51 protein-coding genes, 1 tRNA gene and 1 other RNA gene (2 of these 53 running past the window's edge) are annotated in these 57671 nt (G+C 62.7%); 30 read left to right on the forward strand and 23 right to left on the reverse strand.

Translation table 11 applies throughout. The features are described 5' to 3' along the window. Together AC1DD7_RS07455 and AC1DD7_RS07460 are read right to left on the reverse strand one after the other, a co-directional pair. Nucleotides 1-1181, reverse strand: the 5' portion of a protein-coding gene (locus tag AC1DD7_RS07455) for a serpin family protein (protein ID WP_477514444.1). The gene continues 121 nt to the left of window position 1, outside the view; 1181 of the gene's 1302 nt are visible here — the first part of the coding sequence; its start codon is at nt 1179-1181; its stop codon lies beyond the left edge, outside the window. A 143-nt stretch (nt 1182-1324) separates the two neighbouring features. Next, nucleotides 1325-2839 carry a helix-turn-helix domain-containing protein gene (locus tag AC1DD7_RS07460; RefSeq protein ID WP_477514445.1) on the reverse strand — a complete coding sequence of 505 codons (1515 nt, stop codon included), beginning with the start codon at nt 2837-2839 and terminating at the stop codon, nt 1325-1327. 154 nt (nt 2840-2993) lie between these two features. Between AC1DD7_RS07460 and aceA the strand changes: the two genes are divergently transcribed. Together aceA and aceB are read left to right on the forward strand one after the other, a co-directional pair. Continuing rightward, nucleotides 2994-4316, forward strand: coding sequence for an isocitrate lyase (gene aceA, locus AC1DD7_RS07465; RefSeq protein WP_224094253.1), 1323 nt, complete (start codon nt 2994-2996; stop codon nt 4314-4316). A gap of 239 nt (nt 4317-4555) precedes the next feature. After that, nucleotides 4556-6208, forward strand: coding sequence for a malate synthase A (aceB, locus tag AC1DD7_RS07470; RefSeq protein ID WP_477514446.1), 1653 nt, complete (start codon nt 4556-4558; stop codon nt 6206-6208). 667 nt (nt 6209-6875) lie between these two features. Here the strand turns inward: aceB and AC1DD7_RS07475 are convergent. Both AC1DD7_RS07475 and AC1DD7_RS07480 read right to left on the reverse strand, forming a co-directional pair. Next, entirely contained in the window at nt 6876-8069 is a 1194-nt protein-coding gene (locus tag AC1DD7_RS07475) for an MFS transporter (RefSeq protein WP_477514447.1), read from the reverse strand. 85 nt (nt 8070-8154) lie between these two features. Further along, nucleotides 8155-9375, reverse strand: coding sequence for an ROK family protein (locus tag AC1DD7_RS07480; protein ID WP_477514448.1), 1221 nt, complete (start codon nt 9373-9375; stop codon nt 8155-8157). A 183-nt stretch (nt 9376-9558) separates the two neighbouring features. Between AC1DD7_RS07480 and AC1DD7_RS07485 the strand changes: the two genes are divergently transcribed. The 13 genes from AC1DD7_RS07485 to AC1DD7_RS07545 all read left to right on the forward strand — a co-directional run bounded on the left by AC1DD7_RS07485 (nt 9559) and on the right by AC1DD7_RS07545 (nt 21583). Further along, nucleotides 9559-10299: a sugar phosphate isomerase/epimerase family protein gene (locus tag AC1DD7_RS07485; protein ID WP_477514449.1), complete on the forward strand. Its 741-nt coding sequence runs from the start codon at nt 9559-9561 to the stop codon at nt 10297-10299. Between the two features lie 32 nt (nt 10300-10331). Further along, the gene (locus AC1DD7_RS07490; protein WP_477514533.1) at nt 10332-11453 is read left to right on the forward strand and encodes a Gfo/Idh/MocA family protein; all 1122 of its coding nucleotides are present in this window, start codon (nt 10332-10334) and stop codon (nt 11451-11453) included. A 42-nt stretch (nt 11454-11495) separates the two neighbouring features. Next, nucleotides 11496-12824, forward strand: coding sequence for an ABC transporter substrate-binding protein (locus AC1DD7_RS07495; RefSeq protein ID WP_477514450.1), 1329 nt, complete (start codon nt 11496-11498; stop codon nt 12822-12824). Between the two features lie 63 nt (nt 12825-12887). Next, the gene (locus AC1DD7_RS07500) at nt 12888-13901 is read left to right on the forward strand and encodes a carbohydrate ABC transporter permease (RefSeq protein WP_477514451.1); all 1014 of its coding nucleotides are present in this window, start codon (nt 12888-12890) and stop codon (nt 13899-13901) included. After that, complete coding sequence (locus AC1DD7_RS07505) at nt 13894-14733, forward strand: carbohydrate ABC transporter permease (protein WP_477514452.1); 840 nt, start codon at nt 13894-13896, stop codon at nt 14731-14733. Before AC1DD7_RS07500 ends, AC1DD7_RS07505 begins: the two co-directional genes overlap by 8 nt. A gap of 74 nt (nt 14734-14807) precedes the next feature. Beyond that, on the forward strand, nt 14808-15584 hold the full coding sequence (locus AC1DD7_RS07510) for a sugar phosphate isomerase/epimerase family protein (RefSeq protein ID WP_477514453.1): 777 nt from the start codon (nt 14808-14810) through the stop codon (nt 15582-15584). Next, a complete protein-coding gene (locus AC1DD7_RS07515) occupies nt 15581-16720 on the forward strand; it encodes a Gfo/Idh/MocA family protein (protein WP_477514454.1) in 1140 nt (379 codons plus the stop codon). Before AC1DD7_RS07510 ends, AC1DD7_RS07515 begins: the two co-directional genes overlap by 4 nt. An 18-nt stretch (nt 16721-16738) precedes the next feature. Then, nucleotides 16739-17950 (forward strand): Gfo/Idh/MocA family protein, encoded by a 1212-nt coding sequence (locus tag AC1DD7_RS07520; protein WP_477514455.1) that lies wholly within the window; start codon nt 16739-16741, stop codon nt 17948-17950. A 1-nt stretch (nt 17951) separates the two neighbouring features. Further along, entirely contained in the window at nt 17952-18953 is a 1002-nt protein-coding gene (locus AC1DD7_RS07525; protein ID WP_477514456.1) for a sugar phosphate isomerase/epimerase family protein, read from the forward strand. 30 nt (nt 18954-18983) lie between these two features. After that, entirely contained in the window at nt 18984-19898 is a 915-nt protein-coding gene (locus AC1DD7_RS07530) for a TolB family protein (RefSeq protein ID WP_477514457.1), read from the forward strand. A 4-nt stretch (nt 19899-19902) separates the two neighbouring features. Continuing rightward, nucleotides 19903-20937 (forward strand): Gfo/Idh/MocA family protein, encoded by a 1035-nt coding sequence (locus tag AC1DD7_RS07535; protein ID WP_477514458.1) that lies wholly within the window; start codon nt 19903-19905, stop codon nt 20935-20937. Beyond that, nucleotides 20934-21410 carry a heme-degrading domain-containing protein gene (locus tag AC1DD7_RS07540; RefSeq protein ID WP_477514459.1) on the forward strand — a complete coding sequence of 159 codons (477 nt, stop codon included), beginning with the start codon at nt 20934-20936 and terminating at the stop codon, nt 21408-21410. The genes AC1DD7_RS07535 and AC1DD7_RS07540 overlap by 4 nt, the downstream gene beginning before the upstream one ends. Then, entirely contained in the window at nt 21410-21583 is a 174-nt protein-coding gene (locus AC1DD7_RS07545; RefSeq protein ID WP_442017436.1) for a hypothetical protein, read from the forward strand. Before AC1DD7_RS07540 ends, AC1DD7_RS07545 begins: the two co-directional genes overlap by 1 nt. An 85-nt stretch (nt 21584-21668) precedes the next feature. Here AC1DD7_RS07545 and AC1DD7_RS07550 read toward each other — a convergent pair whose 3' ends face one another. From AC1DD7_RS07550 to AC1DD7_RS07560, 3 genes are all read right to left on the reverse strand, one after another. Beyond that, the gene (locus AC1DD7_RS07550; RefSeq protein WP_442017449.1) at nt 21669-22094 is read right to left on the reverse strand and encodes a ChaB family protein; all 426 of its coding nucleotides are present in this window, start codon (nt 22092-22094) and stop codon (nt 21669-21671) included. Nucleotides 22095-22195: 101 nt separating this feature from the next. Beyond that, nucleotides 22196-22864 carry a response regulator gene (locus tag AC1DD7_RS07555; protein ID WP_442017437.1) on the reverse strand — a complete coding sequence of 223 codons (669 nt, stop codon included), beginning with the start codon at nt 22862-22864 and terminating at the stop codon, nt 22196-22198. 2 nt (nt 22865-22866) lie between these two features. Beyond that, nucleotides 22867-24438, reverse strand: coding sequence for a sensor histidine kinase (locus AC1DD7_RS07560; RefSeq protein WP_442017450.1), 1572 nt, complete (start codon nt 24436-24438; stop codon nt 22867-22869). Between the two features lie 286 nt (nt 24439-24724). Here AC1DD7_RS07560 and AC1DD7_RS07565 point away from each other — a divergent pair, with 286 nt between their 5' ends. The 5 genes from AC1DD7_RS07565 (at nt 24725) to AC1DD7_RS07585 (ending at nt 28853) form a co-directional block, all read left to right on the forward strand. Then, nucleotides 24725-25735: a Bug family tripartite tricarboxylate transporter substrate binding protein gene (locus AC1DD7_RS07565; RefSeq protein WP_477514460.1), complete on the forward strand. Its 1011-nt coding sequence runs from the start codon at nt 24725-24727 to the stop codon at nt 25733-25735. After that, a complete protein-coding gene (locus tag AC1DD7_RS07570; RefSeq protein WP_216921747.1) occupies nt 25732-26235 on the forward strand; it encodes a tripartite tricarboxylate transporter TctB family protein in 504 nt (167 codons plus the stop codon). Before AC1DD7_RS07565 ends, AC1DD7_RS07570 begins: the two co-directional genes overlap by 4 nt. Continuing rightward, nucleotides 26235-27845 (forward strand): tripartite tricarboxylate transporter permease, encoded by a 1611-nt coding sequence (locus tag AC1DD7_RS07575; protein WP_477514461.1) that lies wholly within the window; start codon nt 26235-26237, stop codon nt 27843-27845. Before AC1DD7_RS07570 ends, AC1DD7_RS07575 begins: the two co-directional genes overlap by 1 nt. Then, on the forward strand, nt 27842-28234 hold the full coding sequence (locus AC1DD7_RS07580) for a universal stress protein (RefSeq protein ID WP_442006904.1): 393 nt from the start codon (nt 27842-27844) through the stop codon (nt 28232-28234). The genes AC1DD7_RS07575 and AC1DD7_RS07580 overlap by 4 nt, the downstream gene beginning before the upstream one ends. An 88-nt stretch (nt 28235-28322) precedes the next feature. Beyond that, on the forward strand, nt 28323-28853 hold the full coding sequence (locus tag AC1DD7_RS07585; RefSeq protein WP_477514462.1) for an N-acetyltransferase family protein: 531 nt from the start codon (nt 28323-28325) through the stop codon (nt 28851-28853). A gap of 32 nt (nt 28854-28885) precedes the next feature. Here the strand turns inward: AC1DD7_RS07585 and AC1DD7_RS07590 are convergent, their stop codons facing one another. Beyond that, nucleotides 28886-31021, reverse strand: coding sequence for an amylo-alpha-1,6-glucosidase (locus AC1DD7_RS07590; RefSeq protein WP_477514463.1), 2136 nt, complete (start codon nt 31019-31021; stop codon nt 28886-28888). Nucleotides 31022-31061: 40 nt separating this feature from the next. After that, on the reverse strand, nt 31062-32144 hold the full coding sequence (locus tag AC1DD7_RS07595) for a glycosyltransferase family 4 protein (protein WP_477514464.1): 1083 nt from the start codon (nt 32142-32144) through the stop codon (nt 31062-31064). Between the two features lie 218 nt (nt 32145-32362). On the opposite strand from AC1DD7_RS07595, the gene AC1DD7_RS07600 reads away from it, so the two are divergent. Further along, complete coding sequence (locus AC1DD7_RS07600) at nt 32363-33064, forward strand: DsbA family oxidoreductase (protein WP_477514465.1); 702 nt, start codon at nt 32363-32365, stop codon at nt 33062-33064. A gap of 81 nt (nt 33065-33145) precedes the next feature. On the opposite strand, the gene arfA is transcribed toward AC1DD7_RS07600, so the two are convergent. The 5 genes from arfA to AC1DD7_RS07625 all read right to left on the reverse strand — a co-directional run bounded on the left by arfA (nt 33146) and on the right by AC1DD7_RS07625 (nt 39108). Then, nucleotides 33146-34684, reverse strand: a complete 1539-nt coding sequence (gene arfA / locus AC1DD7_RS07605; protein ID WP_477514466.1) for an arabinosylfuranosidase ArfA — start codon at nt 34682-34684, stop codon at nt 33146-33148. A 46-nt stretch (nt 34685-34730) separates the two neighbouring features. Then, nucleotides 34731-35633, reverse strand: a complete 903-nt coding sequence (locus AC1DD7_RS07610) for a carbohydrate ABC transporter permease (protein WP_477514467.1) — start codon at nt 35631-35633, stop codon at nt 34731-34733. Between the two features lie 2 nt (nt 35634-35635). After that, on the reverse strand, nt 35636-36556 hold the full coding sequence (locus tag AC1DD7_RS07615) for a carbohydrate ABC transporter permease (RefSeq protein WP_477514468.1): 921 nt from the start codon (nt 36554-36556) through the stop codon (nt 35636-35638). Between the two features lie 36 nt (nt 36557-36592). Further along, nucleotides 36593-37927, reverse strand: coding sequence for an extracellular solute-binding protein (locus AC1DD7_RS07620; RefSeq protein WP_477514469.1), 1335 nt, complete (start codon nt 37925-37927; stop codon nt 36593-36595). A 182-nt stretch (nt 37928-38109) separates the two neighbouring features. Beyond that, nucleotides 38110-39108, reverse strand: a complete 999-nt coding sequence (locus AC1DD7_RS07625; RefSeq protein ID WP_477514470.1) for a LacI family DNA-binding transcriptional regulator — start codon at nt 39106-39108, stop codon at nt 38110-38112. A gap of 160 nt (nt 39109-39268) precedes the next feature. On the opposite strand from AC1DD7_RS07625, the gene AC1DD7_RS07630 reads away from it, so the two are divergent. Beyond that, a complete protein-coding gene (locus tag AC1DD7_RS07630) occupies nt 39269-39955 on the forward strand; it encodes a TetR/AcrR family transcriptional regulator (protein WP_477514471.1) in 687 nt (228 codons plus the stop codon). 102 nt (nt 39956-40057) lie between these two features. Here AC1DD7_RS07630 and AC1DD7_RS07635 read toward each other — a convergent pair whose 3' ends face one another. Beyond that, the gene (locus tag AC1DD7_RS07635; protein WP_442018678.1) at nt 40058-40702 is read right to left on the reverse strand and encodes a LytR C-terminal domain-containing protein; all 645 of its coding nucleotides are present in this window, start codon (nt 40700-40702) and stop codon (nt 40058-40060) included. Nucleotides 40703-40724: 22 nt separating this feature from the next. Then, complete coding sequence (locus AC1DD7_RS07640; RefSeq protein WP_062069994.1) at nt 40725-41024, reverse strand: type II toxin-antitoxin system VapB family antitoxin; 300 nt, start codon at nt 41022-41024, stop codon at nt 40725-40727. 137 nt (nt 41025-41161) lie between these two features. Between AC1DD7_RS07640 and AC1DD7_RS07645 the strand changes: the two genes are divergently transcribed. Together AC1DD7_RS07645 and AC1DD7_RS07650 are read left to right on the forward strand one after the other, a co-directional pair. Beyond that, entirely contained in the window at nt 41162-42082 is a 921-nt protein-coding gene (locus AC1DD7_RS07645; RefSeq protein WP_477514472.1) for a Cof-type HAD-IIB family hydrolase, read from the forward strand. A gap of 47 nt (nt 42083-42129) precedes the next feature. Then, the gene (locus tag AC1DD7_RS07650) at nt 42130-43719 is read left to right on the forward strand and encodes a stealth family protein (RefSeq protein ID WP_477514534.1); all 1590 of its coding nucleotides are present in this window, start codon (nt 42130-42132) and stop codon (nt 43717-43719) included. On the opposite strand, the gene AC1DD7_RS07655 is transcribed toward AC1DD7_RS07650, so the two are convergent. The 4 genes from AC1DD7_RS07655 to AC1DD7_RS07670 form a co-directional block, all read right to left on the reverse strand. After that, the gene (locus AC1DD7_RS07655) at nt 43697-44680 is read right to left on the reverse strand and encodes a phosphodiesterase (protein ID WP_477514473.1); all 984 of its coding nucleotides are present in this window, start codon (nt 44678-44680) and stop codon (nt 43697-43699) included. The genes AC1DD7_RS07650 and AC1DD7_RS07655 overlap by 23 nt on opposite strands. A gap of 140 nt (nt 44681-44820) precedes the next feature. After that, nucleotides 44821-45303 (reverse strand): glutathione peroxidase, encoded by a 483-nt coding sequence (locus tag AC1DD7_RS07660; protein ID WP_442018676.1) that lies wholly within the window; start codon nt 45301-45303, stop codon nt 44821-44823. 99 nt (nt 45304-45402) lie between these two features. Then, on the reverse strand, nt 45403-46986 hold the full coding sequence (locus AC1DD7_RS07665; protein WP_477514474.1) for a M23 family metallopeptidase: 1584 nt from the start codon (nt 46984-46986) through the stop codon (nt 45403-45405). Nucleotides 46987-47183: 197 nt separating this feature from the next. Then, nucleotides 47184-47561 carry a MarR family transcriptional regulator gene (locus AC1DD7_RS07670; RefSeq protein ID WP_442004331.1) on the reverse strand — a complete coding sequence of 126 codons (378 nt, stop codon included), beginning with the start codon at nt 47559-47561 and terminating at the stop codon, nt 47184-47186. 96 nt (nt 47562-47657) lie between these two features. On the opposite strand from AC1DD7_RS07670, the gene AC1DD7_RS07675 reads away from it, so the two are divergent. Further along, nucleotides 47658-49097, forward strand: a complete 1440-nt coding sequence (locus tag AC1DD7_RS07675; protein ID WP_477514475.1) for an MFS transporter — start codon at nt 47658-47660, stop codon at nt 49095-49097. A 92-nt stretch (nt 49098-49189) separates the two neighbouring features. Continuing rightward, a complete protein-coding gene (locus AC1DD7_RS07680) occupies nt 49190-50113 on the forward strand; it encodes an oxygenase MpaB family protein (RefSeq protein WP_477514476.1) in 924 nt (307 codons plus the stop codon). A 186-nt stretch (nt 50114-50299) separates the two neighbouring features. Here the strand turns inward: AC1DD7_RS07680 and AC1DD7_RS07685 are convergent, their stop codons facing one another. After that, a complete protein-coding gene (locus tag AC1DD7_RS07685) occupies nt 50300-53761 on the reverse strand; it encodes a bifunctional proline dehydrogenase/L-glutamate gamma-semialdehyde dehydrogenase (protein WP_477514477.1) in 3462 nt (1153 codons plus the stop codon). A 123-nt stretch (nt 53762-53884) separates the two neighbouring features. Here AC1DD7_RS07685 and AC1DD7_RS07690 point away from each other — a divergent pair, with 123 nt between their 5' ends. Further along, nucleotides 53885-54820 (forward strand): LysR substrate-binding domain-containing protein, encoded by a 936-nt coding sequence (locus tag AC1DD7_RS07690; protein WP_477514478.1) that lies wholly within the window; start codon nt 53885-53887, stop codon nt 54818-54820. Nucleotides 54821-54993: 173 nt separating this feature from the next. On the opposite strand, the gene AC1DD7_RS07695 is transcribed toward AC1DD7_RS07690, so the two are convergent. Continuing rightward, a tRNA-Ser gene (locus AC1DD7_RS07695) sits at nt 54994-55078 on the reverse strand. A 303-nt stretch (nt 55079-55381) separates the two neighbouring features. Here AC1DD7_RS07695 and AC1DD7_RS07700 point away from each other — a divergent pair. Beyond that, nucleotides 55382-55705 (forward strand): hypothetical protein, encoded by a 324-nt coding sequence (locus AC1DD7_RS07700; protein WP_477514479.1) that lies wholly within the window; start codon nt 55382-55384, stop codon nt 55703-55705. A gap of 14 nt (nt 55706-55719) precedes the next feature. On the opposite strand, the gene AC1DD7_RS07705 is transcribed toward AC1DD7_RS07700, so the two are convergent. Next, the gene (locus tag AC1DD7_RS07705) at nt 55720-56208 is read right to left on the reverse strand and encodes a hypothetical protein (RefSeq protein ID WP_477514480.1); all 489 of its coding nucleotides are present in this window, start codon (nt 56206-56208) and stop codon (nt 55720-55722) included. 464 nt (nt 56209-56672) lie between these two features. Between AC1DD7_RS07705 and ffs the strand changes: the two genes are divergently transcribed. Together ffs and AC1DD7_RS07715 are read left to right on the forward strand one after the other, a co-directional pair. Further along, nucleotides 56673-56769, forward strand: an RNA gene (gene ffs / locus AC1DD7_RS07710) — signal recognition particle sRNA small type. A gap of 34 nt (nt 56770-56803) precedes the next feature. After that, on the forward strand, nt 56804-57671 hold the 5' portion of the coding sequence (locus tag AC1DD7_RS07715; RefSeq protein WP_477514481.1) for a DNA polymerase III subunit gamma and tau. The gene runs 2507 nt beyond the window's last position; 868 of the gene's 3375 nt are visible here — the first part of the coding sequence; its start codon is at nt 56804-56806; the stop codon falls past the right edge of the window.

The following is a 57671-nucleotide window of genomic DNA, read 5'->3' on the forward strand; positions in this document are numbered from 1 at the left end:
TCGGCATTGATCTGGGTCACCGCGGCAGCGATAGTGCCCTTCTCGGCAACCGTGATGTTGGCTGCCTGCGCGGCCTGGGTCAGGAACATCCCATGTTGAATCGAATCGAAGTCGGAGTCGGTGGCGAGCATCTCCTTCAAGCCCAACGACTCGAAGACCTTCCGAAGATCGAAGGCGGTCTTATGGTCCCACTTCGGCAGGGTTATCTGAACCATTTCATGGTCCCCACCGGTCAGCTGGAGGTCCGCCTGACTGAGCACCTCAGCCGGGACCGCCGCCGGAACCGCGGAACCCGACGGACCGCCGTCGGGCAGTACCAATCGCATCACGAAACCTTCGGCGTAGGGCAGGTCAACTGCCTTCCAGCCCGCCCCTTCGGCGTAGGCCATGCTGGTGGCAGCGTGCATGGTGGGCACGGAAATCTCTTCCCCGCCGGCTTTGGTGAAGGGCCGCTCGGTGGTGTCGTTGGCGTCGAAGGGTGTTTGCCAGGCTGCGGCAAAGTAAAGAGAGTTGAGCAGGCTCAGCGTGTTGTCGGGGTCATATTTTGCCGGCGCTTCCTTGATCCTGCCACCCGTGTTCTTGCTCACCCATTGATCGATGGCGGGTTTGGTCACGGCCTCGTCCTGGAAGGAGACCGGGTAGACGCCCGTGCCGTAGTGCTTGGCGAGGGTGGCCAGGAAATTCTCGCCGGTGGGCACGCCTTTGTCCACGAACATCCCGTTGGCTGAGTGCAATACGGGTTTGCGCGGCGGGTTCTCTTCGTCCACCGAGCCGGGATCGCCGTCGTACTTCTCCAGGGACGCGAGCAACGCGTTCATCGCTTCGTCGCGATCTGCGGTGGGCAGCCCAAGGACGTTGTCCATTTCCGCCGCTGTAGCCCCGGAAGCACCGGCCCGCAGCATGCCTAGCGCGATCAGCAGGCTGGCGGGCGAGGACACCACGTTGCCATCCGTGGCGTCACCACCATCGGCAAGTAGGGCGGCGCCGAGCTTTCGCGCGGACGCACGGAGCGCCTCAAGTTGGGCTGGATAGTCTGCCGTTTGGACAGTAACGCGAGTGACGCCGTCGGCCTTAAGAAGCCCGACGTCGGCAGGCTGTGGTGCGCAGGCCGTTACCGTTGCGGAGCCAATCGCCAGAGCAGCTGCCGCCACTACCGCTGCCGCTTTCCGGACTCGAATCATGTGCATCCCCTTTGCCCGCGAGTGTCGTACTCACATCGTGCTCCATTCGGCAGCAGAACTCACGGGAAGGGAGAGAAGGATTGCCGAATGTTGTCAGGAAGTGATAGAGCATCGGTGAAAAGCGGGCAGGACGTGAGAGAGCATCAGCGCTCGGAGTGGGCCGCCAGGAAGCTGTACACCTCGGTCTCGTCCACGCCGGGGAACGCGCCCGGAGGCATCGCTGCGAGCAGGTGCGAATGAGCCCGCGCCGACGGCCAGGCGTTGCCGGACCACTCCTTCGCGAGTGAGGCAGGTGGCCGCTTGCAGCAGTTCGGGTCAGGGCAGGTCGAAGTGGCACGGGCCGTCGTCTCGCGCCCACGGAACCATTTCACATGCTGGTACGGCACGCCAATACTCAAAGAGAATTCACCAGCAGCCGAGCGCTCGGTTCGGGCCGTGCACCAATAAGTACCGGAGGGCGTGTCCGTGTATTGGCTGTACGCGCTGAACTTGTCCGGCACGTCGAACACTGCCCGCGACGTCCAGGCCTTGCACGACGGCTGCCCCTCGATGGCGCCCGTGTGATCCTGCGGAAAGGTCACGCCGTCGTTCTCGTAGGCCTTGTAAATGATGCCGGACTGGTGCGTCTTCTGGAAGTGCGTGGTGATGCCCAGGTGTTTGGTGGCCAGGTTGGTGAAGCGGTGGGCGGCGGTCTCGTAGGACACAGCGAAAGCATCGCGGATGTCCTCCACAGCGATTTCCTTCGCTGCCTTGGCTTTTTGGAGGAATTCAACGGTGGCATGCTCGGGCAACAGCAGAGCCGCGGCGAAGTAGTTGGTGGCCACTCGCTGTGCCAGAAAATCGCCGTAGTTCCGCGGAGTTTCATGCCCCAGGACATAATGGCCAAGCGCCTGCAGCAGCACCGAACGCGGATCGTGATCCTGGCGCTGGTTCTGCGTTAGGTAAATTCTGCGGTTCTTCAAATCCGTCACGGACCGGGTGGAATGGGGCAAATCGCCCACGTGGTGCAACGAAAATCCGAGGTTCTCCGCGATGTCCGCAATGACATGCTGGCTGAGCGGCCCAGTGGTGTAGCCCACCCCTTTGAGGACCTTCTGTGCCTCGGCCTCATACTCCGGGAAATAGTTACCGCGCTCGCGCATCATGGCACGCAACTCGCCGTTCGCGCGGCGGGCTTCTTCCGGCGTCGCGACCTGCTCGTTAAGTTTGCGTTCGAGCTCCTGAAGCAGCCCCACTTGCGACTCCAGCACATCCAGCGGAAGCCGCGAGCTGATGCGGATTTTCGGCAGGTTCAGGGACTCGTACAGGGGTCCGCGTTGGTATCGTTCCAGCTCGATTTCCAGGGCCGCGCGGCGGCTGGGCGGCTCGGCCCCCAACAGCTGATCGATGCTCACGTTGAGGGCCGCGGCGAGCTGCTGAAGGAGCCCCAATTTGGGTTCGCGTTTACCGTTTTCGATCAGGCTCAACTGGCTTGGCGCGGTCCCGACGGCGGCACTCAAGTCGTCCAGCGTCAGGCCGGCTTGCTTGCGCAGATGGCGCACGCGGCGGCCGAGGCTAATGACGTCCAGTTCGGGGGACGTCGTGGACGACGACGGCGGCGCGACTTCGCGATTCCAGCTCACAGGGGACATTTCTTGAGAATACGCGAAGAAGTGCATTTCTTTCCATAGTTCTCCTCTAGAAAGCCTGTTGTAAGTGCAGAAAAGTAGGTCTTACGAAAAAGAAATACAGACCCCGGGTGAGCCGGCCGATGCAGCAAAGGCGCAGCGGAGGCCGGCCCGGGGAGCCCCGCTTGGATATTAGGAGAATGCAATGACCGCATCATTTGAACCAGCAGAATCGGCACAGACTGCAGAGCAGCAGGCAGCAGCGCTGGAACTTGAATGGTCCGCCAACCCGCGTTGGGAAGGCGTCACCCGTGATTACTCGGCCACCGACGTCGTCCGCCTCCGTGGTCGCGTCTCCGAAGAGCACACCCTGGCCCGTCGCGGTTCGGAAAAGCTCTGGAAGCAGCTCACCGAGGAAGCTCCCACGGGTGGCTACACCAACGCTTTGGGTGCCTTGACCGGCAACCAGGCCGTTCAGCAGGTCAAGGCCGGCCTCCGGGCTATCTACCTGTCGGGCTGGCAGGTCGCCGCTGATGCGAACCTTTCGGGCCAGACCTACCCGGACCAGTCCCTGTACCCGGCCAACTCGGTACCCCAGGTTGTCCGCCGCATCAACAACGCCCTGCTCCGCGCAGACCAGATCGAATACGCCGAGGGCGTCAAGACCGTTGAAGACTGGCTCGTCCCGATCGTCGCCGACGCCGAAGCCGGCTTCGGTGGCCCGCTCAACGCCTACGAACTCATGAAGTCCATGATCACCGCAGGCGCCTCGGGCGTTCACTGGGAAGACCAGCTGGCCTCGGAAAAGAAGTGCGGCCACCTTGGCGGCAAGGTCCTGATTCCCACCCAGCAGCACATCCGGACCCTCAACGCAGCCCGCCTCGCGGCCGACGTCGCCGGCACTCCGACCGTCGTCATCGCCCGAACCGACGCCGAAGCCGCCACGCTGATCACCTCCGACGTCGACGAGCGGGACCAGGAGTTCATCACTGGTGAACGTACGGCAGAGGGCTTCTACAAGGTCCGCAACGGCATCGAACCCTGCATCGCCCGCGCCAAGGCCTACGCGCCGTACTCCGACCTCATCTGGATGGAGACGGGCACCCCGGACCTGGAACTGGCACGCAAGTTCGCCGAATCGGTCAAGGCCGAGTTCCCGGACCAGATGCTCTCCTACAACTGCTCCCCGTCCTTCAACTGGCGCAAGCACCTGGACGACACCACCATCGCCAAGTTCCAGCGCGAACTCGGTGCCATGGGCTTCACGTTCCAGTTCATCACCCTGGCCGGCTTCCACGCCCTGAACTACTCGATGTTCGACCTCGCCCACGGCTACGCCCGTGAAGGCATGAGCGCCTACGTCGAACTCCAGGAAAAGGAATTCGCCTCCGAGTCCCGCGGCTACACCGCCACCAAGCACCAACGCGAAGTCGGCACCGGCTACTTCGACGACATCGCTACAGCGCTCAACCCGAACGCATCCACCCTCGCCCTCGTGGGATCCACCGAAGAGGGCCAGTTCCACTAACCAACACGCCCAGGTGAGCTGTTCGCTTCGCTCACCACAGGGCACGACGGCGGCACTCACCGCCATCGGCCGGGAAGGGGAATCCGGAAGCGTGCGTAAAAGGGGCCCTGTCCCGGACGTCGGCCGAGCCCCGCGAGGCCATGCGGCCGGGACGGGGAATAGCACGCGGAGGATTTCTCTTCCCGGCCCCACCAACCCAGGCAAGTGCCGCCGTCGAACCTTTTCTTAGGAGTTTTGAAATGAACAGCTTCACTGACAACTTCACTATTAATGGCATCACGATCACCGCTCAGCCCATTTGCCGGCAGAACGAGGTCCTCACGCCGGACGCCCTTGAGTTCATCGGCAAGTTGCACCGGGCTACGGCTGATCGTCGTCAGGAGCTGATGCAGGCACGGCACGCCCGCCGGAACCAGATTTCCAGCGGCCAGGATCCGCGGTTCTTGCCGCAGACCGAGGGCATCCGCAACGATCCTTCCTGGCGCGTTGCTCCGCCGGCTCCGGGTTTGGAGGACCGTCGCGTGGAAATCACGGGCCCCGTGGATAAGAAGATGACCATCAACGCCCTGAACTCTGGTGCGAAGGTCTGGCTGGCTGACATGGAGGATTCCTCGACGCCGACGTGGCGCAACGTCATCCAAGGCCAGCTCAACTTGACCGATGCTTTGGAACGTCGCATTGATTTCACGTCCCCGGAGGGCAAGGAGTACAAGCTCAAGGCTGCCGAGGACCTGCCCACCATCGTGGTCCGTCCGCGTGGCTGGCACCTTCCCGAGAAGCACATGCTGATCGACGGAAAGCCGATCGCCGGTGGCATCGTGGACTTCGGGCTGTTCTTCTTCCACAACGCCCGCCGCCTGCTGGCCCAAGGCAAGGGCCCATACTTCTACCTGCCTAAGATCGAGAACCACCTCGAAGCTCGCCTGTGGAACGACATCTTCGTCCTGGCGCAGGATCTGCTCGGCATTCCGCAGGGCACCATCCGCGCCACGGTGCTGATCGAAACCATCACGGCCGCGTTTGAGATGGAGGAGATCCTGTACGAACTCCGCGATCACGCCTCGGGCCTGAATGCCGGTCGCTGGGACTACATCTTCTCCCTGATCAAGAACTTCCGTACCCGCGGACCGCGCTTCGTACTCCCGGACCGCGGCCAGGTGACCATGACGCAGCCGTTCATGCGCGCTTACACCGAGCAGTTGGTCCGGGCCTGCCACCGCCGCGGGGCCATGGCGATCGGTGGGATGGCTGCCGCTGTTCCCAACCGCAAGGACGAAGCCGCCAACCAGGCATCGTTCGAGAAGGTCCGTGCGGACAAAACCCGTGAAGCCAACGACGGCTTCGACGGTTCATGGGTGGCCCACCCGGACCTCGTGCCGGTCTGCCGCGAAGTCTTCGATTCAGTTCTCGGAGACCGTCCCAACCAGCTGGACCGCTCCCGCGAGGACGTCACCCCCGATGACCGCGCCCTGATCGACATCGCCAGCACCGAGGGAACCATCACTGAGGCCGGCGTCCGCCTGAACATCGAGGTAGGCATCCGCTACATCGAGTCCTGGCTCCGCGGCAACGGAGCCGTGGCCATCCACAACCTCATGGAAGACGCCGCCACCGCCGAGATCTCCCGTTCCCAGCTCTGGCAGTGGATCCACTCCCACGCCATCACCGATCACGGCGACATCATCAGCCGCGAATGGGTTCAGGACATGCTGGACGAGGAATTCGCCCGGCTGGAACGCTTCGACGGAGACCGCTTCGCTGACGCCCGCGCCATCTTCGAAGAAGTCACCCTGGCCGAGGAATTCCCCACCTTCCTGACCATCCCGGCCTACGCCCGCTTCCTCACCGAGGCCCGAGAAGAGGCCACGGCGGAGGAACTCGTCGCCGCCTAGTGCATTTACCTGAAAAGGTAGCGACAAACCAAGCCCCGACGCTGGGCTGCCTGCACTCTTCGCAACAAGTGACCCCGATGGTCGGGGAGGCAGCCCAGCAGCGGGGCTTCTCCATGCCACCTGCGGTCAGCTCACTCCATTTCGATGGTTGGCTGCGCACCATGCCGTGCGCACGGCACGTCTCGCAGCGCACCCCCGAAAGGGCCAGCGAACGGAGACCGGCCCGCCCATTCGATGGCATGCTGCGCGCTAGACGATTCCTACCGTCTAATGCGCAGCCAACCCCCGAATCGGGCACGCGAACCCGACACACCCCGACGGCGGCACGCAGCTACCGCTGCGAACTCGCTCCGTTTCGATGGTTGGCTGCACAACATGCCGTGCGCACGGCACGTTCGGCAGCGCACCCCCGAAACGGGCAGCGAACGGAGACCGGCCCGCCCATTCGATGGCTTGCTGCGCGCTAGACGATTCCTACCGTCTAATACGCAGCCAGCCCCGAAACGGGCAAGCGCACCGGACACAGCCCGACGGCGGCACCCAGCTACCGCTGCCAACTCGCTCCGTTTCGATGGTTAGCTGCACACCATGCCGTGCGCACGGCACGTCTCGCAGCGTACCCCCGAATCGGGCAGCGAACCCGACACACCCCGACGGCGGCCCGCACCTACCGCTGCCGGGCCACCCAGCGCACGGACAACGTAACGCACACACAGAACGCGAGCACCGAACCCAGGAGCACCAGCAGCGGCACGGTCCAGCCGCTGGACACACCATGGACGTAGCCGATGACCGTTGGCGCCAAGGCTGCAACCAAGTAGCCCACACCCTGCACAACTGCGGACATCTTCCCCGCGGCCGCTTGGGAGTGCGCGAACTTGATGATGGCGATGAACACGACCGTGATGCCGCCACCCTGCGCAACGCCGCCCATCGAGGACCACATCCACCACAAATCAGGTGCCAGCAGCAAGCCCACGGGAACCGTTAGCCATAACGCACTCAAGGTGACGGCAACCGTCGTCGTACTGGCAAAGCGCGCCAACAGAGGTACGCCCAATCCGCCTACGATCGCGAAAATCTGGAACAGTGATGATCCGGCGCCAGCCTCGGCGGTGCCCATGGCGAGCTCGTCGGACAGGAAGCTCGGCAACCACGCGGTTATGCCGTAATAGGAGAACGCCTGGCCCGCGAAGCCAATCGTCAGGCCGACAGTCAGCCAGCCCACTCCCGTAACCGCAGCGGATGCAGAGCGGTCGGGCGCAGGAACCGCAGCCGGAACCAGCGCGCGCCGGAATCCTACAGTCGGTACCCAGAACAGGATGGCTGCCAACGCCAGAAGAGCACTCGCGGCCAAGGAAAGCCGCCAGCCCAACCATTCAGCGAGCGGCGCAGTGGCCACGGATGTAAGGAACGATCCGATATTCAAGGCGGCCGTATAGACGCCCATCGCGGTGGCTTGGCGCCGTGGGGCGAAGTCCCTGCGAATGATGAGCGGCACGGCGATATTGCCGATCGTAATAGCCACGCCAATGATGACGGTCCCCACCATCACCGGCACGCCGTCGCCGCTGGACCGGATCACGACGCCGGCCAGTACGCCAAGCAGCGTAAGCATCACCGCGAATTCGGCACCGAGGCGCCGGCCCGCCAAGGAGGCCAACGGCGAGGCCAGCGAAAAACAGAGCACAGGGATGCCGGTCAACAGGCCGAGTTCAACAGGTGAGAATCCCAGGTCGGCCTGCAGCGAACCCACCACGGGGGCAACCGCCACAAAGGGCCCACGCATGTTGAGCGCGATCAGGCCAATGCAGGCCAGGATCAACCATCCCCGGGGAACCTTGGCGAGGAACTGGCTCATGGGGTGCGCTGGAAGGTGGCGGGAAACGTTTTCATCACCTTCATTGCTATCACGCCATCACCGGCCATCCCGTCACAAAAGGCGTCTATCCCGCTGCTTGGAGCGTGGCTTCAATCACTGCCGGCGAGAGCACGTACTGCGTCACCATCTGACTGGCGCCCAGGATTGCAGCGCGATCACCGGCCATGGAAATACCGATCCGCAGGTGCGTGGTGGCCAACGGGAGCGAACGCCGGTATACAACTTCGCGAATGCCGGCAACGAGGTGTTCGCCGGCCTCTCCCACGCTGCCGCCGATGATGATCATGGACGGATTGAGCAGGTTGACCACGGTGGCCAGCACATCGCCGACGTCCCGCCCCGCCTGCCGCAGCGCCTGGATGGCCTGCAAATTTCCTTCCCCCACCAGACGTAGAACGTCAGCGCCCGTGGCGGCTTCGAGACCTTGGGCCTTGAGTTGACGTGCGACGGCGGGACCTGAGGCGAGCGCTTCGAGGCACCCGTAGTTGCCGCAACGGCAGAGGACGTCGTCGCCACGGGGCACGCGGACGTGGCCGAGGTCCCCGGCAGTGCCATTGGCGCCGCGCTGTAGCTGACCACTGCTGATGATGCCTGCGCCGATGCCAGTGGCCACTTTGATGAACAGGAAATTCTCGTGGTCGGGCCAGTAAGCGGTGCGTTCGCCGAGCGCCATGATGTTGACGTCGTTGTCCACCAGAACTGGAACGGGCAGCGAGCGCTGGACGTAAGGGACGACGTCGAATCCGTCCCAGCCAGGCATGATGGGCGGCTTGACCGGCCGTCCGGTGGCGTGTTCCACGGGGCCGGGCAGTCCGATGCCAATGCCGGCGAGGTCGCCAAGTTCGCGCCCGGCTTCGGTCAGCAGCGCACGTCCGGCGTTGATGACCTGGCCAAGGACGACCTCGGGGCCCTCGGCGACTTCCTGCGTCAGCCTGCGTTCGGCCAGGACGCTTCCACCGAGGTCGGTGACGGCAACAATCACGTGGGTCGCTCCGACGTCGACGGCCAGGACCACGCGGGCGGCGGGGTTGAAGGCAAAGCGGGACGGCGGCCTGCCGCCACTGGATGTGGCCTCCCCGGCAGGCCCTACGAGGCCGGATCCGATCAGGGCGTCGATGCGGGAAGCGACGGTGGAGCGGGCGAGTCCTGTGGTGAGGGCAAGTTCAGCACGAGTCCGGGCTTGGCCGTCCCGGAGGAGCTGGAAGAGGTCCCCGGCACGTGAAAGGTTACCGGCGTCCTGCGCGGGGGCGTCTTTTCCGCCGTGGTGTCCGGGTGCTGAGGTCATGCCATTAGTGAAGCACGATTGCTTATGCGTGTCATGCAGCAGAAGTTTATCGGCCATATTTCAACTTTTGCTTGACGCTCGGCAAAAGTCCCCCTAGGTTGTGAGGAGCAGCACATCAATCCCCTTGAATGCCGGAAATCAACGGCATCAATTTGCCTCCACACACAACGACGAGGAGAGACAGTGTCATATTCGATCCAGCTCTACACGGTCCGAAAGGCCCTTGAAGAGGATCTGGCGGGAACCATCCAGCGCTTGGCCGAGATCGGCTTCACCATGGTTGAGCCATACCGTTTCGTTGCCAAGGCCGAAGAACTCAAGCAGGCATTGACGGAGAACAACCTCACCGCTCCGTCCGGCCACGCTCCTTTGCTCAGCGATGACCAGGACGCAATCTTTGCCGCTGCACAGCAACTTGGCATCGGAACTGTTATTGACCCGCATGTCCCGATCGAGCGCTGGAACACGATCGAAGACATCAAAGCAACCGCGGAACAGCTCAACGCGGCTGCCGCCAAGGGATCCGAATACGGTGTCCGCGTCGGTTATCACAACCACTGGTGGGAAGTTGAGTCCCTCATTGACGGCAAAACGGCAATCGAACACCTGGCCGACCACCTCAACCCCGAGGTCGTCCTGGAATTGGACACGTACTGGGCTGCAGTCGGTGGTCAGAATCCCGCCGAGCTCCTGGCCCGGCTTGGTGACCGCGTCAAGTTCATTCACATCAAGGACGGTCCCGTGACCTCGGACCCGTCGAGCCAGCTCGCCGTTGGTGCCGGTCAGATGCCTATCTGGGACGTCTTGAACGCTGCCGGATCACTTGAAGCAGCGGTCGTGGAACTGGACGACTTCCAAGGCGACATGTTCGACGCCGTGGAAGACAGCTACAACTACCTCAGCGCCGGGAAGGTGTCCGCATGAGCCACGCAGCAGGAGCGGCCTTTGGTTCTCTGATGTCAACCCCCTTAGGTTCAGGTCCCGTGGGCGTGGGCATCATCGGCGCAGGTGTCATCAGCAAGCAGTACCTCGACAACCTCACAAGCTTCCCCGATGTTCGCGTTGTGGCGATCGGTGACTTGTTCGAAGAGGCCGCAGCCACCCGAGCCAACGAGTACGGCATCCCCGTGCACGGTGGCATCGACGCTGTCCTCGGCCACCCCGAGGTGGAGATTGTCATCAACCTGACCATCCCCGCTGCCCACGTGGAAGTTGCCACGCAGGCTGTCAACGCGGGCAAGCATGTCTGGAGCGAAAAGCCCTTCTCCTTGGACCGCGAAAGTGGCTTGGGCCTGCTGAAGGCCGCGGACGCAGCCGGCGTCAGGCTGGGTTGCGCACCGGACACGTTCCTCGGCGCCGGCCTCCAAACTGCCCGCCGCATGATCGAACGCGGTGACATCGGCACTCCCCTGACTGCGCTGACCTTGATGCAGTCCCCGGGTCCGGAGTCCTGGCACCCGAATCCTGCTTTCCTCTTCCAGGACGGCGCCGGCCCTCTGTTCGACATCGGCCCTTACTACCTGACCACGCTCGTGCAGACGTTCGGCAGCATCCGCAAGGTAGGCGCCTTCGGCTCGAAGTCCCGCGAGACACGCGTGATCGGCTCGGGTCCCAAGGCAGGCGAGACATTCGACGTCACAGTCCCTACGCACGTCAGCTCCATCCTGGAGTTCGAGAACGGCGAATCTGCGCAGAGCATCTTCAGCTTCGATTCCCCGCTCAAACGCGCAGGGTTCGTGGAGATCACCGGTTCCGAGGCCACCATCGCATTGCCGGATCCGAACAACTTCGACGGCGACATCAGGATTTGCGCGCTCGGTTCCGATGATTGGACAACCGTCCCGTCAGTCGGCTCAACTGCCAGCCGTGGAGCGGGCGTCCTGGAAATGGCCCGTGCCATCCGTGAAGGCCGTCCGCACCGCGCCCAGGGTGAACTTGCGTTCCACATCCTGGACACCATGGCCTCCATCGCAGAGTCAATCGACAACCGGGCCTTTGTGGATGTGGAAAGTTCTGCAACACAGGTCCCGGCGCTGCCCGAGGACTGGGATCCCACGGCAGCAACGCTTTCAGCCTAGTTTCAGCCAGCACCAGCTCGACGACGAGAAAACCGGAGCATCATGAAGAATCCCCTGAAAGTCCTATCGGCGGTTGCCGCGACGGCAGCCTTGGCACTGGGTCTCAGCGCCTGCGGTGGCGGCGGTGGCAGCCCACAAGCAAGCAGCGACACCATTACCTACTGGGCATCGGACCAAGGCAACAGCCTGGACGACACCGCAGCCAAGCTGAAGCCCACGCTGGATCGTTTTACCGAAAAGACCGGAGTAAAGGTACAGCTGGAAGTCATCAGTTGGACTGACCTCTACAACCGCATTCTTACCGCGGTTACCAGTGGCGACGGTCCCGACGTCCTCAACATCGGCAACACATGGGCCGTGACCCTGCAGGAGACGGGCGCTTTTGAGCCCGTGGAAGGTGAACTGCTGGAGGCCGTTGGCGGCAAGGACCGCTTCCTGAAGACCAGCTGGTCGACCGGTGGCGCGGAAGGCAAGACCCCCACGTCTGTGCCCCTCTACGGCTTGGCCTACAACATGTATTACAACACCAAGCTGTTCAAGGAAGCCGGCATCGAGAAGGCCCCCACAACCTGGGACAAGTTTGTGGCCGATGCCAAGAAGCTCACCAAGGACACCAACGGAGACGGCAAGCCTGATCAGTGGGGCTTCACCGCAGCTGGAGCATCCGTTTCCGCCAACTCGCACCAAGCGTTCGTTCGTGGCCTGCAAAACGGCGGTACCTTGTTCGACGGTAACGGAAAGCCCACCTTCGACAGCGATCCCCAAGTTGAGGGAGTCAAGCAGTTCGTGGACTTGATGGCCACGGACAAGGTGATGTCGCCGTCGGACGCTGAACTGAGCCAGGGCAGCCAGAAGGTGGACAACCTCATCAATGGCAAGGCCGCCATGATGTTCGACCAGAGCCCGCTGAAGAACTTCGCTGCTCGCGACTTCAAGGACTGGGGTGTAGCCCCGATCCCCATGATGACCGCGGGAGCTACGGGTGACCGTGGAACCCAGAGCCACGTGGCCGGTATCAACCTCAGTGTCTTCAAGAACAGCGACAACAAGGCAAATGCCATCAAGCTGGCCGCGTTCCTGACCAGCGACGAAGAGCAGATTGCCCTCAATAAGGCCTACTCCTCCCTTCCTGTAGTCATCGCGGCGTCGAGCGATGCAGCCTTCCAGACCGAAGAAGTCAAGGCCAAGAATGACGCCCTGGCCAACCACTCCCTACCCATGCCGCTGATCGCGAAAGAGGGTCAGATGGAGACCCTCACCGGCACGGCAATCAAGAACCTCTTTGCCAAGGCGGCAACGGGAACTGTCTCCGAAGACGACATCCGGGCGGCCCTCAAGGACGCCAACAACCAGATGGCCGCGGCCCAGTAACCAAGCCTCATGAACGGGGACGCCACCAAAAAGTGGCGTCCCCGCTCCGGCAAAGGAGTTTCCATGTCCCATTCAGCATTGGACAGCGGCCCGGCCGCTGCAGGCAGCCCCGCTGCCGTTGATCCCGAGCCCGGCCAATCACGGGCCGCAAGCAGGCCGCCGGTACGTAAACGGCGTCGCTCGTTCCTCCCCTACGGCTTGATCCTTCCGGCCGCGATCCTTGAGCTCCTGATCCACATCGGACCGATGCTCCTTGGCATCTGGATCGCGTTCATCTCCCTGACGCAGCTCAACCTCACCAACTGGCTCAACGCACCGTTCGTGGGGCTGCAGAACTTCATCAACGGCCTCAACCCGGACAGCACCATCGGCCAGGCCTTCTTCAGCACGGTTGGCCGCACGCTGGGCTACACCATCCTGGTGGTCGGCTTCTCCTGGGTGCTCGGCATGGCAGGCGCGGTTTTCCTGTCCTCCAACTTCAGGGGACGTGCTCTTCTTCGCACCTTCTTCCTGGTCCCGTACGCGCTCCCGGCATACGTCGGAACCATCGCCTGGGCCTTCATGTTCAACCAGCGCGACGGCGCCGTGAACCAGATCCTGGTGGACACCCTTCACCTCTTCGGCGACGAACGCCCCTTCTGGCTGCTGGGCCAGAACTCCTTCGGAGCCATGGTGATTGTGAACGTGTGGCAGTTGTGGCCCTTCGCGTTCCTCATGCTCATGGCTGCCCTGCAGAACGTTCCCACTGATGTCTATGAGGCAGCGGCCATTGACGGCGCTACGCTCTGGCAGCAGTTCCGTCGCATCACGTTGCCCATGGTCCGCCCGGCCAACGGGGTGCTGCTCATGGTCATGTCGCTGTGGACCTTCAACCAGTTCAACGTCCCGTTCGTCCTGTTCGGAGCCACGTCTCCCAAGGAAGCCACCCTTATTTCCCCACTGATCTACCAAAACTCCTTCGGCAGTTGGAACTTCGGTCTGGGCGGCGCAATGAGCGTACTGCTGCTGATCGCCCTGTTCATTGCCTCCGCTTTCTACATCCGCATGGTGCTGCCCAAGGGAGCCGACAATGATTGAGACACGCAACTTCCGGATCCTCAGGAACATAGTCCTGACCATCCTGTCCCTGTGGGTGGCGATCCCGCTCTTCGTCGTGGTCTCCACCTCGCTGAAACCCCTCAAGGACGTCTCCGGACTCTTCCAGTGGATTCCCCGGGAAATCACCGCCTCACCGTATCTGGACATCTGGACCACGGTTCCGCTGGCCAAGTACTTCCAGAACAGCCTCATCATCACCGTCTGCGCAACAGCGTGCTCAGTGACAGTCGCAGTCCTTGCCGCCTACGCCATTGCGCGCTTGCAGTTCAAGGGAAAGCGCGCCTTCAGCCTGACTGTCCTCTCCACCCAGATGTTCCCTGGCATCCTGTTCCTCCTGCCGCTGTACCTGATCTTCACGCAGATCCGCAACATGACCGGCTTGCAACTGCAGGGCTCCTACCTCGGGCTGATCATCACTTACATGACGTTCACGTTGCCCTTCGCCATCTGGATGCTGAGCGGCTACTTTGCCTCGATTCCCAAGGAACTGGAAGAGGCTTCGATGATCGATGGCACTGGCAGGATGGGAGCACTGTTCCGTGTGATCCTCCCTGTTGCCAAGCCGGGCATCATCGCAGTTGCCGTATATTCGTTCATCTCCGCATGGGGCGAGGTTTTGTTCGCATCCGTGTTGACCAACGAATCCACAAAAACACTGTCCCTGGGGCTAAAGGCCTACGCCAGCGAATCGGATGTTTTCTGGAACCAACTCATGGCCGCTTCCGTCGTGGTCAGCCTGCCCGTATTGATCGGATTCATCCTGGTGCAAAAACACTTGGTGGCGGGGCTGTCGTCAGGAGCAGTTAAGTAGGTTCACTGTTAAGTGGAAGCAACACCCAAGTACGAGCAACACCGTTATCCGGGCGATCACCGAGAAGGAACCCAATGTCTTACTCACTCCAGCTCTACACCGTTCGCAACGCCATCCAGGAGGACCTGCCAGGCACCATCAGGAAGGTCGCCGAGATCGGCTTCACGCAGGTGGAACCGTACAACTTCGTGGCCACCGCCAAGGAACTCGGCGCTGCTTTGAGGGAGAACGGCCTCACCGCTCCGTCCGGGCACGCGCCCCTTTTGAGCCAGGACCAGGACGAGATCTTCGCCGCGGCCAAGGAACTGGGCATCACCACCGTGATCGATCCTTTCCTTCCCGCCGAGCACTGGCAGGACGCCGGGACTATCCAGTCCACCGCCGCAGCGCTGAACGCGGCAGCGAAGAAGGGCGCCGATTACGGCATTCGCGTTGGCTACCACAACCATGTGTGGGAGCTGGAGTCCACCATTGAGGGCCAGACCGCACTGGAGTACTTCGCGGGCCTGCTGGATCCGGAACTCGTCCTTGAGGTGGACACGTATTGGGCAGCTGTCGGGGGCCAAGACCCCGTTTCGCTGCTGGAGCGCCTGGGCGACCGGGTGAAGCTCATCCACATCAAGGACGGTCCGGCCACCACGGACACCAAGGCCCAGCAGCCCGCCGGCCAGGGAACGATCCCTGTCCTGGATATCATCGCCGCGGCCAAGTCCCTGGAAGTTGGCGTGGTGGAGTTCGATGACTACTCCGGCGATATTTTTGAGGGCATCACCGAGAGCCTGAGGTATTTGACGGCTGCGGCAAGCGCTCAGGCAGCTGAGGGAACTATTTCCGAGGAGGCAGGGGCATGAGCTTCACACCTTCAACCCGCAAAGGCCCAGTGGGCGTCGCCGTCATCGGTGCGGGCAACATCAGCAAACAGTATCTGGATAACATCACCACGTTCCCGGACGTGAAGGTCCTCGTGATCGCAGACCTCTTCGTCGAGGCCGCCGAGGCGCGGGCCAAGGAATACGGGATCCCCGAATTCGGTGCGCCCGAGCTGGCACTGAACCATCCCGACGTCGAGATCATCGTGAACCTGACCATCCCGGCAGCGCACGTCGAGGTTGCCACAGCCGCGATCAACGCCGGCAAGCACGTCTGGACGGAGAAGCCGTTCTCCCTGGACCGCGAGTCAGGACTTGGCCTGCTGAAGGCAGCCGACGCTGCGGGCATGCGGCTTGGTACCGCGCCTGATACATTCCTGGGCGCCGGGCTGCAGACCGCGCGCAGGATCATCGAGCGCGGGGACATCGGCACCCCGTTGACGGGAATGACCACGTTCCAGACGCCAGGCCCGGAATCCTGGCACCCGAACCCGGCGTTCTTGTTCCAGCACGGCGCCGGCCCGTTGTTCGACATGGGCCCGTACTACCTCACGGCCCTCATCCAGACTTTCGGCTCGGTCCGTAAGGTGGCCGCCGTCGGCTCCTCCGCGAAAGCGACCCGGGTCATTGGTTCCGGTCCGAAGGCGGGGGAGGAATTCGCCGTCGAGGTCCCCACCCATGTCTCCGCGATGGCGCAGTTCGAAAGCGGTGCGTCCTCGCACAGCGTGTTCTCGTTCGAGTCCCCGCGCCTGCGGATGGGGTTCGTGGAAATCACCGGCTCCGAAGCCACGCTCTCGCTGCCTGACCCGAACTATTTTGACGGCGACCTCAAGCTCTGGCGTCCAGGCGCGGAAGAACCCGAGATCATCCCGTCCACCGGACCGGCCAACGGTCGTGGCCTGGGCGTCCTGGACATGGCCCGTGCCCTGCGCTCAGGCGCCCCGCACCGCGCCACCGGCGAACTGGCCTATCACGTACTGGACACGATGGTCTCGATTTCCGAATCCGTGGAATCGGGCTCGTTCGTGGACGTCACCAGCAACGCGCCCGCTTCCGAGCCAGTCCCGGAGGACTGGGCGCCGGAAAGCGCAACTCTCCAGGCAACCGCAACTCCGTAAGTAACGAGGAACCACACCATGAGCACCCCCGCCCACACTGACCAGAGCCAGGGCACCCAGCAACCTACCCGCACCTTGGGGGTCGCCGCGATTGGCTATGCCTTCATGGGTAAAGCCCACTCGAACGCGTGGCGGAATGTGGCCAGCTTCTTCGACGTCCCGGCCTTCGAGCAAAAAGTGCTCGTCGGCCGGGACGCCGGTGCAGTCGCGGAAGCCGCGGCAAAGTACGGCTGGGCCGAGTCCGCCACGGACTGGCGGTCCGTCATTGAGCGGGACGACATCCACATCGTCGATATCTGCGCCCCGGGCTGGATGCACGCCGAAATCGCCATCGCCGCCCTCCAGGCCGGCAAACACGTCCTGGTGGAAAAGCCGCTGGCGAACACGATCGCCGAGGCCGAAGCCATGACTGCAGCCGCCGCTGCTGCCCGCGCCAAGGGCGTGCAGTCGATGATCGGCTTCAACTACCGGCGCGTACCCGCTCTTGCACTGGCCCGCGAACTGATCGCCGAAGGCCGCCTCGGCACTGTCCGCCACGTCCGGGCCGCCTACCTTCAGGACTGGCTCACCGACGCCGAATCGCCCATGACCTGGCGGCTCCGCAAGGAAACCGCCGGCTCCGGCGCGCTGGGCGACATCGCCTCGCACGCCATCGACCAAGTCCTGTTCCTCCTGGGTGATGCCGTCACCGAGGTCACGGGCCGCCTGCACACCTTCGTGAATCGCCGCCCGGGGCCGAATGGCCCCGAAGATGTCACGGTCGACGACGCCGCATGGGCCACGCTGACCCTCGCCTCCGGGGCAATCGCCTCGGTGGAAGTCAGCCGGGTAGCGACCGGCCAGAAGAACTCCCTGAAACTCGAAATCTACGGAGACAAAGGCACCATCCTGTTCGACCTCGAAGCGTTGAACGAGCTCGGCTTCCTCGATGCAACTGCCCCAGTCCGCGAGCAGGGTTTCCGCCGGATCCTCGTCAACGAACCGGAGCACCCCTACCTCGAAGCTTGGTGGCCGCAGGGTCACATCATCGGCTGGGAACACACCTTCACGCACCAGATCCGGGACTTCCTGTTGGCCATTCGGGACGGAAGCCAGCCGTCGCCGTCGTTCGAGGAAGGCCTGAACGTCCAGCATGTCCTCGCTGCCATCGAAGAATCCGCGGCGGCCAAAAGTTCACTGATCCAGCTTCACACCACCTCCCTAAACAGCACCCCTACTGAAGGAGCCTGACATGCCCCGCCCGTACACCCTGTTCACCGGCCAGTGGGCCGACCTCCCCTTCGAGGAAGTCGCCCGCCTCGCCTCGGGCTGGGGTTACGACGGCCTGGAAATCGCCGTCTCCGGAGACCACCTTGACGCCTGGCGGTGGGATGAACCCGGCTACGTCGAGTCCAAACTCGCCATCCTCGAGAAGTACAACCTCAAGGTCTGGGCCATCTCCAACCACCTCAAAGGCCAGGCTGTCTGCGATGACCCCATCGATTTCCGCCACGAAGCAATCGTCGGGTCCAAAGTCTGGGGTGACGGGGACCCCGAAGGCGTCCGTCAACGCGCCGCCGAAGAAATGAAACACACCGCCCGGCTCGCCCGCGCATTGGGGGTCGACACCGTGGTCGGGTTCACCGGGTCCTCCATCTGGCAGTACGTCGCCATGTTCCCGCCCGTCCCCGAAAAAGTCATCGACGCCGGCTACCAGGACTTCGCCGACCGGTGGAACCCCATCCTGGACGTATTCGATGAATGCGGGGTCCGCTTCGCCCACGAAGTCCACCCCAGTGAGATCGCCTACGACTACTGGACCACCGTCCGGACCCTGGAAGCGATCGGCCACCGGCCCGCGTTCGGCCTGAACTGGGACCCGTCCCACTTCATGTGGCAAGGCATCGATCCCGTGTCCTTCATCTGGGACTTCAAGGACCGCATCTACCACGTGGACTGCAAGGACACCAAGCTCCGGCCCACCGGCCGGAACACCGTGATGGGCTCCCACCTGCCCTGGGGAGATCCACGCCGTGGCTGGGACTTCGTTTCCGCCGGACGCGGAGACGTGCCCTGGGAATCCTCCTTCCGGGCCTTGGCCGCGATCGGCTACAACGGCCCCATCAGCATCGAATGGGAAGACGCCGGAATGGACCGCCTGCACGGCGCCCCCGAAGCCCTCGCCGCCCTGAAGAAATACGACTTCCCCGCCTCCCAAACCTCCTTCGACGCCGCCTTCAGCAGCAAAGACTAGTTCAGCAGCAAGGACCAGGAAAGGACCGACGTGATCCGCACCCTTCAATCCGGCCAGCGCTGCGAGGTGCGGATCGCGTCAGTCAGCGGGGAGTCGGCGCTGCTTTACAGCACCGACGAACTTCTTCTTGAGGCGCCCAACTGGACGCTGGACGGAAGCTCACTGATCCTCAACGGGGATGGCAAGCCATGGCGTTTCGATCTCGACGCGGGCTCTCTGGAACCTATCTCCCTCACGGGGGTCCCGGACCTGAACAACGACCACGTCCTGGCACCTGACGGCCAGGGCATCTTCGTCTCCGCGAACGACGGCCACATCTACCGTGCTTTACTGGGCGGCGGACCGGTCACGCGCATCACCGACGACGACGGCTCCTTCCATTTCCTCCACGGCGTCAGCCCGGACGGCAAGGAGTTGGCGTATGTGGGGATCGAAGCGGGGGACTTCACGCAGCCAGGTCGCCTGATGACCATAGCGTCCGACGGCGGCGCTACCGCCAGCGTTGATATCGGCCGCTTTGATATCGACCGCTTTGATATCGGTTCAGGGCACTGCGACGGGCCGGAATACTCGCCCGATGGGAAATGGCTCTACCTGAACACGGAGTCCTTTTCGACCACACCGGGTCACGCCCAGCTCGCCCGGGTTCGCGTCGACGGCACTGGCTTCGAGGGGCTCCTCGAATCCGAAACAGTCGACTGGTTCCCGCACATCTCCCCCGATGGCCGGTACGCCAGTTACATCCGGTTCCCAAGCGGAACCCTCGGACACCCCGCGGACCTGCCGGTCGCCGTCGTGCTTGTTTCTACAGACGACTGGGCCACGCCGCTGCATACATGGCCACTTTTCGGTGGCCAAGGTAGCCTCAACGTCAACAGCTGGTCGCCGGACTCCCGGCGTTTTGCGTATGTGGCCTACCCGCTTTCTGACTCGACGAAGGACTAAGCACGTGACCCTCAGCAATGGCACCTCCGACGGAACAATCCGCTGGGGCATCCTCGGCACAGGATTTATTGCCGGACTCCAGACGCAGGACCTGAAAGAGAACGGCTTTACCGTGCAGGCTGTGGGCTCGCGCTCATTGGAGTCCAGCAAAGCATTCGCTGAGCTGCATGGAGTGATGACCGCCCACGGCAGCTACGAGGACTTGGTGGCAGACCCGTTGGTTGACGTGGTCTACATCGCTACGCCGCACCCGTTCCATCATGCCAACGCACTCTTGGCGCTCAACGCCGGAAAGCATGTGCTGGTGGAGAAGGCCTTCACGATGAACGCCCGCCAAGCCCAGGAGATCGTGGACCTGGCCGAGTCCAAAGGCCTTGTGGCATTGGAAGCTATGTGGACGCGTTTCCTCCCGCACATGGTGCGCATCCGCGAACTCATCCAGGAAGGCACCATCGGCGAGGTCCGGAAGGTGGTTGCCAGCCACAACCAGAGCCTTCCCAAGGACCCTGCCCACCGGCTCAACGATCCCGCCCTGGGCGGTGGAGCGTTGCTGGACCTGGGCATCTACCCGATCTCCTTTACCTTCGACATCCTTGGTACGCCTGCCGTAATCCGGGCAAGCGCCTCCATGTCGGCCACCGGCGTGGACAGGCAAACGGCGGCGATCTTCGAGTACGCCGACGGGCAACAGGCCATAGTGGACTGTGAACTCGACGCCGCCAGCGCCAACCGCGCCATGGTGATTGGCACAGAGGGCTACATCGACATCGAACACACCTGGTACAACCAAGTGCCCTTCACCGTTTTCCGCGTTGATGGCGAGGTGGTGGAGCGTTTCGAGCAGCCCGTGAAGAGCCGGGGAATGCAGTACCAGGCGGCCGAGCTGGAACGCCTGATCCGCGCCGGTGAGACCGCCGGCACTATCCTGCCCCCGAGCGAAAGCGTGGCCATCATGGCGGCCATGGATGAAATCCGCCGCCAGATCGGGCTGTCGTACGCGGCGGATGCTGTTGTTTCAGAAGAAGGTGCAACGAAATGACTGAATCTGCGCGCCTTGTGGAGCTCCGCCAGCAAGAGGAAGAACTCGTCTTCGCAAGCTTTGACCACCACGACGCCTGGCGCCTCGGCTCGCTCATCGCCAACCACGCGATCGCGGCCGGTCATGGCGTTGCCATCGACATCCGGCGGCACAACCTTGTGCTCTTCCGCTGCGTCCTGCCCGGAGCCACTGCCGACCAGGAGGAGTGGATCCGCCGCAAGTCCGCCTCGGTGCTGCGTTTTGAACACAGCACGGCGCTGCTGACTGAGCAGTTCTCCGCCTGCACCCACAGCCCTCTGGGAGGCGGCTGGCTTGCCCATGACGATTACACGCTCGCCGGTGGCTCGTTCCCGATCCGTGTGCGCGGTGCGGGTGTGATTGGTGCGGTGACCGTTGCCGGATTGAGCTCTGACGAGGATCACCAAATGGTGGTTGATGGGATCCGGAATTATCTGAAGACGGTGGCGGGGTGATGTCAGCCGATGATCCAGAGTCCGTGCAGGAAACCCTCCACTGGCTATCCCAGCCCGGCATTCGCGAAGACCTTGCCCAGGCACGGCGCGACATCGCCGACGGCAATACCATCAGCGGCGACGATCTTCGCCGTGAATTCGAGTTGCCTATGAGAAAGTCTTACAAGATTTAGGAGACTTTATTGCGTTCTAATAAAGCGCCATAAGATGAATAAATCCCGGGCCGCTCCAAATTTGCACGGCCCAAGAGTGCAGAGACTAGCCCCCTCGCGCCTTCCGGGTTGCGGAGTCGTTGGCTTTCTGCAGCGCCGTGACGAGTTCATCCTTGCTCATTTTCGAACGGCCCTTGATGTCCAGCTCTTGGGCGCGCTGATAGAGATGTTCCTTGGAGGCGTTGGCGTCCACTCCCCCGGCGGTTGGTTTCGTTGATCCAATGCCCTCTTCCGCGTGCGGGTCCGAAGGACCGCGTTCCTCCTTCGCCTCCCAATGGTCGCCAACCTTCTCGTAGCTATGCTTCACCGCGGCAAAGGCGGTGCGGGCCGCCCGGCTCTCATCGTTGTCGTAGGTCTCCATAGCAGAGTCGTAGGTCTTGGCGAAAGTGTCCTGGGCCTTCTGCTCAGAACGCTGCAGCGTCGATGGGAGTTCGTCTTTACGGGCATGATCGTTCTTGCCGGTCTTAGGCATAATACTCACGCTCCTTTGTCAGAAAGCCTGATCATGGACGTGCACCCAGTTTATCAATTGACCCTTGGGGCAAGACGGACGGGCACCCCGTCACAAGCGGCTCACCGCCCCTTCAGCACATACCTTCTCTCAGGACGCCCGACGCCGTATTTGAGCCTCACTTCCAGCGCACCTTCATCGTGGAGGTACTCAAGGTAACGGCGGGCACTCACCCGGGAGGTCCCCAATTGCTCGGCAACTTCGGCGGCGGAGACGTCGCCGGGGGCCGATTTCAGTGCGGTCTCCACGAGTTCCAGTGTCTCCACGCTGCATCCCTTGGGCAGCGTACGTTGAGCAGAGTCCAGCCCGAATACCCGGTTGACATCCGATTGCTCGGCCACGTCCTTGGTAGCGTCCAGCCCTTGGTAAGCATTCAAATAGTGCTGCAATCGCTCCTGAAGATCAGACTGCGAAAACGGCTTGATCAGGTAGTGCACAATACCCCCGCGCAGTGCTTTGCGCACCGTCTCGGTTTCCCGGGCCGCGCTGATCACCAACACGTCAAGGTCCGGGGCAACGTCCCGGAGCTGATGCATCAGGTCCAGGCCGTTGACGTCCGGGAGGTGGATATCCAGCAGCACAAGGTCCGGCTGCAACCGCTGCGTCTCAAGGATGGCCTGCGCGCCAGTGTGCGCTACCCCCACGACGCCGAACCCGGGCGTCCGTTGGATGAAACCGGCGTGGACCTTGGCCACCATGAAGTCGTCATCCACAATCAAGACTTTGATCATGATTACACTGCCCCTTTATTGAATTGTGCGGTGAAAACTGCCCCGTGGTCGTTGGTTACCGTCAGGTCGCCACCGGACCGACGGCAGATCACCCGTGAGAGCGCCAGGCCGAAGCCGCGGGCGTCGCCGGGCCCCGGCTCCTTAGTGGAAAAGCCCTGACGGAAAATGTCCTCTGCGGAGTCGGAGGGCACGCCTGGTCCGTTGTCCCGGACGGTGACTGAAACACCGTCCGCTGAGTTGACCACCAACACACTCACCGACGCCCCAACCAGCCCAGTGACGGCGTCGAACGCGTTATCCACCAAGTTGCCCACCACAGTGGTGAGGTCCCGGGACAGTTCATCATCGACGCGCGGAAGCCCGGACTGCGGGTCGAGTTGCAGTTCCACGCCGCGCTCGGTGGCCAAACTGGCTTTGGCTATCAAGAGGGCTGCGAGCGCCGGGTCCTGGATACGGCTGGTCACTTCATCGTTGAGCCGGGTCCGGTCCACGGTGGCGCCGTTGACGAACTGCACCACGGAATCATATTCGCCAATCTGGATCAGGCCGGAAATGACGTGGAGTTGGTTTGCGAATTCGTGGGCTTGGGCACGCAAAGTGTCGGTCACGGTTCGCGTGGCACCGAGTTCACTCTCCAGGGACGACAACTCGGTCCGGTCCCTCAGGGTTGTCACGGAGCCGATGTCGCGCCCATGGGACTTCAGGGCCACCCTGTTCATGACTACCAGCCGGTCCCCCACGAGCACCAGTTGGTCGGGGTCTGACTGTTCCCGGGTTAATCCCACCTTCAGCGCGTGGTCCACATGGAGAGACCCAAGTTTTCGGCCCACACAGTCTGCGGGCAATCCGAGGAGTTGACGGGCGCTCTCATTTGCCACTGTAATCCGCTCGTGCGGGTCCAGCGCCACCACCCCTTCCTTGAGGCCTTGCAGCATCGCTTCACGGTTTTCCACGAGCCCGGTGATCTCCCGGGGCTCCATTCCGAGGGTTTGCCGTTTGACGCGACGGGACAGCAGAAGGGAACCGGCGACGCCCAGGACACTCGCGACGCCAAGGTAGGTGAGGAGGTTGGGGACCACGTCTTCCAGCCGTTCAAGGGCGGACGGATAGTTCCTGCTGATGGAGGCGATGCCGATCATGGTCCCGGAGTCGTCCAGTACCGGCACATGTGCTGAGAGAACTTTCCCTTCGTTGCCGGCAAGGACTCCGGTCCAGGCCCGGCCTTCCTTGACCCTGCTGTCGCCCAGCAGGAGCGGCTTGCCCAGCTGGCTGGGATCCGAGGACGTCACTACTGTGCCATCCAGCTTTGCGAGTGCCACGTGGGAAGATCCAGATACAGTGCGAATGGACTCGGCCACGGCGGGAAGGGATGACCCGTTGCGGGGTTCGGCGGTGGGCAACAGGGCGCGCACAGTGGGGTTGTTGCCCAGGGCCTCTGCCGCGGACAATGCCCGGCGTCCTTCAGTGCGTTCAAAAGCAGCAGCAGATTGGGCCAGGGAGATGGCTACAACAGCGACCAGGACCGCCAGGACGATCAACAACTGCAGCACAAGGTACTGCCCTGCCAAGGACATTCCTCTTCGTCGAGTCACTGTTTGGATCCTTTGATGATTCCACTATGCAAGGGCCGTTAACAGCTTCAAAAGCAGTCCGCCTTGGCGTATCGGAACTATACCCTAAGCACGCTGAGCACCAGCGGGGCCAGGCCCTATGCGAAGGCAAAGGCGTGAACGCAATGAACTTAAAGATCACTGCGAACACAAGAGTGATGACCGTCACGCCGGCACCTAGCATCAATTCACGGGGGCACAACGCTGATCGCCCCGCACTGAATTTTTCGATGATGAGAAGAGGAACACCATGCGCCAGATCCGCGCATTGCGAGTCGCCGCCGTCGCTGCCGGCATCGCCCTGATGGCCACCGGTTGCGGCGCCACAGGTAAGAGCTCCACTGGTTCTGCCAGCTCCGGCGCTGCAGCCGGACCCGTCACCGGACTCCAGATCATGGTTCCCAATACTCCCGGCGGCGGTTACGACACCACCGCACGGGCAGCCGCCAAGGTGCTCGACGACGAGAAGATCGCCAACAACACGGAGGTGTTCAACCTTGCAGGTGCAGGCGGCACGGTGGGTCTCGCCCGCGTCGTCAACGAAAAGGGCAACGGGGACCTCACCATGCTCATGGGTCTGGGTGTTGTGGGTGCCAGTTACACCAACAAGTCCGAGTCGAAGCTGACCCAGACCACCCCGCTGGCACGGCTCATTGAAGAGCCCGGCGCCATCATGGTCAGCAAGGACTCCCCATACAAGACCATCGATGACCTCGTGAAGGCTTGGAAGGCAGATCCAGGTTCGATCTCCGTGGGTGGCGGTTCCTCGCCTGGTGGTCCCGACCACCTCTTGCCCATGCAGTTGGCAGGCGCAGTTGGCATTGACGCCACGAAGGTCAACTACGTCGCTTATGACGGCGGTGGAGATCTCCTTCCAGCCATCCTGGGCAACAAGCTTGGCTTCGCTGCTTCCGGTGCCGGCGAGTACCTTCAGCAGATCAAGTCCGGTGAAGTACGCGTCCTGGCCACCAGTGGCGAGAAGCGTCTTGAAGGTGTTGACGCTCCCACGCTGAAGGAGTCCAAGATCGATCTGGTCTTCACCAACTGGCGTGGCATGGTGGCCCCTCCGGGCATCAGCGAGGACGACAAGAAGTCCCTGATTGCCGCACTGGAGAAGATGCACGAATCCGCTGGCTGGAAAGAAGCTCTCAAGACCCACAGCTGGACCGACGCCTTCATCACCGGTGACGAGTTCCAGAAGTTCCTGACGGACCAGGACAAGCGGGTGGCGGACGTGCTCACCAAGCTTGGCTTGGCGTGAGCACTCTGGCAACAGGCCTCAAAGGCCGCGCCGAGCTGGGGGTAGCCCTCCTGCTCGGCGCGGTAGGCGTCCTTGTCTTCCTCGACGCCAACGGCCTGGTGACCCCATATTCGAAGTCGGACCCGGTAGGGCCCAAGGCGGTTCCCTTCGTTGTTGCCGGGCTCCTGGTGGTCTGCGCAATTCTGCTGGCCATCAACGTTCTCCGCGGTGGCAAGGGTGAGGTGGAAGGCGGCGAGGACATTGACCTCGCGCACCCCGCCGATTGGAAGACCGTGCTTCCTCTTGCAGGAGCATTCATCCTCAACATCCTGCTCATCGACTGGGCCGGCTGGGTCATCTCCGGCACTGTCCTGTTCTGGGGCAGCGTGCTGGCACTTGGCAGCCGGCACTACGTCCGTGACGGGATCATCTCCGTTGCACTATCCCTGGCCACCTTCTACGGCTTCTACCTCGGCCTTGGCATTGCGTTGCCGGCCGGACTCCTGGAAGGAATCCTCTGATGGACGTCTGGTCCTCTTTGATGGACGGTTTCGCAACCGCCCTCACCCCCATGAACCTCTTGTACGCCATGATCGGCGTGCTCCTGGGTACGGCCGTTGGTGTTCTGCCAGGGCTCGGCCCGGCCATGACTGTGGCGCTGCTGCTTCCTGTTACGGCCGCTCTTGAGCCCACCAGCGCCTTTATTATGTTCGCCGGCATCTACTACGGCGGCATGTATGGCGGCTCAACAACTTCCATCCTGCTGAACACACCCGGCGAATCGTCGTCTGTTGTGACGGCCATCGAGGGCAACAAGATGGCTAAAGCCGGCCGGGCAGCCCAAGCGCTGGCGACTGCGGCCATTGGTTCCTTTATTGCCGGTACCATCGGTACGGCCCTGCTGGCAGGTCTTGCACCGTTGGTGGTTCAGTTCGCCGTGAGCCTGGGCGCACCGAGTTACTTCGCCATCATGATCCTCGCTTTGCTGGCCGTCACCGCAGTCCTGGGTTCATCCCGGCTCAGGGGCTTTGCCTCCTTGGGACTGGGCTTGGCCATCGGTTTGGTGGGCATTGACTCCGTTACGGGACAGCGCCGCCTGACATTCGGTCAGCCGATGCTGGCCGACGGCCTGGACATCGTGGTGGTGGCAGTGGCCATCTTCGCCGTGGGTGAAGCACTGTGGGTTGCCGCGCACTTGCGGCGTTCACCGCTTCACATCATTCCCGTCGGACGGCCTTGGATGGGCAAGAAGGACTGGGCCCGCTCCTGGAAACCCTGGTTGCGTGGCACGGCGTTCGGCTTCCCGTTTGGTGCACTCCCCGCCGGTGGTGCCGAGATCCCCACCTTCCTCTCCTATGTCACCGAGAAACGGCTGACCAAATATCCGGAGGAATTCGGCAAGGGAGCCATCGAAGGCGTCGCGGGCCCGGAGGCGGCCAATAACGCTGCAGCCGCCGGGACCCTGACCCCAATGCTTGCCCTCGGCCTGCCCACCAACGCCACAGCCGCCGTCATGCTCGCGGCTTTCACCTCCTACGGCATCCAGCCCGGTCCGCAGCTGTTCTCCAGCCAAGGTCCCCTGGTGTGGGCGCTCATCGCGAGCCTCTTCATCGGCAACCTGCTGCTCCTGCTCATCAACCTGCCCCTTGCACCCCTGTGGGCAAAGCTGCTGCAGCTTCCGCGGCCCTACCTCTACGCCGGCATCCTTTTCTTCGCTACGTTGGGCGCCTACTCGGTGAACCTGCAGGCGTTCGACCTGGTGATCCTGCTGGTGCTCGGAGCCTTGGGATTCATGATGCGGCGCTTCGGGCTACCTGTGTTGCCCCTGATTCTGGGCGTCATCCTCGGCCCGCGCATCGAAGGCCAGCTGCGCAGGACTCTCCAGCTGTTCGCCGGTGACCCCGCCGGGCTGTGGAGCGAGCCAATCGCCGTCGTCGTCTACATCATCGTGGCTATCGTCATCCTCTGGCCGCTGCTCTTCAAGCTGGTCCGCCGCAACCGTCCGGTGCCAGCCAGCGTGGTCCCGGCGCACCCCAGTGAAGCACTCCTGACGGAGGACGCCGCCATCCAAGCAGACAAAACCACCACCCCGCTCCAGCACGACATCCACCACAACAAGGAGAAGCCATGACCATCGTGGTGGGCTACGTCCCCACGCCCGAGGGCGAAGCCGCATTGACCCAAGCCATTGCCGAAGCCAAGAAAAGCAACGACACCCTGCTGGTGATCAATTCTTCCAAGGGCGACGCCTTGGTGGACAACAGGTATGCGCAGGAACCGGAGATCCAGACCATCGAGGAGCGCCTTGCCCTGCAAGGCATCGAGCACATCATCAAGCAGCCCGTCCGCGGCCACGATGCCGCTGCTGAGGTACTGGATGCGGCGGACGAGCACAACGCGGAGCTGATTGTGATTGGCCTCCGCCGCCGCAGCCCGGTAGGCAAACTCATCATGGGCAGCGTCTCGCAACGGATCCTGTTGGAAGCGGACTGCCCGGTGCTCGCGGTGAAAGCCGACTAAACGCAAAACCGGGAGATTGTGAACAACTAATGCCCTTAAGATTCGTTCTTAGGGGCATTAGCCGTTCACAAACTGCAAGGAGGGCCACGTGGCCGAGACCATTCGAACAGCAACAGCGGACGACGCCGGGAAGCTGGCTGAGCTTGCGGCCGTCACCTTCCCGCTGGCGTGCCCACCGGGCGCCTCACCGGCGGACATACAGGCCCATCTCGAGAAGACGCTCGCCGAAGCGAACTTTGTGGATTACCTCGCCGATCCGAACATCACCATTTTGGTGCTCGACGACGACGGCCAGCTCAACGGGTACACCATGCTGATTGCCAAGCCGGCAGGCGACCCGGATGTAGCTTCTGTCCTCTCGGCGCTCCCCTCCACGGAACTCAGCAAGTGCTACGTCCACCCGGACCACCACGGCCAAGGAGCCGCATCCCGCCTCATGAAGGCCTCCATCGCCGACGCGGCGGAGAAGGGCGCGGCCGGACTCTGGCTCGGCGTTAACAGTGAAAACGCCAAGGCCATCCGTTTCTACGAAAAGAGTGGTTTTCAGAGGGTGGGCACCAAGTCCTTCAAACTGGGCGACACCGTGGAACATGATTTCGTCATGGAGCACGCGCTCTAGCCAATGGCAGCTCGGCCTGAGGCCGTGGCCAGCTAGCCGAACAAGTCCCCCGCCAAGGGTGGTCGGGGATCGGAGTGCAACTCCAAGCCGGCCGGCAATCCTGTCACGGTGCCATTGCCCGCGGAAGCCTGGATGGTGACCCGCGAGCGCCCCAGCAGCACGTTTTCGGCTTTGAACTCCCCGAACGCGTCCGGGAGGATGGGCGCCAGATGGAGTACTTTCCTGGTGAAATCGGGGTCAAACCGCAGCAGGATGCGGGCCAGCTGAATCGGGGCCGCAGCCGCCCACGCCTGCGGGGAACACGCCGTCGGATAGGGCACCGGCTCCGGGAAGTCCGAGCGGTCAAAGCCGCAGAACAGTTCCGGAAGCTGACCGCCAAAGTGCTCAGCGGCGTCGAACAATCCACTCGCTACCCGGCTGGCTTCCTTGACGAAGCCGTACCGCATGAGTCCAGTCGCCACGAGAGCCGTATCGTGCGGCCAGACCGAGCCGTTGTGGTAGCTGACGGGGTTGTAAGCTCCCATGTCCGAACCCAGGGTGCGGATCCCCCAGCCCGTGAACATCTCAGGCGACATCAGCCGCTCCGCCACAAGTGCAGCCTTGTCCTCGTCCACAATGCCCGTCCACAAACAGTGGCCCATGTTGGACGTACAGGAATCCACGGGTTTCTTGTCCTTATCCAGGGCAAGGGCGAAATAGCCCTTGTCCGGCAGCCAGAAAGCCTCGTTGAACGCATCCTTCAGCGCTTCGGCCCGGTCGGCGCAACGGCGCTCGACGGCGGTATCGCCCGCGGCGCGCGCCAGCAGCGAACGCCCAACGTAGGCGCCGTAGGCGTAGGCCTGGACCTCGCACAGGGCAATGGGGGTTTCAGCGATCTTGCCGCCGGCGAAGTTGATGCCGTCCCAGGAGTCCTTCCACCCTTGATTGATCAGGCCGTGGCTGTTGGGGCGTTGGTATTCGATGAACCCGTCGCCATCCCGGTCACCGTAGTTTTCCATCCAGGAGATAGCACGATCGGCATGGGGAAGGAGGGACTCGATGATGTCCGCGCCCAAGCCCCATCGGCTCAGCTCCCCCAGCAGCATGACGAAGAGAGGGGTCGCATCGATCGTCCCGTAGTAGGCGGTTCCGCCCAAGGAGAGTCCTGCGGTGACTCCCAGCCTCACCTCGTGGGGCATCCGGCCCGGTTCTTCCTCGGAGTCGACGTCCTCTTTGCTGCCCTGAAGTCCGGCCAGTGTTTGCAACGAGCCCGCTGCCAGTCCGGGATCCACCATGAGTGACATGTACGACGCCACGATAGAGTCGCGTCCAAAAAGTGCCATGAACCAGGGTGCGCCTGCTGCGACTGCAGCACGCCCAGGGTGTTCGTGGTCGAAGATCCGCAACGAACCAAGATCGCTCTGGCTTCGTTCCAGGACTTCCTCAACGTTTCTGTCCGTGACAGCGATCCGGGGAATGTGCTCTGCCCACGCCATGTGCCGCCGTACCCCAATGGTGTGGTGCAGCGCCGTGGTTTCCGTGAACGGGTCATCGGGTCGTTTTCCGTTGATCAACGGAATGGCAATGACGCTGGTACTCCATTGACTGCGGGGAGGGATGGTGATGTGGAACGTTAATCCTTCCGGATTCGCTTTGGCTCCCGAAGCCCGGAACACCACGCCACGGCGTTCCCCGTTGGCGTGGACGGACTCAATGTGCAGCTCCTTCTTGTGGGCAGTCTTCTCGGCGGCTCCTGCCCTGCTTGCCCGGCCACCCTTGACGTCGAAGAGGTCTGCGAGGTCGGCGTCGATGAGCAACTCGATTTCGCACGGCGCCGGCTGGCCGGAGTAGTTCCTGATGGTGAGATCATCCCGCAGGCCGGCGCCCACGTGCCGCTCATGCTGGACCACCAGCGGACTGTCGAAGCGGCCATCGCTGGAGCAGGCCCGGCCAACATATTCGGCCTGAAAGGCGGTTCGGTTGGTGGTGACCAATGGTTCCCGAAGGGCACCGTTGATCCTGAGGATCCAACGCGACACGATCCGGGTGTCCTGGTAGTAGGTGCCTTGGGAGCCGCCGCCGTGGATGTCACCGGAATGGGCTGAGATGCAGAAGGATGAACCTTCGACGATGGTCACGGCGCCCAGCTCGGAAGCGCCTGCCTCCGTATCGGCGTTCCAAGCAGTCATGGCCCACGAAGCCTTCCTCGGGAAATGTCCTGCTTATCAATCACAGGTTGATGGGGGCTTGCCTCTGATTGTCTTGCAACTTGCCGTCGCCGGGAAGGCCTCCGGCCTTGAATTCTTCGATGACCGTGGCATAAAGCTCCAGATGGTCCGCCGCCATCCGTGCTGCGTTGAAATACTCATCCACGGTACGCCGGCACTCCGCACGGCTAAGCCCTTGCACGTCCTGTACAAACCCTGCGAGTTCATTGGTCTGCGCGAGATATCCTGTGACGCCATGCTGGACTATTTCCGGTGCCGCGCCCATGGGGGTGGACAGAACTGGTGTTCCTGTGGCCAACGCCTCAATCATGACCAGCCCGAACGGTTCATGCCACTGGATGGGGTTGATCAGGGCCATCGCTCCACCCATCAGTTCGTACTTCTCCGGATCTGAGAGTTCGCCGAGGAATTCTTCCTGTGACCCAAGGATCGGCTCCACGACGTCGTGGAAGTAGTCCCGCTCCTCCTTGGCATGCATCTTGGCCGCGATGCGCAGCGGCACACCGGCCTCGCGGGCAACTGCCACCGCCTCCAGCAAGCCTTTGTCCGGGCACATACGTCCAACAAAGCATGCGTAGCCGCCGGCCCCGTCGCCGACAGAAACCGTGGACAGGTCCAGGCCATGGTGGATGACTGCGGATATTTGCAGGTCGGAAATGCGGCTGCATTGGTCACGCGAAATGCCGATGATTGCGGTGTCCTGGGCCATATCCCGGTAGAGCCCTGCATACCTCGGTGTCAGCGGGCCATGGACGGTGGTCACTACGGGAACACCCGGCGGCCGGTGGGCGTAGAGGGGCCCGGCAAGGGTGTGGTCGTGGATAATGTCCACGTCCTTCATGCCGGCATAAGCCTTGATGACGTGGTGCAACTCGCTGAGCGTCTGCCCCAACTCTTCAGGCTCGCTCGGCCCAAAGCCCCGCAATTGGGGAACCGGGCAAGTACTGTCGGCTGCCGTGGCCAGGAGCACCTCGTGCCCGGCATCGGCCAAGGCCCGCGCCAAGGCGTCCACCACCCGCTCCGTGCCGCCATACCGTTCCGGGGGCACTGTGAACCATGGCCCAACGATGAGTCCAATGCGCATGCTGAAGGCCTCCACAAATATGCGAACCCACGCACGGGGTTCAACCTCGTGTTGATCGCGGCCCCAGACACACGCGATTCCTGGGGCGAAGAGCGCCCCACCGGCTAGCTGCATAACCTGCTTCACACATTAGGCTGGGCACGCCCGCCCCGGCAATGGGTGACGAAAATAACAGACTTTTCCGGAATGCCCCCGCGGCCCTGGAGGTTGATCACAGCATGAAGATTGAGATCTGGTCCGACGTCGCGTGTCCGTGGTGCTACATCGGCAAGCGCCGTTTTGAGACTGCCCTGGCACAGTTCCCGCACCGTGATTCCGTGGACATTGAGTGGAAGAGCTACCAGCTGGATCCCTCAATCCCGGAGCACTATGACGGCACGGAACTGGATTATCTGAGCAAGCGCAAAGGCATGGCTCCGGAGCAGGTCAAGCAGATGTTCGCCCACGTCACGGAGACCGCCAAGGGCGAAGGCTTGGACTACCAGTTCGACAAGGTAGTGGTTGCCAACAGCTTCACGGCTCACCGCCTCATCCACCTGGCCGCAGCCCATGGCCGCCAGGATGCCGCGAAGGAACGCCTGCTCAGCGATCACTTTGAGCATGGCAAGGACATCGGCAACCAGGAGTATCTGACGGAACTTGGCACCGCTCTGGAACTCCCCGCGGGCGAAGTGGCGGAGCTGTTCACCACTGACAAATATTCAGACGCCGTCAACGAGGACATCAATGAAGCGCGCGCCATCGGCGTCACCGGCGTTCCGTTCTTCGTCATCGACCGCAAGTACGGCATCTCGGGCGCCCAGCCGGCTGAGCTCTTCAGTGAGGCGCTGAACCAGGCATGGCAGGAAGCCAATCCCCTGATCCCCGTGGGCGCATCCGACGCCGAGGCCTGCGGTCCGGACGGCTGCAGCGTCAATTAAAACAACGCGAGGTCACTTATGGCCCATAATCCCCCTCGGGATAGGCCATAAGTGACCCAGCGTTGCTCTTAAAGGGCGGCGCTAGGCCTTCACAACCTCAAGCTCGACGACGGCCCAGGACAATGCGGGCAGCGTGAGCCGAAGCTCCGAACCAGTCGCCTTGACGCCTTCCAGCGGCTTCAGACCGACGCGGCCCTGCTGGTCCTGCGTGTTGGTGGTGAACCTGTCGCCGCCCTCGGGGATCTCCAGGACTTCGGCGCGGAGAACCTGGCGGGCGTCGAAGCCGCGCAGGGCAACCTCGACGTCGGCAGCTTCTTCCAGCCCGCGGTTCGCGAAGAACAATGCCGCCCGGCCCGTTTCCTCGTTCCACGTCGCGCTGACGTCCACAAGGTCCGTGTCCCCGAAGCGGCTGTTCGAGTACTTGTCCGAGTCCACCGAAAGCCGAAGGATCTGGCCCTTGGCGAGCTCAGCCATCCGCGCGAACGGGTGGAAAATGGTCTGCTTCCAGGCCGGTCCGTTCTCTTCTGACAGGATGGGCGCGATGACGTTGACCAGTTGCGCCTGGTTGGCGATCTTGACGCGGTCGCCATGGCGGAGCAGCGAGTTGAGCAGGGTGCCCACCACCACGGCATCCGTCACGTTGTACTTGTCCTCGATGATGCGGGGGTGCTCGCGCCAACCAGCCTTGATCACGTTGTGAGGCTGGTCCTCAGTGTCCAGGCCGCGCTGGTACCAGACGTTCCATTCGTCGAAGGACAGGTTGATGTGCTTCTTGTGCTTGCCCTTGGCCCGCACGGCGTCCGCGGTGGCGATCACTGACTCGATGAAGTAGTCGGTATCGACGGCGGATGCCAGGAAGCTGCCGACGTCGCCTTCGTGCTCGTAGTAGTAGGCATGGAGGGAAACGTAATCCACCTCGTCGTAGGTGTGGGTGAGGACCGTCTGCTCCCAGGCACCAAACGTTGGCATCCGGGAGTTGGAGCTGCCGCACGCAACAAGCTCAATGTCAGGGTCCACGAAGCGCATGGCCTTGGCCGCTTCCTGGGCAAGTCGCCCATACTCCTCGGCGGTCTTGTGGCCGATCTGCCAAGGACCGTCCATTTCATTCCCCAGGCACCACAGCTTGATATCGAACGGGTCCTTGTGGCCGTTCTTGGCGCGCAGATCGGACCAGTAGCTCCCGCCGGGGTGGTTGGCGTACTCCACGATCTCGCGGGCAGCATCCACTCCCCTGGTGCCCAGGTTGATGGCTTCCATGATTTCCGTGCCGGCCTGCTTGGACCAATCCACGAACTCGTGCAGGCCGAAAGCATTCGTCTCCACCGTGTGCCAGGCACCGTCCAGGCGGCGGGGCCGGGTTTCGCGCGGGCCGATGCCGTCTTCCCAGTTATAGCCGGAGACGAAGTTGCCGCCGGGGTACCGGATGACGGTGGCGCCCAGTTCCTTGACCAGCTTCAGGACGTCCTGGCGGAAGCCGTTCTCGTCGGCCTCAGGGTGTCCGGGTTCGTAGATGCCGCTGTACACACAGCGGCCCATGTGTTCCACGAAGGAGCCGAAGAGGCGTCTAGGTACCTCGCCGATGGTGAAATCGCGATCGAGGGTGATGCGTGCGCGGGACATGTATCTCCTTGGTTGTGTTCAAAAGGTGGTGAGCGAAGGTGCCGGATCAGGTTCCGGCGAGTCCCGTCGTCGCGACGCCCTTGATGATCTGGCGTTGGAAGAACAGGAAGACGACGATGAGCGGCAAAGCGGCCAACAAAGCGGACGCCATGTTCTGGGCGTATTGGATGCCGTAGGCGCTCTTGATGGTCTGCAGGCCCACCGGGAGGGTCAGCAGGTTGCCGTCGTTGGTTGCGATGAACGGCCACAGGAAGTTGTTCCACGCACCGATGAACACGAAGATCGCGACGGCGGCCAGGATCGGGCGGGACAACGGAAGGATGATCTGGGTAAAGATGCGCAAGCGGCTGGCACCGTCCATCACGGCGGCTTCCTCGAGTTCCCGCGGGATCTGGTCGAAGAACTTCTTCAGCACGAACACCATGGCCGGGTGGATGACCTGCGGCAGGATGATGGCCCAGGAAGTATCGATCAGGTGCAGGGCCAGCATTTGGTAGAACAGCGGAATGATCAGGACCGGCGGTGGGATGATGATGGACGCGATAATCACGGTCATCAGTACCTTCTTGCCCTTGAAATCGATCCTCGAGAGCGCATACGCCACCAGCGCCGAGATCACCAGGGTGATGGCCGTGATGGCCGCCGACGTGTAAAGCGAGTTCCACGTCCAGAGCGGGATGTTGCCGTCCTGGAACACTTTGATGAACGCGTCCGGGGTAAAGCCCGACGGCGGCAGCCAGGTGACATCCGGAGCCGCGGCATCCGTCTCGGTCTTGAAAGCGGTGGCCGTGGCCCAGGCAAACGGGATCAGCCACAACACCGCGATGAATCCGGCGGCGACGATCGCTGTGATTCTGCCGACGGTCAGCTTTTTCCGTGGCTGGTGGATCTTCAGTGCGGTGGTGGGTGCGGCGCCCGGCATGGGACGCGTGAGGGTGGGGGTTGCCATGGTTATGCACTCCTGCGGCGGGTGATGACGAACTGCATGATGGAGACCACCACGATCAGCCCGAAGAAGATGTAGGAGATGGCTGCCGAATATCCCAGCCGGTATCCGGTGAACCCGGTTTCGAAGATGTACTGCACCACGGGACGAGTAGTCCCAGCGGGACCGCCGGCCGTCATCTGGTACACCTGATCGAAGATCTTCAGGGACGCCAGGATCTGGAGCAGCACGATCATCACGGTGGTGGGCGTGAGTTGCGGCAGGGTGATGGAGAAAAACTGCCGCCAAGCGCCGGCACCGTCCAGGGACGCCGCTTCATAGTGTTGCGTTGGAATGTTCTGCATCGCTGCCAGGTACAGAAGGAAGTTGAAGCCCACGGTCCACCACAGCGTTGCAATGACGATCGCCCACATGGCCACATTGGGATCATTCAGCCACGCGACTCGAGGCAGTCCGATTCCTGCCAGGAACTCGTTGATGAGGCCGAGCTGCGGGTTGTACATCCAGGTGAAGAACAGTGAGACAACCGTGGACGCCAGGAGGTACGGGGCAAAGTAGGACAGCCGCCAGAGCCATTGGGCCGGGAGCCCGATATTGAGCAGCGCTGCCATCACCAGGGCCACCAGGACCAGCGGAACCGTGCTGATGACCGTGAAATATAGGGTGTTGCCCAGCGAATGCCACATATCGGCGTCGGCCAGTGCTTCGGCGTAGTTGTCGAACCCGATCAGTTTGTCGTTGGCGCCGGTAAGGGACTTGCCCGTGAGGCTCATGTAGAAGCCGTAGACCATGGGCCAGACGAGGAAGGCGAGGAAGAACACCAGGAACGGGGTGGCGAAGGCCCAGCCGCTCAGATTGTTGTTGGTGCGGCTCCGCGGCCTGCGCAGACTATCCGGCCTTGGCCGGGACAGCGTAGAGGTACTCATTCAAGAACTCCTTTGGTCGCTCGGTACGTTGGCCGGCTAGACCGGGTTAGGACGGGAAAGAAGCGTGTTGGTGCGGTGTTCGAAGGCATCCCAGCCGACTGATGCCTTGTCCCGCCCCAGAAGGACGTTCTGCACGTTCTCCGCGAAGTAGGTCTGCCAGTCCGAGCCGGAGCCGCTGAACCATGCTTCGGGGTCGTAGGCGATGATGTCCGCTGCGTTGGCGTAGTGGATCTGGGGCGTGAGCTCGCGGTAACCCTGGGATTTGACCACAGGTTGGAAGGCCGGAATGTGTCCCGCTTCCGCCCAGGACAGAGATCCCTTGAGGACGTCCGTGACGAATTTGTAGACATCGCGGCGTTTGTCCTCGTTCAGTGTGAGCTGCCGAGGGAGGACAAAGGAATGCGAGTCCGCGTAGGAGGCTGGTGTCCCGTACAAGGTTGGGATGGTGGCTGCGTCTACGGGTATCCCCGCATTCTTCATGGTGGGCAGTTCCCAGACGCCGCTGAACAGCATCCCCGAGCCGCCGCGCGCGAACTCCGCGATGCCCGTGCTGATGTCGCCGGCCTGGGCTGCGATGGTGTCGTCGAAGAGCGAGGTCATGAACTCCAACGACTCAATGGCTGCATCCCGGTCCACTTCCATGGCCTGGCCCGGCGTGAGCACTATGTCCGCTCCGTGCTGTTTATAGAGGGTGTAGAACAGGCGCCACATCTGGGAGCCGCTGCCCAGGTATCCGAAGGACAGGCCGTGGGCCTTGGTGACTTTCTGCATTTCCAGGGCCATGGCCTTGAACTCCTGTGGGGAGCTCACTTCCTGAAGCTGGCCGTTGTTGCCCAGGACTCCCGCTTTGCCTGCCACGTCAGTGTTGTAGAACATGACAAATGGGTGGGAGTCCAGCGCGATGGAGAAGACTTTCCCGTCTTGCTGGCTCTTTTCCCAGATTCGCGGGGCGAAGTTCTCGGGCCTGACGCCATTTTCAGCAAGCAGATCCAAATCCCAAGGCTCAATCAGCCCGCCGGGCGCATACCCGGGAACCCGGCTGGCGTGCATGATGGCCACCTCTGGGGGTCGCCCGCCCGCTGACGCCATGGCCAGCTTGGTGTAATACGGCGGGCCCCAAGCCAACACCGTGGGGTGGACCTTGAAGCCAGGGTTGGCCTGGTTGGCACTGTTGATCATGGCCTGCATCTTGATGCCGTCACCGCCGGACAAGAGATGCCAGAAATCAATGTCCTGAACCGTGTTTGCCTGGGCCGCACCTCCACAGCCTGTGAGGCCCGTGGCCAGGATCCCGCCTCCGAGGAGGGCCGATCCGGTCAATAACTGTCTCCGGGACAACTGTTTCCCGGTCAAAGATTCAAACTGCTTCACCCGTCACTCCTTTGGAAGGGTCCGCTGAAAAAGAACACAACTGCTGCGCAAATCCGGCTCCGGTGCATCTCCACTGCCGGGTAAAGGGTGGCCCGGGGGTGACGCGGCTCTCACATTACATCGTTGTAATATCTGAGGCAAGGAAAAATTGTTAGCGCGCACAGTTAAATTTCAAAGACCGCTTAGCCCGTGCTGTCTCGCTCCACAATGGTGTAGTCCACCGTGACGACGCGTTGTCCGTGGCCCCTGTCGGCCATGCGCGCAGTGAGGAGGCGCAGCGCTTCGGTGGCGATGGTCCGTTTGTCGAAAGATACGGTAGTCAGCGAGGGAACGGCGTACCGCCCGTCCATGACGTCGTCGAAACCTGCCACCGCGATGTCATCAGGAACACGAACACCCCTCTTCCACAGCGCATTGAGGGCACCAATGGCCAGCGAATCCGTGAAGCAGAACAAAGCCTCAGGCAGCGGGTTCGAATCAAGATAGCGGGTCAGCGCTTCGGCTGCAGATCCCGGCGTCCACGGTCCACAAGGAATCAGCAGGGATTCATCCCTGGGGATCCCGAGGATCTGGAGCGCAGCCTCGTAACCCTGGGTCCGCTGGATCGCTGTAGCCGACCGTCTTCGACGGTTGACCCCGAGCACGGCGATACGCCGGCGCCCGGATTTGGCCAAGGCAAGCGTCATATCCCGGGCAGCTGCGAAACTATCCACGTAAACCCGGTCCGCAAGCTCCTGTGTCACTTCGCCCAACAGCACGACGGGAGGCAAGGCCACCCCAACCTTGACGGCACTTTCATCCAGCACCACCGGATTGAGAATGAGCCCATCGATGAGGTTGGAGCGCGCGCGGGTCATCAACTCCTGCTCGCGCTGCGGGTCCGAACCGGTTTCCTCGATCTGGACGCTCCAGCCTTGCTCGTGGGCTACTTCCACAATGCTCTGCGCTATCTCAGCGGAGAACGGGGTGGCCAGGTCAGGCAAGGCCAAGGCGATCACACCGGAGCGGCCGTTGCGGAGTCCGCGGGCGGAAAGGTTGGGAACGTAATCCAGCTCCTGCATTGCCTGCTCAACCCTGAGCCGCGTTGGAGCGCTGACCGGCACGATTCCGTTCATGACGTTCGAGACGGTTTTCGGCGACACTCCCGCGCGGCGTGCCACATCCTTGACCGTTGCCCGCAACAGTCCCCCTTGTGAATTTAGTGTCCGGGTGAAGTTCGAGTCCGGTTCCCACGATGCTACGCGAGTTTGTGTTTACCCAATGCCCTCGCGAAGGCCTCCAACGGGCGTCACGAGTACGCAAACTGCAGGACTTGGTGACACATCATTGTAAAGTGTCTATATGCCCAGGATCACGGCCGCCACGAATGCTGCCCAACGCGCCGAGACCCAACGCCGTATTCTGACCGCCTTTGGCGAGCTCCTCTTTACCCATGGCCTTCCCGGCCTCACCATGACGGACGTCGCGCGCCACGCGGGCGTTGGCCGCACCGCCGTTTACAACTACTACGCAGACATGGAGCAACTGCTCATTGCGTACGCGCTGGATGAAACCGAGCGCTTCATCGTGGACCTTCGCGACTCGCTCGCAGCTCTTGATAACCCGGTGGACCGGCTGGCCCTCTACGTCCGCGCACAGGTAGAGGACCTCAGCCGCCGCCACCTTCCGCCGGGGCCAGCGATGGCCGCCGTCTTATCCCCGGCCTCGTTCGCTAAGCTCGCAGATCACGTGGGCGACCTCAACGTCCTCCTCCAGGACATCCTGACTGAAGGCGTCCAGCAGGGCTACCTCCCGGACACGGATGTCGCCCAGTTGGCGCGGCTCATCCACGGCACACTCTCAGCCAGCGCCGCACGACGCAACCGAACGCCCGACGGCGAGACTCCCCCGCCTGCCCCAGCCTCCGACGTCGAGCTCCAGACAGCGCAAACGGTGCGGTTCATCCAGCTAGGTGCGGGAGCGCAGTTCGACGAGGCGGGCAAGCCCATCCGTGTGGATGGTGCAGTCCCTGACACCCTGGCCGGCTAACGCCAGAGCAACAGGGCGGCGACACCCAAATCAGGGCATCGCCCACCACTTTGCGTGGCGAAAATCAGCCGACGCGTCGTCAGCCCGGCCTACTGGCCCGCCCTACTGAGCCGGGCGGGTGGGGATGATCGGCCATCGGGAAGTATCCGCAATCCTCAGGTCCTCACGCGGACAGCTGAGCTTGCCGGGAGTCTGATCGACGAGCTGCGGTTCCACCAAGCCCTGAAAGCCCCGGGTGAGGACTACGTCCACTGATTCGTCTTCGCGGTTGTCCTGGAAGTAGTCCGTTCCTGCCAAATTCCGCTGGATGTTGAATGCAGCTGCTTGGCCTTTGACTCCTGAAACCACCACGCCGATCCCCGAGTAGGCAGTATCACTGTTGTCCACAGACAGGACTTTGTGCCCCCGTGCTTTGAACTCGTCGGCAACAGTAGTAGCCAGGCCTGCACGCGATGTGGCATTGAAGACGTTGATATTCACGGTTTCGTTCGGCACGTAATCGAACGTGGTGGTGGGGCAGAGGCTGGTGGGCGCCTTGCTGGCGATCGCCGTCGGAATCCTGATGACGCCGTTCATGATGGCCCAGGCGCCGATTGCTCCGGCCGCTATGACACCAACCAGCAGGACAAGAACGATGGCGTGGAAGACCCGGCGCCGGAAGCGGCTGCGTTGGGCACGTGCGTCCTCGGCGAAGGTGGCACGAAGCTCCGGTCCGGTCACCACATGGTGCCCGTGTAACTGCGTCACATCTTTGGGACGCTTGCGCTGCCTAGCCATCGATCACCAGCACGCGTGCGTGGATGGCCGTCCTCTGGTGGAGCGCGGTGCGGACTGCCCGATGCAGCCCATCTTCGAGGTACAGCACGCCCTGGTACTGAACGACGTGCGGGAACAAATCCCCAAAAAACGTTGAATCTTCTGCCAGCAACGCCTCCAGATCAAGGGTGCGCTTGGTGGTGACGAGTTCATCGAGGCGAACAGGCCGCGGTGGAAGGGCAGCCCAGTCACGGGGCGCGGAATATCCATGGTCAGGGTACGGGCGTCCCTCGCCCACAGCTTTGAAGATCACCCTGCAAGCCTATGGAAGTTGCTGCGCTAACGGAACTTGTGACCCCCGGCACACGCAGGTTGTGGCCAAACGGTGACTATCCGAACGTCTGGCGTCACAGCTGTGATGCACACCTCGGGGACTGACAGAATAGGGGCATGACTCAATCGCTCCAAGGTACCGACCGGACCGCTGCCCACACGGCCCCAGCCCTCGCGCTGCTGCTGGACGTCGACGGCCCCATCGCCAGCCCTGTGACGCGCGACGTCAAGCCGGATATCATCGCAGACCTCGTGGCGCTGGCTTCGGCCGGCATCCCCGTCATCTTCAACACAGGCCGATCGGATGCCTTCATCAGCGAACAGGTCATGGGGCCGATGATCGCTGCTGGAATGCCGGCCGACACCATCATCCACGCCATCTGCGAAAAGGGCGCCGTGTGGTTCAGCTACACCGACGCCGGTCCTGGCCCCATCCACGTGGACCACGAGCTCGCCGTGCCCAAGGCATATGGGGATGACATCCGCAGGCTCGTTGCCGAGGACTACTCCGCGCATATGTTCTTCGATGAGACCAAGCGTGCCATGGTCTCCGTTGAGCAGCACGTTGAAGTGGCCAGCGAAGATTACCTGGCCGAGCAAAAACTCTTCGACGCCGATGCCCTGAACATCATGGGCCGCCACGGCCTGAACGCAGCCATCCTGGACCACCACGCCCCTGAGTCCGATGACACCGTGGACTACCGCCTGGACCCCACCATCATTTCCACGGACATCGAATCCGTCCGCTTGGGCAAGGACCTTGGCGCCAGCCGGGCCGTGGAATTGTTGGCCGCCCAGGGAATCACCCCACTCTCCTGGCGCACCGTAGGTGATTCCCGTACGGACTACGCCATGGCAGACTGGCTTCACTACAACGACCACGACGTGAAGCACGTGGACGTCCGGCCCGCAGACGGCGTTCCGGTGAAGCCCTACACCATTCTTACCGCCGCCGACCTCGAGCTGGCGGACGACGTCATTCACGACGACGCCGGCGGAGCCTTCCTGCGCAGCTGGCGCGACGCCCTCGCCATTTAGACTCCTGCATTCCCCAGAAACGACTCACAACAGTACGGAGAAAAGCCATCACGCAAGCACAGGTCGATCCGATTTACCACGGCAGCCCCACCGTAGAGGAAGATGCGATCGCCGAGGCGGTCTCACCTGCCGTCGTTGCCCACCTGAAGCACAGGTCCGACGTCGTCCGTCACCGCGGGCGCTACGCCCTCCTTAACGGCGACCTCACGCCCCAGCAGGCCATGGTTGCGGACCTCCTGGCCATCCGCGCTGCCTTGGACGCAGCCGGCGTGGACTTCATATTGGTGCGTGGCAACGACGAAAGGCCGGTCATCGCCGTCGACTGGGAGTCGCGCAAGGATGTGCGCGAGGCCCTGGTTGCCGCCTTCCGCAATGAGCCGTTCTACTCCATGACCGTCGATGCCAAGAAGAAAACCTCGGTCCTGGTGGCAGACGGCGAACTCTCGGCCAACCGGAAGGCACGCATCTTCCGCCTGTACCGGCCCAGGGTGGAGCTCGGCGGCGGGCTTTGGTACGGCCCTGCCCTTGGTGTCCAGTTGGAGCTGTGGAGGTTCGAAGGCGACCGCCTTGAACTCCCCGTGGAGAATTCCCTGACCCGGCGCACCATGCTGCGCCAGGACGCCGTTCGCGGTACCGTGCAGCGCCACGGCCTCACCTGGCCGACCATCGAGAACATGTTCGCTGACCATGCGAGCGACATCGACTTCGACATCGACATCGTCTTCTCGTGGGTGGATGGCAGCGACCCCGAATACATCGCCAGGAGGCGCGCCCAGCAGGCTGGGGCTGTCCTCGGCGAGGGCGACGACCATGAGGCACGCTTCCGGCAGATCAACGAGCTGAAGTATGCGCTGCGCTCGGTACACATGTTTGCACCGTGGATCCGCAGGATCTTCATCGCCACCGATTCGCCCGCCCCGGCGTGGTTGGCCGACCACCCCTCGGTGACGATCGTGCGCAGCGAAGAGTTCTTCGCCGATCCGTCAGTGTTGCCCACCCACAACTCGCAAGCAGTGGAGTGCCAGCTGCACCATATCGAGGGATTGTCCGAGCACTTCCTCTACTCCAACGACGACATGTTCTTCGGCCGTCCCGTTGGCCCTGACATGTTCTTCACGCCCGGAGGAATCACCAAGTTCATCGAGGCTGACACCCGTATTGGCCTGGGAGAGAACGACGCCGAACGGAGCGGCTTCGAGAACGCTGCGCGCGTCAACCGCAAGCTGCTGTGGGAACGCTTCGGACGGATCACCACCAGGCACCTGGAACACACGGCCGCTCCCCTGCGCCGGAGCGTGGTGGCCCAGATGGAGAAGGAATTTCCCGCCGAGTTCGCGAAGACCGCCGGCAGCCGGTTCCGGGCCGCCGACAACATTTCAGTGACCAACTCGTTCTACCACTACTACGCACTGCTCACCGGCCGCGCCGTTACGCAGACCAGCGCCAAGGTCAGGTATGTGGACTCCACCATGTGGGCCGGACTGCACTACCTGCCCAAGCTGCTTGCAAAGCGCCACATGGACTTCTTCTGCCTGAATGACGGCAGTTTCCCCGAAGTCGAGGCGAATGAACGAGCCGACCTGGTGACCGACTTCCTGGAGAAGTACTTCCCGGTTAAGGCACCTTGGGAGAAGTAAAGCCACCGGGAGAAACAAGCGGAAGCGAGGAGGTGTGCGTGCCCGGCGACGTGTGGGCCCCCACCCGGGACTCGTGCGGAATGCGGATGCCGGCCGCCCCCAGCCGTCGCTGAACCTCGGCTGCATCCAAGGGCTCGCCAACTGTGACGCCACCGGACATCGGAACCACGGAATGCACGATCGTGTGCTCGTAGACGTGGATCATGTTGTACGACTGCGCTCCGTCACGTCCGCGCTGTCCGCCGGCACGCACCCCCAGGTCCTGGGTATAGCAGGTAGCTGAGGCGACCGATACCGGGATGCCGGCGAAGCTCGCCGTCGTCGAGTAGTGCAGGTGGCCACCCAGGATGGTGCGGACGTCTGTGTTTCGGACGACGGCGGCCAGGGCGGCTTGGCCGCGCAACTCCACCAGCACGGCCAGGTCCTGGACGCACGGGACCGGCGGATGGTGAAGGGCAAGTATGGTGCCGTCCGGGGCGGGAGTGGCCAACTCTTCAGCCAGCCACTGAAGCTGGGATTCGGACAACTCCCCATGGTGGTGTCCGGGGACCGTGGTGTCCAGGGTGATGATCCGAAGCCCGTTGACGAAGTAGCTGCGGTCCACAGGATCCTGCGGCCGGCTCGCTACGGAGGCATCCAGGAACGCGGAACGGAAGTTCGCGCGGTTGTCATGGTTGCCCATGGCCCAAATGGCCTTCGCTCCGAGCGCATCGCACACAGGCTCAATCATTTCGCGGAGACGTTTGTAGGCTCGGAACTCGCCCTTGTCCGCAAGGTCGCCGGTAAAGATGATGGCCTCTGGCTTGATCCTGGAGGCAATGATCTGATCGCAGACCTCCTGGAGCCTGGCAGCGCTGTCAACAGAACCATGAAGTGTGTCTGGACCGGCCACCAAGTGAAGATCGCTCAAGTGCAAAAGCACATGACCTGGTTTGGGGTACTCGGCCTCGATGAGCTCCATAGCTGCCTTAGCGTTTGGTGGGAGACGGCGTCTCCCGTGTCATTCCAGTACTTCCAATCCAACCAGACAACAAGCCAACAAGAGGCCAACTGCCGGCGGAATGTTGGAAAATTTCTTTCTCCTTTCGAATTCGAGGACTCTTATGACAAAGCCTTTTCAACGGCGTCAACCAGTTCCTGCGCGTCAGGTTCAACCGTTGAGGGGAACCGTGCAACCAGCTCGCCGTCACGGTTTATGACGAACTTCTCAAAGTTCCACTTGACCTTGACCGGCTGCCCGGACTCATCCCGGGTCAGCTCGGCAAACAACGGATGCTGCTCTTTGCCCAGGACGTTGGCCTTGCTGGTGAGCGGGAAAGAGACGCCAAAGTTGCGTTCGCAGAACTCCGCGATTTCCTCGTCGGCGCCGGGCTCCTGGCCGCCGAACTGGTTGCAGGGCACGCCAAGGATTTCCAGGCCGTCCTCACGGTACTTTCCGTAGAGTTCCTCAAGGCCCGCGTACTGGCGCGTGAAGCCGCATTCGGAGGCCACGTTCACCACCAGTACCGCTTTCCCTTCAAAGCGTCCGAAGTCTGCTTCAGAGCCATCGTTGAAGGTGAGGGGAATGCTGTACAGGGTTCTCATGTGATCGCTTCCTGACGACGTCGTCTGGCGGGATTGCCGCCATCGAGCTTACGGGAGCTGCCGCAGCCATGAAACCTAGGGGTACCTACGCTCGCTGGCTTATGACGCGGGAAGGATGAGCGAAGACAACGGCACGATCACGCCGTCCGGCCGCTGGACCTTGTCCGGGCCAATGAGGATGTATCCAGGCGGAAGAACCACTGCCGGAGGCGTTGACGGAAGCACTGCCGCGGGGCTGGGCACGGGGGCCGCCGGCACGGGAGCCACGGGCGCCACGGTTTGAGTGACCACGGCCGGGGCGGGAGCAACCACCACGGGTGCCGGTGCTACAACTACCGGCGCTGGCGCAACTACCACGGGGGCTGGTGCAACAGCTACCGGTGCGGGCGCAGGGGCTACTGGAGCAGGGGCCGGGTTCACGGGCGCTGCGGGAGCAACCGGCGCCACGGGCTCGACGACGGCGGGCGGGGTGGCGGTGCTGGGAGCCACCGGCGACGTGCTGGGCACAGTCGTCGTTGTGCCAGGTGTTGTCGTACCAGGCGTCGTCGTACCAGGCGTCGTCGTGACAGGCGTCGTTGTGGTGGGCGTCGGTGTGGAAGTCGCCGTCGGGCTTGGCGTTGCCGTCGCGGTCGGTGTCGCTGTAGCTGTTGGCGTAGGCGTTGCCGTCCCTGTCGGGGTTGGCGTTGCCGTGGCCGTCGGAGTCGGTGTGACGGTCTGCGTAGGCGGTGTAGTGCCCGAAGTGGCGGGTGGCGCCTGCGTGACAGGCGGCGTCGTGCCCGAAGTGCCCGGCTGTGTGATCACCGGCGGAGCAACGCTCTCTTCGTGCTCGCCACCTATGACGGCCCGGTTGCTGCTGTCTGACACCGGCACGGCCCACTGCGGCGAGGCAGAGACGCCTGTTCCGACTCCAGGCTGGTAGTTCACCATGGTGATGTTCTGCAGCGGATCGATCTGCCGGAGCGGCAGGTAGATCCAGCCGTTTGGGTTGGTGTGCAGGCCGTTTACGATCGTCTCAAAGTGCAGGTGGCAACCAGTGGACCACCCTGTGGTCCCTACCTCGGCGATGACTTCTCCGACTCGCACGGACTGGCCTTGGGTAACACCAATCCCTTGAAGGTGGTTGTACGTGGTGACCAGGCCGTTGCCGTGTTCAATCTCAACACGGTTGCCTCCACCCCAAGGGTGCCAGCCGACGGCCTTGACCACTCCGGCGTCGGCGGCGTAGACCCTTGTGCCGCATGCCGCAGCGTAATCCTGGCCCCAGTGGAACTCGCCGGGAAGTCCGGTCAATGGACTGTAGCGGTAGCCGTACGGAGAACTCGGGTTGAGGACTTCCAGCGGCGCGTAAAGGCTGCCGGCCGGTGGACGCGACAAACCTGACGAAGCGACGGTCAGGCCGGAGGATCCGTCCTTGGCCACTGTCCGGACAAGTGCGCGGTCGAAGTAGACCATGGGCGTGCCAGCCTCTTGGGCCGGCGGCTCAGGCATGGTGTCGATCACTGTTGTTTCGGCTTCTGGCGGCACTAGGCTACCAAGCGAGAAAGGTCCAACGACGCCTTGCGCCACAGAACCATCCACGGAGCCGGTAGAGACGGAATTCAGGGGTTGGAAACCAAAAGCGAAAAAGGCTACGGCTGCCAGGATTCCGGCGATGAGCATGCGACGAAAAACGTCGGTGCGCACCAAGTCTACATATCGGTAAGATTCACTATGCTTGCCCACAAGAACACTCCCCAAAGCCAGCGGCACCAAACCCCAGCCTGGCGTGCAAGCACCATTGTTGCGGGAATCAAAATGAAAATAAAGGCTTTCCGGCCCCAGTGAAGCGCAGGGTTTCCTCAGTTTTTGCTCAAGGGATCTTGAGATTCGGGGAGGACGCCTTAGCCGAGGTTTTCCTTGAGCAGTGCACGGTGTTCCACGGCGGCGGATTCGTGCAGCGCGCGGCCGGCTTCTGTGAGTTCAAGAAACAGGGAGCGACGATCATCGGCGCACGTTTGGCGGGAGACCAGCCCTGCTTTTTCCAGCCTGTCCACCACCTTGGAAACGGCGCTTTGGGTCATGGGGGTGCGCTCCCCCAAAGACTTCATGCGGCAAGCGGCGTCAGTGCTTTCTGCCACGAGGTCCAGGATTTCGAACTCGTTCAAGCCGATATCGAACTTGGCTTCCAAGGCGCGGTCAATGGCTCCTGCGGTGCGGAAGTAGGAGTCCTGAATGCTTCGCCACTGCTCAACGAGCTGGCGGTCACGCGTCGTTGCCATGCCCCGATTCTAGTCCATTCCGCCATTAGAATCCACGTCATAATATTCTGCGTCATATTCCTTGTCATTCAATGACGCGTCATATAGCTTGGTGGCATGACATCACCCACCACCCTTCAAAGATCCGCCGAGACCGTGGTTGCAGCCGTACGTTGGACGCGCGCCCAGTGGCTGTTGCTGATGGTTGTCTGCACCGTCCTCGCCCTGGACGGGCTGGATGTTTCCATGGTTGGCGTGGCCCTGCCTTCCATCGGACATGAACTCAACCTCGGAACCGATTCCCTCCAGTGGATCGTCTCCGCCTACGTCCTGGGTTACGGAAGCCTCCTGCTCCTGGGCGGCCGGCTCGCGGACCTGCTGGGCCGCCGTCGCATATTCCTCATCGCCTTGGCGGTGTTCGCCGCAGCCTCACTCCTCGGTGGCCTGGTGGACGATCCCGCGATCCTGATCGCCACCCGGTTCGTTAAGGGTCTCGCGGCAGCGTTCACCGCGCCCACAGGCTTCTCGATCATCACCACTAACTTCGCCGAGGGCCGCGAGCGCAACAAGGCCCTCTCCATCTTCACCACGTTCGGCGCCAGCGGCTTCTCGTTGGGCCTGGTGGTCGGTGGGCTGATGACCAGCCTGAGCTGGCGGTGGACGTTCCTGGTTTCCGTGCCGATCGCCGTCGCCGTTGTCCTGCTGGGCATGAAGTTCATTCCGAAAGACAAGCCGTCCGCAGAAAACAGCGGGCATGACATCTGGGGTGCCGTGACGCTCGCGCTGGGCATGCTCGGCCTCGTCTATACGCTGGTTTCAGCGCCGGAGCAGGGCTGGGGATCTGTGGCAACTATCGCCGGATTCGCAGTATCTGCAGCGGTCCTTGCGGCCTTCGCGGTGATAGAGAACAAGGTCAAGCACCCACTGATCCGCTTCGGCATCCTCAAGGAAGGCTGGGTAGCCCGGGCCAACCTCAGCGCAGTGGGGCTTTTCGGTTCCTACCTGAGTTTCCAGTTCATCGTCACCATGTTCTTGCAGTCGGTGCTCGGTTGGACGCCTTTGGGCATGGCTTTGGCCCTGCTGCCCGCCGGATTGCTGGTGGCCACGAGTGCTCCTTTTGCTGACCGGCTGATCGAGAAATTCGGTGCCACCCAACTGATCCTCACGGGCCTCACGGCACTTGGCTTGGGCTACGTCCTGTTCCTCCGGGTGGGCACCACGCCCAACTACGCCCTGGACATCCTGCCCTCGGTGATCCTGCTGGGCATCGGATTCGCTCTGGCCTTCCCGTCCATCAACGTTCAGGCCACCACAGGCATCAAGGACTCTGAGCAAGGCCTGGCTGCCGGTTTGATCCAAACCAGCACCCAAGTGGGGGCAGCACTGGTCCTGGCAGTCACCACCGCTTTGGTGAGCGGACACGGAAAGGCGGCTGGAACCGTCAGCGCCCAGGCCATGCTGGAACAGTACCGCCCGGGCCTCATCCTCAGTGCCGCCGTCGCCATCGCGGCCCTGCTGGTGGCAGCAGCACCGTCAAGGCGCCGCATCCGCTCCTAGGTTTTGTGCACGGCTCCTGCCCTTTCGACCGCCTCCGCAGGGCAGGAGCTGTACACAAATTGCTCTGTACAGGTTCCGCGAAGAGCGGTCTCATGGGATGCATGAGGAATTACCTCACCGAGTACAGGTACGAACTTCAACGCACCTTCACGGGAACGGCCGGAACGCCACCCGAGTGGGTGCCGCGCCTGGCGGAAGGGAACGACGCCGGATATCACCTTCCCGGCTCGGCCGTCTGGGCGGTGCATGGCTCCATGGCCACTATTGTGGCCGGAATCAGGGTCCTGCTGATGCAGTCCCTGCATCCCGGCGCGCTTGCAGGTGTTTACGAGCACTCCGGCTTCAAGGAAGATCCTCTGGGCCGGCTGGCCAGTACCGTGCGCTGGATTTTCACGGTCACGTACGGCTCCAAGGAAGCTGCTGAGGCAGCAACGTACCGTGTCCGGAAAATCCACGAGCACGTCCGGGGAAGCTACGTGGACGGCACCGGAGCGTACCGCCCCTACGCCGCCAATGATCCCGAACTGCTCCGCTGGGTCCATGTCACCTACGCGGATTCCTTCCTTACTGCCAACCGCATCTGGGGCCATCCGATACCCGGCGGCCCGGATGCCTACGTCCGGGAGTGGGCGCAGGCCGGCCGGCTCATGGGCGTGGAGGATCCGCCCATCACCGAGGCCCAGGTTCGCGAGGAACTGGAAGCCTGGTATGCCTCCGGGATCTTGCGCTCGGATGACCGGCTGGCGGAAACCATTGCCTTTATACGCCGCCCGCCCTTGAGCCCACTCCTTCTGCCGGGATACCGGATACTGTTCGCTGCCGCCGTCGCAAGCCTTGAACCCAAGTACCGGGACATGCTGGGCCTGCGAGCCGCGCGACTGGGTCCAATCCCCTTGCCCGCCATCACCACCGGTCGCATTGTTCTGGGCATGGTCCGGCTGGCCCTTGGTTCACATGGTCCAAGCGAACTCGCAGCGCGACGGCGGTTGCAGAGGCTGGGATATGCGGAGGCCTGATGGTCCTGGCTTGTACCGCCACCACCCACTTTGAATCCGTAAGCATTTGACCGCGCCGCAATTCCTGGTGTGTCGGGCTCAAACCCAGCCAAAGTGGGTGGTGGACGTATGGCCTGATCAATCGACAACAACGAAGGCCGGGCAGGTCGGAACGAATCCGTCCTACCCGGCCTTCGTGGCCAGGCCTTAGATCAGGTGGTCCGAGAGGTGGTTCGGGGTACCGAAGCGGTGGGCCGTAATGGACACGGCCTGCTCACGGAGGAACGGGAGCATCTCGATGCGGCCGGCCTGCGTCACTTCACCGTGGTAAACGGCCACATCCGGACGACCACCCATGGCTGCGCTCAGCGCGGCAAAGTCGCCGCCGATCAGCCGGATCCGGCCGGCGTCGAACTTTGCTGCACGAGCCAGCCACGCGGCGTCGTCCTCGATCCGGACGCTGACGCCCAGGTTCGCGAACACATTCACCACAGCATCTTCAAGCACGACGGCGGAGCTCACCTTGAGCGCCGAACCGGCCACTGCACCGGCTGCTACTACTCGGAGCAGTTCAGCAAGCCGCTCGCCTTCGGAGAGGCGGATCGTCACGGGGAGGGAGCGGTAGCGGAACACGTTGCGCTCTGCGGACAGTGCAGAGACGTCCTTGCGGGTGCCGAATTCGGATTCCCAGGCGGCGGCGTCGCTGAAGAGTGACTGCTGGAGGGTCTGGAGCTCCTCAGCGGACACGTCCGCGGACTTTGCAGCGGCAAGGATCTGGGCGGCTGCCCCCTGAAGGACCATGCCACGCTTGGCCTTGGCTTCGGCGGGGAGCCAGCTGCCCAGACCAATGAGGTAGTTCGGTCCGCCGGCCTTGGTTCCGGCGCCAACGGCCGACTTCTTCCAGCCACCGAACGGCTGGCGCTGGACGATCGCACCGGTGATGCCGCGGTTGACGTACAGGTTTCCGGCCTGGATGGTGTCCAGCCAGACGCCCATTTCAGCGGAGTCCAGGGAGTGCAGGCCAGCGGTGAGGCCGTACTCGATCTCGTTCTGGATGGCAATGGCTTCCTCGAGGGTCTCAGCAGTCATAACACCCAGGACCGGGCCGAAGAACTCGGTGAGGTGGAAGTAGGAGCCACGCTTGACGCCGGAGCGGATGCCCGGGGACCACAGGCGGCCTGTCTCGTCCAGGCGCTCAGGCTTAATCGCCCAGCTTTCGCCTTCGCCCAGGGTAGTAAGGGCGCTCAGGAGCTTGCCATTGGCCGGCTCGATGATCGGCCCCATCTGCGTGGTGGCGTTCTCCGGGTAGCCGACGGTCAGCGAGCGGGCCGCGTCAATCAGCTGGTTGTGGAAGCGGGCACTCTTCGCCACCGAGCCCACCAGGATCACCAGCGAGGCTGCCGAGCACTTCTGGCCTGCGTGGCCGAAGGCGGAGTACACGACGTCCTTCGCGGCTAGATCCAGGTCAGCACTCGGGGTCACGATGATGGCGTTCTTGCCCGACGTCTCCGCGAGCAGCGGCAGGTCCTGGCGGAACGAGCGGAACAGCTCAGCGGTTTCGTAGCCGCCGGTGAGGATGACACGGTCGACGCTCGGGTGCGAGACCAGTTGAGTGCCGAGTTCACGCTCTTCGAGCTGCACGAGCGCCAGCACTTCGCGCGGCACACCGGCTTCCCAGAGCGCATCCACCATGACCGAACCAGAGCGGCGGGCCTGCTTTGCAGGCTTAATCACGACGGCGGAACCTGAGGCGAGCGCTGCGAGCGTCGAGCCTGCGGGGATCGCCACCGGGAAGTTCCACGGCGGGGTCACCACGGTGAGGTTCGCTGGGACGAAGGTGGCGCCGTCGACCGTTTCCAGGTCCTTGGCGCCCTCCGCGTAGTAGTGCGCGAAGTCGATTGCTTCGCTGACCTCGGGGTCGCCTTGGTCGATGGTCTTGCCGGTCTCGGAAGCCATGACCTCAAGGAGTTCTGCGCGGCGGGCTTCAAGGACGTCGCCGGCGCGGTGCAGGATTGCGGCGCGTTCGGCTGCCGGGCGGGCGCCCCAGGCCTTGCCGTGATCCACGGCGGTGGCGATGATGCGATCCAGTTCGGTGGCGTCGGAGACCTTGGTGGATTCCACGATTTTGTTGCCGGCAGTGGAACCGGGGATGCGCTTGAGGATGTCGCGGCCCCAGGCGCGGTTTGCCGGGAGCGCCGGATCTGTGTCTGGGGTGTTGCGGAAGCCCTCAAGCGGGGCCGGTTCGGATGGCAAGCGGCGGTCCTGCTTGCGGTTGGGGCCCGGAACCTTGTCCGTCATGCCGGCCAGGGAGTTCAGGAAGCGCTGCTGCTCACGCTTGAACAGGGCTTCGTTTTCACTGAGCTCGAAGACCGCCGACATGAAGTTTTCCTGGCTGGCACCCTCTTCGAGCCGGCGGATCAGGTACGCGATGGCGACGTCGAACTCGCCCGGGTGGACCACCGGTGTGTAGAGCAGGAGGCTGCCGACATCCTTGCGGACAGCCGTGGCCTGGCCTGTTGCCATGCCCAGGAGCATTTCGAATTCGATACCCTCAGTTACACCTCGCTGCTTGGCAAGCAACCAGGCGAAGGCGACATCGAAGAGGTTGTGTCCCGCGACGCCAATGCGGACGGCGTCGATGTGCTCCGGGGTGAGGGCGTAGTTGATGACGTTCTTGTAGCTGGTGTCCGAATCCTGCTTGCTGCCCCATGTAGCCACCGGCCAATCGTGCAGTGACGCCTCCACCTGTTCCATGGGCAGGTTGGCGCCCTTGACGACGCGGACCTTGATGGGTGCACCGCCCTGTGCGCGGCGGGCAGCGGCCCACTCCTGCAGTTCGTGCATGGCACCGAGGGCGTCCGGGAGGTAGGCCTGAAGCACGATGCCGGCTTCCAGGTTCTTGAACTCGGGCATGTCCAGGATCCGCTTGAACACGGCAATGGTCATGCTGAGGTCCTTGTACTCCTCCATGTCCAGGTTGATGAACTTGGGCTTGGGGAAGGACGCGGCCAGGCGGTACAGCGGCGTGAGCTTCTCCACCACGTGATCGACGGCTTCGTCGAAGGCCCACGGAGAGTGCGGCGCCACGGTGGAGGATTCCTTGATGGAGACGTAGTCAACGTCTTCGCGGGCAAGGAGCTTGAGCGTGCCATCCAGGCGGCGCTGGGCTTCGTGCTCACCGAGGACTGCCTCGCCGAGGAGGTTCACGTTCAGGTGCACGCCGTCCTGGCGGATCTTTGCGATGGCCGGACCCAGCTTCGCGTCCGTGGCGTCCACGATCAGGTGGCCCACCATGTCGCGGAGCACGCGGCGCGCGATCGGGATGACAACCTGTGGGACGATCGGAGCCATCACTCCACCTACACGGACAGCGCTGCGCATGTACCAGGGCAGGAACTTGGGCACCTTCGGGGCCAGCTCGGCGAGCTTGCGGCCGGCGACCGACAGATCCTCAGGGCGGATGACGCCGTCGACGAATCCGACCGTGAAGTCAAGGCCATTCGGGTCCTTCAAGACGCCGGCGAGGCGCTGGGCGGACACGTCCACGGGAATCTTGCTGGCTTCGGTAAGCCAGTGGCGGACCAACGCGATGGCTTCCTGTGCCAGTGCATCGAACTGCCCGGAATCCTGGGTGCGCGGGGCGGCGGCAACCGGGAGGGTGCTGGTCATTGGGGCTCCTTCTGGGACGGAGAAGTTTGTTTGTTTCCATCAGTATGGATCTACAATCACGTTAGGAAAAGCGATCTTTTCTGACGAATATTCATTACCCATCCCGAACCTTTGGAGGCCGCCTTGCTGGACGTCCGCAGGCTGCGTTTGCTGCACGAATTGAAGATCCGCGGAACGCTCGCTGAGGTGGCCGATGCCATGCAGTACAGCCCCTCTTCCGTGTCCCAGCAACTGACCCTGCTGGAGAAGGAAGCAGGCGTCGAACTGCTTCGCAAGGCTGGCCGCCGGGTGCAGCTGACACCTCAAGCCGAGATCCTGGTTGCACACACCGCCGCCCTCCTGGAGACACTGGAACGCGCCGAAACCGAACTGGCCGCGTCGCTGTCCACAGTCACAGGAACTGTCCGGTTGGCAGTGTTCCAGTCGGCCGCACTCGCGCTTCTGCCTGACTTCCTCAGCATCATGCGCCAGGAGTATCCGGAAGTGCGCGTGGAAATGACCCAGCGCGAACCCGAGACAGCACTTTACGAAACCTGGGCGCGCGACTTCGACATTGTGGTGGCGGAGCAATATCCCGGGCACGCCGCGCCTCATCACCCGGGGCTGGACCGGGCAACGCTGACCAGTGACGCCATCCGGCTGGCCACTCCCCCGGTCGGACTGGGCGGGGAGCTTGTTGCCTCACTGGCTGACACCGCAGACATGCCCTGGGTCATGGAGCCCCGAGGCGCCGCCTCCCGGCACTGGGCTGAGCAGGCCTGCCGATCCGCTGGCTTCGAACCGGACGTCAGATACGAAACGGCCGACCTTCAAGCACAGATCCGGCTCATTGAATCCGGAAATGCCGTTGCCCTCATGCCGGACCTCGTCTGGACAGGCCGGACACGCCCCGTCCAACTGCTGGACCTCCCCAGCCTGCCAACGCGGACCGTCTTCACGTCCACAAGGACGGCCGGCCGGATCCACCCCGCGATTCTTGCGTGCAGGGAAGTACTGGAGCGGGTGGCCGCTGCGCAGCAAGTTGATGCAGGGCAGCAAGTTGACGCAGGGCAGCAGTAGCCAGCTCACTTCCGCAGCGCCGGGCGTCCGTTGGCGACGCGCAAATTCGCCCACGCCTTCGAAACACACTGGCGACGCCCGGATATGGGTGTCCCCAGTCCGGGTCGCGGGCAGGAGCCAACGTAGGTGTCAGGAACGCAAAAGGCCCCGGTCCTGGGGACCGGGGCCAAACGCGGAGAATGGGGGATTTGAACCCCCGAGGGCGTTAACCCAACACGCGTTCCAGGCGTGCGCCATAGGCCGCTAGGCGAATTCTCCTTGCTTCCGAATCGAAAGCAGATACTACTGTACCTGAGAATTTCGGCATCGTGTAATCGGCCCGGCGAGGCCTCCAGGTGCGTCGGTCAAAACCGCGCCTTAACGGAAAAATGGACGCCCCCAACGCGCCCATTCTTGCGGTATCACCGTTGAGCTGCCGGGTCCGGCCCCTCGCCCCCAGGCCCCGCAGCTCACAATCTTGAGATTGCCCCAATCGGTGTACATACCCATGGTCCGCTGTGACCCGCAGATATGCAATGGTGTGCGCCGCTTTGCAGCCGAAGTTACTGACAGGATGTTCCCATGACGCAGCTTCACGCCCTGGTTGTTTACGTTCCCGAGACCCATACTCCAGCGGTCCTGATGGCAATAGGGGACGCCGGCGCAGGACGGATCGGCGACTACTCGCATTGCTCGTTTACCTCGCCCGGCACTGGCCACTTCACTCCCCTGCCGGGCGCACAGCCGTTCATCGGCGACGTCGGAAACAGCGAGCAGGTGCCGGAAACCCGGGTTGAGTGCGTGGTTGAGGAGGACGTGCTCGACGCCGTTGTGCTGGCTCTGCGAACGGCGCACCCTTACGAGGAGCCGGCTTTCATGACGTGGCCGGTGAGGGGGTGGCGGTAATCCATAAGTGCGCGTCAGGCGAAGATGGGCATTCGCCCAGCAGCCAACTCACCATTGATGACTGCGATCTCATCGGCTGACAGCAGCCTCACTCCCTCACCAACGGCATGGGTCGAAGCGGTGGCCCAGTCCACGACGTCGGACCAGCACCATAGCGAAACGCCCGCTTGGATGGCTGGGCGAGGGAATGGAAAGTCGGCCTTTCGGTCGCCAGCGACCCAGAGGGCGACCGCCTGCCTGGTTGCACCCAGCCGTTCAGCAATTTCGCTCCGGGTGACGTAGTCGAAATCGACGGACTGAACCTTCCCTCCGAGATCGTGGACCCGGGAAACAAGGCGGCGCGCAGCCTCTGTACCGCTGGGGGCATCTTGGAGGAAAGTCACATACGGAACGCCGGCCAAGCGGGAAACTATCGCGTCGAGTTGCTCCACGAGCAAGTCTTCAACCTGCTCCGAAAGTTCCCCGAGGCGGAGACGTACTTCGAATGGCTGCTCCGTGGTCATGGTTTCAGCATAGCCCGCTCTGTTGACAAATGACAACACCTAACGCCGCCCCCTGAGCAGTTCGTGCTGACCTGACACCGACGCGCGTCGCGCGCAAGGATCTTGGCTCGCTGGGTCGAGCTCTTAGGAGACCCGTCAACCCTTAACTGCGCGCCGTCAGATCCGCAGGGGCAATACATGTAGAACTTGTGACCTTGCCGCCTCAACCTCCATCCGGACGAGGTGAGGACACGAACCACGGCGAGCACGTCCTTATGAATCTCACTGGACACATCCTTTGGATCGACCCAGTCACCGCTACCCATCCAGCCCCATAGCCTCGCCCTCTCAAATGAACATCTCATGTAGTGCGAGGTTTACCACCCAGCCCCGACAAAATGTGGGCGCCAACCAGCCGCCGTCGAGCGTTTTCCACAGCCCTTTGTGCCGATTCGAACCAATAACCAAGTTCAGGTAAGCTTGTCGACGGCCCCTCATGTGGCGTCATCCTGTTGAACTCCCCCAGGACCGGAAGGTAGCAAGGGTAGATGGGCTCTGGCGGGTGCATGAGGGGTCTCTTATTTAAAATGTCAGTCCCTATAGGTAGGTTTCACTTGTGACTGTTACAACTGCCCTGTATCGAAGGTATCGCCCGGACTCTTTCGCGGACGTTATCGGGCAGGAACACGTCACCGAGCCCCTGATGACGGCCCTGCGGAAGAACCGCGTGAACCACGCGTACCTCTTCTCCGGCCCCCGCGGCTGCGGCAAGACCACCTCCGCGCGCATCCTGGCCCGTTGCCTTAACTGCGCCGAGGGACCCACCGACACCCCCTGCGGCAAATGCCCCAGCTGCATCGAACTCGCACGCGGCGGCTCCGGCTCCCTGGATGTCATCGAGATTGACGCCGCCAGCCACGGTGGTGTGGACGACGCCCGCGATCTCCGCGAGCGCGCAACTTTCGCCCCGGTGCGGGACCGCTACAAGATCTTCATTATCGACGAAGCCCACATGGTCACGTCGGCTGGCTTCAACGCGCTTCTGAAGATCGTCGAAGAGCCGCCGGAACACATCAAGTTCATCTTTGCCACCACGGAGCCGGACAAAGTCATCGGCACCATCCGCTCGCGCACGCACCACTACCCCTTCCGGCTGGTGCCGCCCGAGCCGCTCATGAAGTACCTTGAACTGCTCTGCCACCAGGAAAACGTTCCCGTGGCTCCGGGCGTGCTTTCGCTCGTCATCCGTGCCGGCGGCGGTTCCGTCCGCGATACCTTGTCCGTGCTGGACCAGCTCATGGCAGGCGCCGGACCCAACGGTCTCGACTACGAGCTCGCCGTCGCGCTTCTCGGCTACACGCACGCTTCCTTGCTGGACGACGTCGTGGACGCCGTCGCGGCCGCCGATGCCGCAACTGTCTTCCGCGCCGTTGACCGAGTCATCCAGACCGGGCATGATCCTCGCCGCTTCGTGGAAGACCTGC

It is taken from the genome of Paenarthrobacter sp. 10L412, assembly GCF_056395565.1.

Bases quoted from the DNA above. Each gene is read 5' to 3' on its own strand.
- AC1DD7_RS07460 (WP_477514445.1), bottom strand. From the start codon at position 2,839: ATGCACTTCTTCGCGTATTCTCAAGAAATGTCCCCTGTGAGCTGGAAT.
- aceA (WP_224094253.1), top strand. From the start codon at position 2,994: ATGACCGCATCATTTGAACCAGCAGAATCGGCACAGACTGCAGAGCAG.
- aceB (WP_477514446.1), top strand. From the start codon at position 4,556: ATGAACAGCTTCACTGACAACTTCACTATTAATGGCATCACGATCACC.
- AC1DD7_RS07475 (WP_477514447.1), bottom strand. From the start codon at position 8,069: ATGAGCCAGTTCCTCGCCAAGGTTCCCCGGGGATGGTTGATCCTGGCC.
- AC1DD7_RS07480 (WP_477514448.1), bottom strand. From the start codon at position 9,375: ATGACCTCAGCACCCGGACACCACGGCGGAAAAGACGCCCCCGCGCAG.
- AC1DD7_RS07490 (WP_477514533.1), top strand. From the start codon at position 10,332: ATGTCAACCCCCTTAGGTTCAGGTCCCGTGGGCGTGGGCATCATCGGC.
- AC1DD7_RS07495 (WP_477514450.1), top strand. From the start codon at position 11,496: ATGAAGAATCCCCTGAAAGTCCTATCGGCGGTTGCCGCGACGGCAGCC.
- AC1DD7_RS07500 (WP_477514451.1), top strand. From the start codon at position 12,888: ATGTCCCATTCAGCATTGGACAGCGGCCCGGCCGCTGCAGGCAGCCCC.
- AC1DD7_RS07505 (WP_477514452.1), top strand. From the start codon at position 13,894: ATGATTGAGACACGCAACTTCCGGATCCTCAGGAACATAGTCCTGACC.
- AC1DD7_RS07510 (WP_477514453.1), top strand. From the start codon at position 14,808: ATGTCTTACTCACTCCAGCTCTACACCGTTCGCAACGCCATCCAGGAG.
- AC1DD7_RS07515 (WP_477514454.1), top strand. From the start codon at position 15,581: ATGAGCTTCACACCTTCAACCCGCAAAGGCCCAGTGGGCGTCGCCGTC.
- AC1DD7_RS07520 (WP_477514455.1), top strand. From the start codon at position 16,739: ATGAGCACCCCCGCCCACACTGACCAGAGCCAGGGCACCCAGCAACCT.
- AC1DD7_RS07525 (WP_477514456.1), top strand. From the start codon at position 17,952: ATGCCCCGCCCGTACACCCTGTTCACCGGCCAGTGGGCCGACCTCCCC.
- AC1DD7_RS07540 (WP_477514459.1), top strand. From the start codon at position 20,934: ATGACTGAATCTGCGCGCCTTGTGGAGCTCCGCCAGCAAGAGGAAGAA.
- AC1DD7_RS07545 (WP_442017436.1), top strand. From the start codon at position 21,410: ATGTCAGCCGATGATCCAGAGTCCGTGCAGGAAACCCTCCACTGGCTA.
- AC1DD7_RS07550 (WP_442017449.1), bottom strand. From the start codon at position 22,094: ATGCCTAAGACCGGCAAGAACGATCATGCCCGTAAAGACGAACTCCCA.
- AC1DD7_RS07555 (WP_442017437.1), bottom strand. From the start codon at position 22,864: ATGATCAAAGTCTTGATTGTGGATGACGACTTCATGGTGGCCAAGGTC.
- AC1DD7_RS07560 (WP_442017450.1), bottom strand. From the start codon at position 24,438: ATGTCCTTGGCAGGGCAGTACCTTGTGCTGCAGTTGTTGATCGTCCTG.
- AC1DD7_RS07565 (WP_477514460.1), top strand. From the start codon at position 24,725: ATGCGCCAGATCCGCGCATTGCGAGTCGCCGCCGTCGCTGCCGGCATC.
- AC1DD7_RS07575 (WP_477514461.1), top strand. From the start codon at position 26,235: ATGGACGTCTGGTCCTCTTTGATGGACGGTTTCGCAACCGCCCTCACC.
- AC1DD7_RS07580 (WP_442006904.1), top strand. From the start codon at position 27,842: ATGACCATCGTGGTGGGCTACGTCCCCACGCCCGAGGGCGAAGCCGCA.
- AC1DD7_RS07590 (WP_477514463.1), bottom strand. From the start codon at position 31,021: ATGACTGCTTGGAACGCCGATACGGAGGCAGGCGCTTCCGAGCTGGGC.
- AC1DD7_RS07595 (WP_477514464.1), bottom strand. From the start codon at position 32,144: ATGCGCATTGGACTCATCGTTGGGCCATGGTTCACAGTGCCCCCGGAA.
- AC1DD7_RS07600 (WP_477514465.1), top strand. From the start codon at position 32,363: ATGAAGATTGAGATCTGGTCCGACGTCGCGTGTCCGTGGTGCTACATC.
- arfA (WP_477514466.1), bottom strand. From the start codon at position 34,684: ATGTCCCGCGCACGCATCACCCTCGATCGCGATTTCACCATCGGCGAG.
- AC1DD7_RS07610 (WP_477514467.1), bottom strand. From the start codon at position 35,633: ATGGCAACCCCCACCCTCACGCGTCCCATGCCGGGCGCCGCACCCACC.
- AC1DD7_RS07615 (WP_477514468.1), bottom strand. From the start codon at position 36,556: ATGAGTACCTCTACGCTGTCCCGGCCAAGGCCGGATAGTCTGCGCAGG.
- AC1DD7_RS07630 (WP_477514471.1), top strand. From the start codon at position 39,269: ATGCCCAGGATCACGGCCGCCACGAATGCTGCCCAACGCGCCGAGACC.
- AC1DD7_RS07645 (WP_477514472.1), top strand. From the start codon at position 41,162: ATGACTCAATCGCTCCAAGGTACCGACCGGACCGCTGCCCACACGGCC.
- AC1DD7_RS07655 (WP_477514473.1), bottom strand. From the start codon at position 44,680: ATGGAGCTCATCGAGGCCGAGTACCCCAAACCAGGTCATGTGCTTTTG.
- AC1DD7_RS07660 (WP_442018676.1), bottom strand. From the start codon at position 45,303: ATGAGAACCCTGTACAGCATTCCCCTCACCTTCAACGATGGCTCTGAA.
- AC1DD7_RS07670 (WP_442004331.1), bottom strand. From the start codon at position 47,561: ATGGCAACGACGCGTGACCGCCAGCTCGTTGAGCAGTGGCGAAGCATT.
- AC1DD7_RS07675 (WP_477514475.1), top strand. From the start codon at position 47,658: ATGACATCACCCACCACCCTTCAAAGATCCGCCGAGACCGTGGTTGCA.
- AC1DD7_RS07680 (WP_477514476.1), top strand. From the start codon at position 49,190: ATGGGATGCATGAGGAATTACCTCACCGAGTACAGGTACGAACTTCAA.
- AC1DD7_RS07685 (WP_477514477.1), bottom strand. From the start codon at position 53,761: ATGACCAGCACCCTCCCGGTTGCCGCCGCCCCGCGCACCCAGGATTCC.
- AC1DD7_RS07700 (WP_477514479.1), top strand. From the start codon at position 55,382: ATGACGCAGCTTCACGCCCTGGTTGTTTACGTTCCCGAGACCCATACT.
- AC1DD7_RS07705 (WP_477514480.1), bottom strand. From the start codon at position 56,208: ATGACCACGGAGCAGCCATTCGAAGTACGTCTCCGCCTCGGGGAACTT.